We start from the raw sequence: 55,255 nt of genomic DNA, 5'->3' as shown, positions 1-55,255 counted from the left end.
CGCCCCAATCGCGGCGTCTTCGTCCAAGAACTCAGCGTGCGAGATGTTGCCGAGGTGTACGAGGCGCGCGAGGTCATCGAGTGCGCCGCCGCCGAGATCATCACAAAACTCGAGCCTGAGCGGCGAAACGCGCTTGCCGACAGCCTCGAGTCCGTCATCGATCGAATGTCCGTCGCACTCGCGAAAGACGACTGGGCCGGTCTTGGACGCATCGACCTGGAATTCCACACCGAGCTCGTCGCTGACTCAGGAAACACGCGCCTAGTGCGCGCCTATGCCACCCTGGCCACCGAAGCGCTCATCTGCCTGAGGCATTTTCCTGGAGCGTACCCGAAGCCCGATCGCGTGGTCGCTGGGCACCGCGAGATCTCTGACCTCTTGCGCAGCGGCGATATGACCGAGCTGCACCTCGTGCTCCACCGTCACCTGTCACTCAACGACTACCCGCTACACACGCACGATGCCGACGGTTCACTGCGCCACGGCCGTGACGAGGCCCACGAAGCGGCGCGCGTATAACGGGCGCAGCGCCCACTTTCGCCGCTAGTTCAATTGCCCCTGGGCCGCGACACGCCATCGCCCGTGGAAGGTGCCGTAGCTGTCAGTGATGATGAGCTCTTCGACCGCGTTGACCACCGGGCAGACGTGATGCGGCACTACCGCGATCCGGTCTCCGACAGTCGGGCGCTCGCCCCCGATTGGCAGCTCGAGAAATCCGTGATATTCGTTGAGCTTCGCCAGCACACCATCGAAGCTGGGGACCTGACCGAAGCCGCGCTCGGGGCTACCCTCGCGGGCGAGCGCTTTCGTTCCGGCGTCGATGATGACGTGCCGGTGACCCTGATCGCTGACCACCGTACTCGCGACAAAGAGGCCGATCTGGCCGGTCTCGCAGTCTCCCAACCGCGCGTTGTCGTAGTCGTTGAATACGTACTCCCCCGGGCGAATCTCGGTGATCACCGGGTCAGTGCTGTACGCCGCGGTCGGCGTCGATGCGGCGCTGACGACGTATGCTTCAAGACCTACATTCGCGAACGATGCGACCGCACGGCGCAACGCGTCGGCCTGATCGGCGGCAGCGGCTTCACGGGCCCCCAGCCTGCCCCCGTGGCCCGGGTACGTGAACACGCCGAGCGGCTCAAGGCCGCGCGACTGCGCGTGCGCCGCGAGGGCCCCCGCGGCTTCCGGGGGTACGCCCGAGCGCCCTGCACCGCAGTCCACCTCGATCACGACACCGAGCAGGCCAACGAGTTCACCCATTGCGGCCGCGAGCTGATCGATGGCGGCGATACTCTCTGCCCCTACGCTCAGCTGCGTCTCCTGCGCCAGCCGTTGCAGGCGCTCAGCCTTGGCGCCGCCCGCCCACAGGGGGTAGGCCAGAAAAATGTCCGCGCAGCCGTCTTCGGCGAAGATCTCTGCCTCGCTCAGGTTTCCGGCAGTTAAACCGATGGCGCCAGCCTCGAGCTGCATTCGTCCGATCTCGAGGCACTTGTGCGTCTTCACGTGCGGGCGCAGGTCCTTGCCGTGAGCATCGGCAAACTCTTGCATGCGCGCAATGTTGTCGTCGACCACGTCGATCAACACGATCGGCGCCGGAGTGCTGATCTGATCACCCAGCCGCTCAATCACCTGAGGGAATTGCTGCATGCGCGTCCTCCAACTCTGCGCAGTCGATATCGCGACGGGGCGCGGGGCCGCGTGTGCTCCCCCGGCCCCGGCCTCACACCATACTTCGCCCGGTGGGCTCAGCCCAGTCGACTGATGATGACGTTCTTTGGTTCGCTCATCTCACGGACCGCGCTCGCGACGCCCTCACGACCGACGCCGGACCGCTTCGAGCCGCCAAACGGCATCGAGTCGATACGGAAGTCGCTCGTCTCGTTGATGAGCACACTGCCTACGTGCAGGCGCTCCACCGCGTACATCGCTGTGGCCATCGACGCGGTGTAGATGCCGGCCTGCAGGCCGAAATCGGTGTCGTTCACCCGGTCAAGCGTGCGATCAAAGTCGTCAAAGGGCAGGATCGACACGATAGGTCCGAATATCTCGTCGTGGAGCACGCGCGCGCGTTCGGGAACATCGACCAGCACGGTGGGGGTAAAGAAGGCCCCGCGACGCTCGCCACCAATGGCGACGCGCGCGCCGTCGGCGATCGACTCGGCCACCCAGTCCGCCATGCGCTGCGCCTCGCGTTCAGAGATCAGTGGCCCGACGTCGGTCGCGGTATCTTTCTTCGAGCCGACAACGAGCTTCGCGGTACCCGCAAGCACCTGTGCGACGAGTTCGTCGTAGCGGCTGCGGTGCACGAAGACGCGCTGCACGGACAGGCAATTCTGCCCGGCGACTCCGAAGGCGCCGTCGACGATTCCGGCGGCGGCGGCCGACACGTCGCCGTCCTCACAGACGACGACGGCATTGTTGCCGCCCAACTCCATCAGCATTTTTCGTGCACCGGCAATACGCGCGAGCGCGTCGCCGGTGACCGGTCCCCCGGTGAACGAGACGGCCGCCACGCGCGGGTCGCTCACCAGCGCCGTGCCCGCCTCCCGCCCTGTAACGAGGACCGCCATCCGCTTTGCCGGCATGCCGGCCCGCAGCAGAATATCAACGAGCGCCAATGCCGACAGTGGCGTCGTCTGCGCCGGCTTAAGCACGATCGCGTTGCCGGCGATCAGGCCGGGACCGATCTTGTGCGCGACCAGGTTCATCGGGTCGTTGAACGGGGTGATTGCGGCGATGACACCAAGCGGCACACGACGGTTCCACCCAATCTTTCCCGCACCCCGGGGCGTATCGGCAAGAGGCAGGGTTTCGCCCTCCAACAAGTGCGCCGAGGCCGCCGAGAGTCGCAGCGTCTCAGCGGTGCGAGCCGCCTCTCGCGTCGCTTCGGTGATCGTTTTACTGCTCTCTGCTGAGATGATCCGCGCGAGCCGATCTGCTTCGTCGCGGACGATGGCCGCCGCACGCTCGAGTGTCTCTCGTCGCTCCCACAGTTCCCACGGGTCCTCCCGCAGGCTCCGCTCCACTCCAGCTACGGCGCGGTCCATGTCGTGCACGTCGCCGACGTACACGTGAGCGATGAGGCTGTCGTCCTCAGGGTCGGTCACCGCGAGCGAAAGCTCACTGGTGATCCACTTCCCGTCGATATATGCACCACCGGGGATACGACGCTCTTCCAAGCCGGGCTCAAACCCGACCTGGGGCATCTCGACGGTTTCACACATACAGGTACTCATCGCTCACGTTCTCCTTCGTCGGTTCTCGGCTACTAGCTCAGCTTGTCTTGCAGGGCGTAATAGGCCCCGCCAACCGGAAGGTGCAAAGCCGGATTTCCGAAGTAGCCGGGAATCCAGGGGTTCTTCAAGTCGCCCCAGACGTTCGCCGACGGGTTGCCCGTAATCACCTCGGTCATAACCTTGCCCATGTAGGTCGCCATCTGCACGCCATGACCCGAGTAGTTGAGCGAGTAGTACAGGCCCTTGTGCTGGCCGGCGTGCACCATCTGGTCCATCGAAATGTCAACCAGCCCGCCCCACATGTAGTCAATGCGTGCGTTCTTCGTCTGAGGGAAGATGTAGTGCATCGCCTTCTTCAAGATCTCGCCGCTCTCGCGATCCTGCGAGGGATCAGACAGTGCAAAGCGTGCGCGACCACCAAAAAGCAGGCGGTTGTCCGGCGTAATCCGGAAGTAGTAGATGAAGTTCTTGCTATCCGACGCCATGCGACGGTTCGGCATCAGCTCATCAACGAGCTCCTGGGGCAGCGGCTCAGTCACCACGATGAAGCTTCCCACCGGGATCACCCGTCGCTGCTGCCAGCCGAAGGGCTTGCCGGTGTACCCGCTCGTGCCGAGCACGACGCTGCCCGCGCGAATGTTCCCGCGAGTGGTCTTGAGGTCGTGCACGGTGCCACTGCCGATGCGGGTGAGGTCATACACCTCCGCCTTCTCGTGAATGGTCGCGCCTTCTTCGAGGGCGAGACGTCCGAGCTCGTGGCCGAACTTGCCGACGTGCATGCCGGCGCCCAGGGGGTCGACCATGGCGCCGTGATACACGTCAGAGCCGATCTCAGAGTGAATATTCGCCTTGTCGACAAGCTTCACCGGCTGCCCCACGAGCCGCTTGAGGGCCTCGGCGGTCTGCTTCATCCCCTCGAAGTGGGACTCTTTCCAGGCCAGGTTCATCTTGCCGGTGCGCGCGTAGTCAACCTGCAAGTCGTTGTCCTTGACGAGGTTCTCGATGAGGTCGATCGCGTCGTTGTACTCGGTGAAGTACTTGACCGCTCGTTCCTCGCCGTAGCGCTTGATCGCGTTGCGGAAGCCGATCGCGAGACCGGTGGTCGCCATGCCGCCGTTGCGACCTGATGCACCCCAGTTGACCGTGTTTGCTTCGAGGACAGCGACCGACTTGCCGGCGCGTGCCGCGTGGTAGGCCGTCGACAGTCCGGTAAACCCGGCGCCGACAACGGCGACATCGACCTCCTTGGGAATATCGGTCTGGGTGTAGTCACCGCTCGGCGTCGAAGTATCGAGCCAGTAGGAGTGCATCTTCACGTTCGGGTGCTCCGTCTTCTTCATGTGTGTTGCGTAATCTGGTGGCCGAGGCCGGGGGCCGGGCGGAAGCGCGGTGGCTTCCGACCGGCCGAGGTGCGTGTACTACTTCACTCGCGTGGTGTACTCGGTGATGAGGCGACGCTCAAGCGGGTCACGTACGAGGTCGGTGAATGTTCCGGCCTCGCCCTGCACGACGCGCTCGTGCACGAGCGGCACGACGGCATCGAGCTGCAGGATCGCGGCTTCCGCGTCCATCGTCGCCTGCTGACGCTCTTCGCCCGCGGGGATCTGCAGGCTCGCCTTGATGAGGGCATCGACGTCAGCGTTGCAGAGCTGGGCGACGTTGTATCCGCCGTCGCAGGTGAAATCCTGCGCGAGGAACGAGAGCGGATCGCCCGTGTCAAGCATCGTGCCGCGGGAGTAGATCACAGCGTCAAAGCCCGGGTTCAGCATTTCTTCTTCCATGTTGACGTACTCGCGAACGTCCTGCGTCACGACGAAGCCTGCATCTTCGAGCTGCTTTTCGAGCTGCACCGCAATCTCGGGGTTCTCCGCACGATCCGTGTAGGTGGCGAGGGTGATTGCAATGCCGTCGACCTTGGCCGGGGCTACGCCCGATTCGACGTCACCGCGCATCGGCTCTGCCCACGGGATCGCCGGGCCGAGCAGGCCGGTGGACGGGTCCGCCTGGCCCTCGTACACCGTCTCCACGATGGCCTGCGGGTCAATCGCTGCACGAGCTGCTGCCCGCACGGCCGGGTCGGCGAAGGGGCCGGTCGTGTTGTTCATGGTCATGATGGTCGAGCGCGGCATGAAGACCTCATTCACCATCTCGGGGTCAAGGAGGGTGACCTGCGAGACCGGAATGGTCTCGGCAACGTCCGCGGTGCCCGCGCGAAGGGCGCCGGCGCGTGCCGCACCATCGGGGACGAACGAAACGTCAATGCCCGAAGCGAGGGCGACATCGCCCCAGTAGTCCTCGTAGCGGTCGAGGGTCGCGGTCGTCGTGCCCTGCACGTCCACGAGCTCGAAGGGGCCGGTGCCGGTGCCAACGGGGGTCACCGTGCCGTCTTCGAGGTACGCGGCGTCAGAGAAGACCGAGAGCTGTGGGCTGGCGAAGCGGTTGGTGAGCAGCGGGTCAGGCACGTCGGTCGTGACCGTGAGCTCGTAGTCGCCGGTGGCCTCGGTCGTGACCGATATGCCCTTGAGGGCACGCGGCGGGGTCGTCGCGGACGCCGCCTGGTCAAAGGTGTTCTTCGCTGCTGCCGCATCGAATGGGGTTCCGTCGTGGAAGGTGACGTCGTCACGCAACGTGAAGATCCAGGTCAGCTCATCGACCTGCTCCCATTCGGTGGCGAGCAACGGTTCGATCTCGAGGTTTTCATTTAGCCGAACGAGGGTCTCGCCGGTGCTCCAGCGCGAGAGCTTTGCGACGTCGTCACTGAAGGGGTTCAGGGCCGCCGTGGGTGGCTGCATCATGACGAGCTCGATGCGGTCATTGCCTCCCCCTTCGCCGCCTGCGGCGTTGCTGCCGCCGGCGCATCCGGTCATGACGAGGGTGATGCTTGCGGCGATGGCGATCGTCGTCGCAACTTTGGGACCAAACGTTGTGCGCATGCGTGGGACCTTTCTTGAAGAACTGATGTCTGCTGGATTCCCCGGTGGGGATCAGCGCACTACTTGATGCCGAGCGCCTCGTTGACCTCGTCGAGCGAGGTCACTCGCTGCGCGCCATATTCGGGAATGTCGATGTCGTACCCACGGTCCAGGTAGACCTTGTTGTGGAAGCCCAGCAGTTCCATGGGGACGTGGTCATACAGGTGGTGTGAGGAAATGTGGAGGAAGTCTTCGGGCTGCGCGTCCAGTTCTGCGAGCATGTGTTCGAATGCCTGGAAACGAGGCTTGTAGGCCCCGGTCTGCTCGGCAGTGATGACTGCGTGGAAGGGTGCGCCGAGGCGGGGGATGAAGGCGTTCAGGTGGCGGTCATCGGCGTTCGAGAGACCCACCAGCGGGAAGTGATCCGCCATCTTGGCGAGGGGCTCGAGTACGTCCGGGTGTGCGCCCCAGCTCAGCACGTCCTGCTGCACGGTGGCCACTTGCTCGTCAGTGATCTCCAGGCCAAAGCGCGCGGCGGTCCGGCGAAATGAGCGCTCCAGAATCTGATCGTATGGACGATATTCCATGATCTCGTCGTAGCGGTCGAGGCTGAACTTACTGAAGAACGCCTCCAGCTGCTCGCCGTCCAGGCGGTCAGCAATCATGGGCTCAACCGTCTTGCGCATCTCGAAGTAGATGAGCGTGCCGATGATGTCGAACGAGATGTACTTGGGGCGAGGAATTTCCAGGGACACTGAGATGCCTTTCGTGGGGGTGCTAGCGAGAGTGTTTGGGAGTCGGTGCCGGCTCGACCTGAATCGGCGCCGTAGCGAGGACCGGAAGCGTGCTGCCCCCGGGGGTGAAGCCATTGCCCGCCGCGTCGATGCCCGCACCAAACTTGTTGCGGCCTCTGCGGAAGTCGAAACTCAGGCTCGAGAGGGAAACGGCGAAGATCGAAAGGAGCATGAGCGCGCCGGCCGGCACCAACACCACGAGGGGCGCTCGCTCGACGTAGGGCATGCCCTCGGCGAGCACCAGGCCCCAGTCGGACTGCGGCGGCTGCGGGCCCAGGCCCAAAAAGCCGAGGGCGGCCAACGCGAGCGCGATTCCAGGAAGGCGCAGACACGCGTGACGAAACACTGGGCCGATGACGCTCGGAAGTACGTAGCGGAGCATCATCCGCGTCTTTCCGACTCCGAGCACCGGCGCGATCTTGACGTGCGGTTGGGCTTTCACCTCTGACACGAGTGCGGCAGTGTGGGCCGCCAGCGGTGCCCAACTGACGGCGGCGACTGCTATGGCCGCGCCGAAGGACGACGGACCGAGCACCGCGGCAACGATCAGGCCAGCGATGATGGGCGGCGCCGCGTTCGTGATCTCGATCGGTCCGGCGCCAGCGTTGGGGAACATGCCTACGATGAGTCCCAGCACGAGACAGATGCCTGCGACGAGAACCCCAACACCCATGGTGGAGAGTGCGCCGTGCGAGATGCGGGCGAGAACATCGCGTCCACTGGCATCAGCGCCCAGCGGAAGCTCCCAACTCGGCGGCTGTAGACGGGTGTAATCGAGCGCGTAGGGGTCGCGAGGCAGGCCGGCGACCACGATGACGATGAGCAGCACGAGCATGACCGCGGGCAACACGAGCGCCCACTTCGAACTCGGGGTCTTGGGCACAGCCGCGGGCAGCGAGTTCGAGCGCAGTGCGGGGCCGAGCAGCACGCGCCGGAGCAGCGTAGCGCCGAGGCCCAGTAGCACGGCGAGCAGCATGAGGAGGATCACACCGGCTTGCAGCATCGGCAGGTCCTGCGACTGCACGGCCGCCAGGGTTGCCCGGCCTATGCCTGGAATTGCATATACCTGCTCGATCACCACGGCACCAGCCGTAATGCCGACGAGGATCAGTGACATAGGCGCGGTCACGGCGGGGAGCGTGCGACGAATAACGGCGAAGATGATGCGCGTCTTCGAGAAGCCCGCTACCTGCCAGGTGGCCACCCAGCGTTCGCTGAAGGTGTTCGCGAGGGCGTCGGAGAGCAGGCGTCCGAGGAAGCCGCCGGTGGGCAATCCCATGGACAGTGCCGGCAGGACGACGTAGCTGATGCCGCGCCACCCAAATGGAGGGAACCAACCGAGCCAGACGGCGAAGACGACCAGCAGCACGGAGGCGAGCAGGAACTCGGGCAGGGCGGTGAACGCGGCGGCAATTCCGCCTCCCGTCCGGTCGGACCGCCCGGCGAGGCCGCGCACGAAGGTCGGAATCGTCAGCAGTGCTCCGAGCACCACGGCGACCACCAGTGAGGCGAGCATGAGGGTCAGCGAGACGCCGAGCGCCGAGATCATCTCTGGCATGACGGGCTGGCGAGTTGTCCACGAGACGCCGAAGTCTCCCTGCACGGCGTTTCCGAACCAGGAGAAGAAGGCCCCCACTGGGCCACCGTTCAGCCCGAGTTCGAGGCGAATGGCCTCGAGCGCTTCGGGATCAATCGCGCCCTCTGAGTAGCGCGAGCGGTACACGGACGTGGCGATGTCGCGGCCGGAGAGAAGCGGCAGAATGCCCAGCATGAAGATCACCGCGAAGATGGTGATAATGCGCGACAGGGTCGAAATAATGGCCGCACGCGACGAGCCTGAGAGCGCGTTTCGACGTTGGGCGTTGCGCAGCGCGGGAACAGCCTGCGTAGATACCGACATCTGCTTTCCTTCCTCAAAGTATGTGCTGGGGTGGGCACCTGGACCGCTGGGTCGGGTACCGGGCTCGGTCGCCCTAGCTAGGCGGGAATCTCCAGGCCCTCCGGAACCATGTGGAGATTCGGGATGGCATCGAGCAGTTCCCGCGTACGCGGGTGACGCGGACTGGTGAGGAGCTGCTTCGTGGGCCGGTCTTCGACCACATCGCCGCCGTGCATCACGATGGTGCGCTCACAGAGGCTTGCCACCATCGAGAGGTCGTGGGACACCACGACAATTCCAGTGCCACGCTCTTGTGAGACCTGACGCATCAGGCTGACGATCGATTCGCGCATCGGAAGATCTAGGCCGCTGACCGGCTCGTCGGCCAGCAGGAAGTCGGGCCGCGTGGCGATGGCACGGGCGATCGCGAGGCGCTGGGCCTGGCCTCCCGAGAGCTCGTTCGCTCGGCGGTTCAAGAAACGATCGTCAAGGTTGACCGCGTGTAGCGCTTCACTCACCATCTCGTCGTGATTGCCCTGCACGCCGAGGCGCACCAGCGGCTCCTTGACGAGGCCCTGCACCGTCATGAGCGGATCGAGCGTGCTGGCCGGATCCTGGGGCACATACTGCACCTTGCGGCGGTACCACTTCAGCTGCTTCACCTCGGCGGGGTAGACCTCTTTGCCGGTGCAGACGATCGCGCCGGTGTCCGTTGATTCGAGAGCGAGCATGATGCGCAGCAGTGTCGTCTTGCCCGACCCCGAGACGCCGACGATGCCGACCCGCTCGCCGGCGCCGATGACCAAGCTGGTCAGGTTGAGGGCCGGCTTCATCTCGCGCGGAGCAAAGGGGCGCTTTCGGGGCATCGCGTACTCGCGGCTCACATTGGCGATATCGAAGAAGATTTTGCGCTCGAGCGCCGGGGCCTCGTGCTGCTCACGAAGTGCCGCGAGTTCATCGCGGAACTTCTCGATGTAGGGCTCGACGGTCGCGGAACGGGCCGCGCGGATGAGTTCGCGAGTGTAGGGGTTCCTGGGGGCGGCGAAAATCGAGTGGACGTTGCCGCGCTCGACGACATCACCGTCTTTCATGACAACCGCGTCGCTGCACAGCTCGGATGCGACGGCAAAGTCGTGCGTGATGAAGAGCAGCGCCGGGGTGTTCTGCCCCGCGGTGTACTTCTTCAGGACCTCCAACACGCGCTTCTGGGTGACGACGTCAAGCGCGGTCGTCGGTTCATCGGCCACCATCAGTCGGGTGTTGCACGCGAGGGCAAGTGCGATACAGACGCGCTGCCGCTGGCCGCCCGAGAGCTCGGCCGGGAATCGGTCAATGATGTTCTCTGGGTCGGGCAGACCCACCGACTCTGCGAGCTCTACGGCAAGCTCCAACGCATCGACACGAGACAGCCCCCGGTGGCGCCGCAACGGCTCAACCAGCTGCTCGCGCATACGCACCAGCGGGTTCAGGGCGACGGCGGAGTCTTGAAACACCATCGCTACGCGTGCATCGTTCGCGCGCTTCGAGGCGGGGACACCGAGCACCTCGATGCCGTTGACCTTGATGCTGCCCGAGGTCACGGCGTTGCGCGGCAACTGTCCAAGTACTGCGCTCGCGGTCAGAGACTTACCGGAACCGGACTCCCCGAGGAGGCAGACACGCTGACCCTGGCCCACGTGGAACGTGGTGCCATTCACAATGGCACGACCCCCAATGGAGATCTTGAGGTCGGTCACTTCGAGACTGTGCATTGGTGCTCCAGCATTCCGGGTGAGTCACGGCGGCGTTGCACGTGATAAATTTGAGGATAGGCAAAGCTCATGCAGATTGTCAACAATCTACCGTTCTCGTTTCCGGAATGAGACACTTCCCACGGCACGCCCTGGTGCGAATTGTCACCAATAGACAATTTGCGCCCCACTTGCGACCTCCCGGCCCCAGTCACAGGACGGCAAGCTTCTGCGCGACCACCTTGGCCACCCATTACTTGCGTTATTGCGCAAATACTTGAATACTGTTCGCATGCTCTCCGCCCTCCGCAACCGCGTCTACCGCCGACTCCTCTCGGCCCACATCGTTGCCTTGCTCGGCACCGGCCTCGCAACGATCGCCATCGGCTTTCTCGCGGTTGACCTCGCCGGCGATCGGGCCGCCGCGGTGCTCGGCACGATCCTCGGCATCAAGATGGTCACCTACCTCGTGCTCGCCCCGCTAGCCCCAGCCATCGCGCGGCGCGTCGGGGCACGGCGGCTCATGATCACCACTGACATCGCGCGGGCGGCGGTCGCCTTTGCCCTGCCCTTCGTTGACGGCATCACCGTCGCTTACCTCCTGATCTTCGTCCTGCAGGCCGCCTCGGCGCTGTTCACTCCGACGTACCAGGCCGCGCTGCCGGCGGTGCTCACGAAGGAGAAGGAGTACACGGGCGCCCTGGCCCTCTCGCGACTCGCCTACGACCTCGAGGCGCTCATCTCGCCCAGCCTTGCCGGGTTGCTTCTGCTCGTCACGCACTCGTCAATGCTGTTTCTCGGCACCGGAATCGGCTTTATTGCCTCGGCGACACTCATCCTCTCCGTTGCGCTTCCCCGCGTCTCGGCCCTCGGTTCGGCGCAAGCGCGCGGTTCGGTCACCCGCGGCATCAAGCTCATGCTCTTCACCCCGGCGCTCCGCGCGACGCTCATGCTGCAGCTCTCTATCGCCGCGGTCGGCCCCGTCGTCCTGGTACTCACGATTCCCCTGGCGCGCGAGGTGCTCGGGGCGAGCGAATCCCAGGCTGCGGGCATCCTCGCGCCGTTCGGCCTCGGGTCCATCGTCGCCGCGGTCATCATGCCGACGCTGCTGCCCCGGATCGGGCTGCGCCGATTCATGCTGAGCGGGTGCGCCCTCCTCATCGCCCCGATCGCGCTGCTCTGGCCGATCTTGGCCGCGAATCTTCCCGACTCACAGACCATGGTGGTCATCGCCGCGCTCTGGTTCGTGGCAGGCCTCGGCTACTCAGCGACCCTCACCCCAATGGGCCGCGTCGTGCGCGAACACACCCGCGACCAAGACCTTCCCGAGGTCTTCGCTGGCCAGTTCTCGCTTTCCCACGGCTGGTGGATCATCACGTACCCGCTCGCCGGATGGGGCGCGAGCACGCTCGGGTACGGGCCGACCGCCCTTGGGCTCGTCGTGATTGCCCTCCTCAGCCTCGTCGCAGCACAGACCATGTGGCAGCGCCCAGCCTCGCATGGGGCACAATTGACGAACGACCAAGAGGAGGCGCGCCATGGGTAAGCCCAGTGCCAACGCACCCCTGCACCGCGCGAACGACGAAGAGCTCGAGCGGGCCGCCCAGATCTCTCAGCTACTCGCCGACCGCACTCGGCTCGGCATCCTCGAGCTCCTGCTCGTCGAGGGCGAACACTCCGTCGGTGAAATCGGCCACCGCCTCGAGCGCCCCATCCCCGCGGTCTCGCAGCATCTCGCGAAGCTCAAGACTGGCGGGCTGGTGCTGCCGCGGCGCGACGGGACCTCCATCCGGTACCGCATCGGCGGAGATCACGTCGCGCTCCTGGTCGAGAACTTGTTGCAGCACTCGGAGCACGTGCTCCATGCCACGCCGCCCCACCACCGCGAGCCCGCGGAAGCCGCTCCCGCCTAGTCCAGCAGCAGCGCCGGCTCCTCAAGCACCGAGGCGACGTCCGCCACGAAGCGGGAGATGACGTCGCCGTCGACCACGCGGTGGTCGAACGAGCCACCCACCGTCGTCACCATGCGCGGTCGCACTTCGCCGTCGACCACCCAGGGCTTCAGCTTGATCGTGCCCATCGCCATGATGGCGACCTCACCGGGGTTCAGGATCGGAGTGCCGAAGTCCATTCCGAACACGCCAATGTTCGTGATGGTGATCGTGCCCTCGGCCATCTCGGCCGGCTGGGTGCGACCGTCGCGGGCCGTGATGGTGAGCTGCTCGATCGCCTGGGCGAGCTCCAGCAGACTGAGCTCCTGCGCGTCCTTAATGTTCGGCACGATCAGCCCGCGCGGCGTCGCCGCGGCGATGCCGAGGTTCACGAAGTTGTGGCGAATGATCTCGGTCTCAGTAAAGGTGGAGTTCACCGCCGGGTTGCGGCGGATCGCCCACAGCATCGCCTTTGCGAAGATCAGCAGGGGCGAGACCTTGACCCCCGCGAAGTCGGTCGAAGCCTTGAGCCGCTTGACGAACTCCATCGTGCGGGTCGCGTCGACGTCGGTGAAGACCCCGACGTGCGGCGCCTCATTCGAGCTTGCCACCATCGCCTTCGCGATCTGCTTGCGCATGCCCTTCAGCGGGATGCGTTCCTCGCGCTGCGCCGACGGTTCGGGCGTCACAATGTTGCGGAAGACGCTCGCCTGCCCGGCCTGGCGCACTACGTCGTCGCGCAGGATCTCCCCGGCGATGCCCGACCCGGCGATCCGGGTGAGGTCGACGCCGAGGTCTTTCGCGAGCTTGCGGATTGGCGGCTTCGCGATCACCGGGTACGCGTCGGCGACCGGAATCACCGAGTGCGAGGGTGCCGATGTAGCGGCACCGTCCAGCAGCGGTTCGCCGCCCCGGCGGCGGCGGCTCTTCGCCGCGCCGCTGACGCCGTAGCCGACGAGCACCGCGCCCGGCTTCTCGTCGACCTCATGGGTCACACTGGCGGTCGCATCGACCACTGCATCGTGGGTGGCCGCCCCACTCGGGGTCGCGGCGGGCTCCGGCGCGGATCCTGCCGCAGCTTTCGCGCTCACGCGCAGGATCGGGTCGCCCACGGGCACCGTGACGCCCTCGGCGACCATCAGCTCGGTCACCGTGCCGGCGAACGGCGAGGGCAACTCGACGAGCGACTTGGCCGTCTCGATCTCGCACACGACCTGGTTCAACGTGATTTCATCACCGGGGGCAACGAGCCAGGTCACCAGCTCGGCCTCCGTGAGCCCCTCGCCAACGTCGGGGAGGCTGAACACCATCTCGGTCATGAGTGGCTCCTTCGAATTGTGGTTCACGGTTAGTAATGCATCGTACGGTCGACCGCTTCGAGCACGCGGTCGGCGTCTGGCAGGTACATCGTCTCGACCGCGGCGGGCGGGAACGGGGTGTCGTACCCCGAGACGCGCAGCACGGGGGCGTGCAGCGAGTAGAACGCGCGCTCGGCGACGGTCGCGGCGATCTCGCTGCCGACGCTCGCGGTGCCCGGGGCCTCCTGCGCGACAACCAGTCGGCCGGTCTTCCGCACCGAGGTAAGCAGCGGCTCATAGTCGATGGGGGAGATGCTGCGCAGATCGACGACCTCGACGCTCGTGCCCTCCGCCTGCGCGACCTCAGCGGCCTGCAGCAGCGTCGTGACCATCGCCCCGAAGCCGACCACGGTGACGTCGGTGCCGACGCGCGCGACGCGGGTGCGGTGCAGCTCGGCAGGCGGTTGACTGAGGTCGACCTGGCCCTTCTGCCAGTACTTCGCCTTGGGCTCGAAGAACAGCACGGGGTCGCGCGACTCGATCGCCTGCTGGATCATCCAGTAGGCGTCGTTCGCGGTCGACGGGCTGACGACGCGGAGGCCGGGAGTGTGCGCGAAGTACGCCTCGGGGCTCTCCTGGTGGTGCTCGATCGCGCCGATGTGCCCGCCGTAAGGCACCCGGATCACAACCGGGAAGTCCACCCGGCCGTCGTGGCGGCTGCGAATCTTCGCGAGCTGCGACGTGATCTGGTTGAAGGCCGGGAAGATAAAGCCGTCGAACTGGATCTCGCAGACGGCCGTGTAGCCGCGCATCGCGAGCCCGATCGCGCTGCCCACGATGCCGGACTCGGCGAGGGGCGTATCGAGCACGCGCGCCGAGCCAAACTCGGCCTGCAGGCCATCGGTGACGCGGAAGACGCCGCCGAGCGGCCCGATGTCCTCGCCCATCATGAGCACGCGGTCGTTCTTTTGCATCGCGGCGCGCAGGCCCGCCGTGATCGCCTTGGCGATCGGCATCGTTTGCAGGCCCGCGGGGGCCTGGGTGTTCAGTTCAGTCATGCGTCTGCCTCCGTAAACGAGGACTCGTAGCGCTCGAGCCACTCGCGCTGCTCGTCAATGCGCGGGTGCGGCTCGGCATAGACATGGGCGAACATCGAGTCCGCGTCAGGCTTCGGAAGATTCAGGATCTCGTCGCGGGACTGCTTCGCCTCGGCCTCGGCCCAGGCGTCGGTCTCGGTGAAGAACTCCTCGGGAACGCCCTGTGCGCGCAGGTAGGCGCCGAAGCGGGTGATGGGGTCGCGCCGCTCCCACGCCTCGCGTTCCGCGGTCTCGCGGTAGCGCGTGGGATCGTCGCTCGTGGTGTGCGCGCCGATCCGGTAGGTCAGCGCCTCGATGAAGGCGGGCCCGCCGCCGGTTCGCGCCTGATCGAGGAAGTGTCGGCCCACCGCGTACGCGGCGAGCGGGTCGTTGCCGTCGATCTGCACGGCGGGCATGCCGAACCCGATGGCGCGGCGATACAGCGGGGTGCGCGACTGGCGCTCGACGGGAACGGAGATCGCCCACTGGTTGTTCTGCACGACGAAGACCTCTGGCGTCTGATAGCTCGTCGCGAAAATCATCGCCTCGTTGGGGTCGCCCTGGCTCGAGGTGCCGTCGCCGTAAAAGACCATCGTGGCCTCGCCGGTCGCGGTGCCGGGCTCGCCGGCGTCCATCGAGGTGACCCCCGCGCGGCGCTTCGCGTCGAGCAGCTGCCCGAGCGCGTTGCCGGTCGCGTGCTGCGTCTGCGCGCCGAGCACGAGCGTGTAGAGGTGGAAGTTCCCGTTCTTCGGGTCCGTCACGTCCCAGCCGCCGTGCGTGAGCCCGCGGAACTGCGCGGCGATATCGACGAGGCGAACGCCGCGAATGCGCGCAATGGCGTGCTCGCGGTACGCGGGGAAGATGTGATCCTGCGGTTCGGTGGCCCGGCCGAGCCCGACCTGGCAGCCCTCCTGGCCCACGCTCGGCACCCACAGGCCCAGCTGTCCCTGGCGCTGCAGGTGCGTGCACTCGGTATCGAACGCGCGCGTGACCACCATGTCGCGGTACCACTCGCGCAGCTCCGCCTCGGTGACGTCCGCGAGCTGTGCGGCGAAATCCGCCGCCGACGCTGACGGGGCGTAATTCCCGTCGTCATCCAGGAACCGGATCGGCTCCGGGTCAATCCATTCGGTCAGCTTCACGCTTCCCCTCCCGTCCCGCGAGCAACAAACGCCGCGGTAATTCTCAACACTTCAGCGACGCTGTCGGCCTCGCCGACCGAGATGCGCACCCCGTGGCCCGGGAACGGGCGCACGAGGGTGCCCTCGGCGACGAACGCGTCGGCAAGCGCGACGGCGTCGTCGCCCAGCTCGATCCACACAAAGTTCGCCTGCGCGTCGGGGACGTCGTAGCCCTGCTCACGAAGGCCAGCGACGAGTGCGGAACGGCGCTCGACCAGCTCGGCGATCTGCGACTCGAGGGTTGCAAGCGCCTCGGGCGCCAGCGTCGCGAGCGCCGCGGCCTCAGCCTGCGCCGTGACGGCCAGCGGGACCGCCGTGGTGCGGGCGGCGTCGAGCACCCGGGGGTCGCCGACCGCGTAGCCGATGCGGAGGCCCGCGAGGCCGAAGGCTTTCGAGAACGTGCGCAGCACGACGAGGTTGGGGTGCAGCGCGAGCACGTCTTCACCGCGCACCGCCTGCGGGTCGGTGACGAACTCGCGGTATGCCTCGTCCAGAATCACGAGGGTGTCTGCGGGCACAAGGCCCATGAAGCGGTCAAACTCGTCGCGGTTGATCGCGGGGCCCGTCGGGTTGTTGGGCGAGCACAGGATCACCGCGCGGGTGCGCTCGGTGCACGCCTCCGCCATGGCGTCGAGGTCATGCCGCGCGCCAGGGGCGAGCGGTACCTTCACGCACTCGGCTCCGGACGCCAGGCCGAGGAAGGGGTAGCCCTCGAAGCTCGGCCACGCGTGTACGAAGCTCTCGCCGGGTCCGACGACCGCCTGCATCAGCTGATACAGGATCGCCACCGAGCCGGGCGCGAGGTGCACCGCCTGCTGGGAGGCGGCGCGATCGAGGCCGAAGCGCTCGCCGATCGCGGCGCGGAGCTCGGGCATCGCAGCGCCCGCGTAGCGGTTCATCCCGGTCTGGGCGACGAGCGCCGCCTCCACCGCCGGCAGCGGCGGGAACGGGTTCTCGTTGCTCGACAGCTTGAAGCCGGGGCGCGTCGGCGCAGCCCCCTGTCGGTAGGGGGGAACTGCCAGGATCTCGGAACGAATCCGGATGGGGGGCTCGGTCGTCGGGCTCACCTTGCCAGTGTACTGAGGCCGAATGTCCGAGCCGGGATACGCGCGCCACGCTCGCCGTCCCCCTCGCAAACTCTCGGTTTCACCTGCAAAACTTGTGGACATGAAGACCATCATTCGCATCCTGGTGTGCGCGTTCGCCCTCTGGCTCACGACCCTTATCGTGGGCGGCGGCGAGCCCCAACACTTCTGGGTCGAACCGATCAGCGAGGACAACTGGGGCAGGATCGGCACGTTCGTCCTCGTGGCGCTCCTGTTCGGCCTCGTGAACGGTTCACTCGGCCGCGTAGCCCGCTTCCTCACCTGGCCGCTGCGGGTCCTCACGCTTGGTCTCTTCGGTCTGCTCGTCAACGGCGCCCTGATCCTGGTGGTGGCGTGGGTCTCTGACCTCGCGGGCTTCGGGCTGCGCGTCGACGGGTTTTGGTGGGGCGTGCTGGGCGCGCTCGTGCTGTCCATCCTGACGGCCATCTTCAACGGGCTGCTCGGGACGACGAAATCAAAGATCCCCAAGGGCTAGCTCGGCTTCCTGCTGGCGTTGAACCGGAGTGTTCCGGAAGAATGGCCGGCATGAGCCATGCAACGGGAGTCCCCGCCGGTTGGTATCCGAATGCCCGGGGCGAGTTGCAGTGGTGGGACGGTGCCGCTTGGGGTCAGCTTGCCCCGCCGCCGCCCGCGCCACAGGTCGCAGCCAGCGCTCCGCGGGCGAAGTCCCGCACCTCGCCGTTCGTTTGGTGGTCGTTCGCGGCCTCTGCCCTCGGGATCGCGCTGGCCGTCGTCGGCGCATTCTCGGACGGGCTGGCATTCTTCGCCCTCATTCCAGCCTCGGTGGCGCTGGTGTTGGCAGTCATCGGGCTCGTGCAGTCCGCCCGCAAGTCCGCTGGTGTCTGGGCCCTGATCCTCGCGGTCCTCATCCTGCTCTCTCCCGTTCTCATCGTCATCGTGCTTGCGCTGATCTGGACCGGGTCTGGGGTGTTCTCGCAGCTCACTGGGGGACCGGTCATCGGTTAGTTTCGTCCCGTCCGCCACCTGTGGGGCGCCGGGTTGCGCCCTGGACCCAAGCCTTCGCGTCGTGGGGGAGAATAGAGGCGGACGCAACCTCTCTGCGCCACACATGAGTCCCCACCGAGCCTCGGAGATTTCGCAATGACCGTTTTGCCCCCGCAGCCCCTTAGCCCGCTCGATGGCCGCTACCGCAGCGCGGTGCTGCCACTCGGCGACTTCCTCTCAGAAGCCGGGCTCAACCGGGCTCGCGTGCACGTCGAGGTCGAGTGGCTCGCGTACCTGACCTCGCACTCGCTCCTGGGCTCGACCCCACTCACTGACGCCGAGCTTTCCGAGCTGCGCGCTTGGGCCGCCGGCTTCGGAGAGGCTGAGATCGAGAAGCTCGCCGAGATCGAGGCTGTCACGCAGCACGACGTGAAGGCCGTCGAGTACCTCGTCCGCGAGCAGCTCGAGCGCCAGGGCCTCTCGCGCATCGCCGAGCTCACGCACGTCTGCTGCACGAGCGAGGACATCAACAACCTCTCGTACGCGCTCACCATCAAGCAGGCGGTCGCCGAGGTCTGGCTGCCGAAGCTGCAGATCGTCATCGACGAGCTCGAGCGCCAGGCGGCGCAGTACCGCGAGCTGCCGATGATGGCCCGCACGCACGGCCAGCCCGCGACCCCGACCACCCTCGGCAAGGAACTCGCGGTGTTCGTGCACCGCCTGAATCGCCAGGTGGCGCAGATCGGCGAGATCGAGACGCTCGGCAAGTTCTCGGGCGCCACCGGCACGTTTGCCGCGCACCTCGCGGCCGACCCCGACGCCGACTGGCTCACGATCTCGCGTGAGTTCGTCGAGGGCCTCGGGCTCGACTGGAACCCGCTCACCACGCAGATCGAGTCGCACGACTGGCAGGCCGAGTTGTACTCGCGGATCGCGCACACCAACCGGATCCTGCACAACCTCGCGACGGACGTGTGGACCTACATCTCGATCGGCTACTTCCGCCAGATCCCCGTGGAGGGCGCGACCGGTTCGTCGACCATGCCGCACAAGGTCAACCCGATCCGCTTCGAAAACGCCGAGGCGAACCTCGAACTCTCGAACGCGATCCTCGAGTCCCTCGCGCAGACCCTGGTCACGAGCCGCCTGCAGCGCGATCTCACCGATTCGTCGGCACAGCGCAACATCGGCGTCGGCCTTGGCCACTCGGTGCTGGCGCTCGACAACATCAAGCGGGGGCTCGGCCAGATCGACGCTGCACCCGAGGTGCTCGCCGCGGACTTGAACGCGAACTGGGAGGTACTGGGCGAGGCGATCCAGACCGTGATTCGCGCCGAGGTCACCGCCGGACGCTCTACGATCACTGACCCCTACGCGGCGCTCAAGGATCTGACCCGCGGGCGCCGGATCGGCCAGGCCGACCTCATCGAGTTCGTGCAGGGCCTCGAGATTGGCGATGCCGCAAAGGCGCGCCTGCTCGCGCTCACCCCCGAGACCTACACGGGGGCGGCGGCGGAGCTGCTCGACCTGCTGTAAGCAGCGACTGACAGAAGAAACGGCCGGCAGGTTCCCACGAGCGTGGGGCCTGCCGGCCGTTTCTTGTCTGACTACTTAGTGGCCGTTCACGCCTGTGCCGGCCGAATCCGTGCCACCTGCATCGGTACCGAGGTCCTTGCGCGCCTCGACGTCCTGGGCGTTCGGCTTCATGCCGAGGCCAATCAGGGCGATCATCATCACCGAAATGATGAAGGCGGCGCCGCCGAAGATCAGCATGAGCTTCCAGTCGCGCGTCGCCATGAGCACGATCAGTGCGGTGAAGATCGCGAGGATTCCGGAGAATCCGAGCAGCTCGAGCGGCTTGAGCCGGTCGCGAGTTGACGGGGTGTTCGGAACGGGCTTGGGGGACGGTGCGCTCATGATCCTGCGGTTTCAGTGTCGAGGGGGTTCGCGCGAACCGGCGTGGCGCCGGCCGCGGGGGAGAAGTCAAAAGCGGCAATCGCCAGGTACACGCCAGCGAGGATGCCGTAGGCGCCGAGGAAGCCGATGACCGCGACCGGGTCGCCCCCTGCGAGCGTGAGCGCGATCGCGAGCAGTCCGGAGAGGACGCCCATCATGATCGATTCTCGGTGGCCCAAGCGCAGCCCGCGCCAGAGCTCAATCACGGCGCCGAGAGCGGCCCAGACCGTCACGATGAAGGCGAAGGTCGCGGCCCCGGAAGTGGCGAGCGTGGCGACGCCAGCAAGCAGGGCGATCGCGCCGAGCGCGAATACCCAGCGGTCTATCGCTTCAGCCGCGCGACGCGCACTGAAGAACTGCGCTGCCGCAAGCGCGACCAGTGCCGCGCACAGGACCACGAAGATGGACCGATTGAACGCGACGTCCTCGTGCAGGGGCGCGGTAAAGGTGACGGCGAAGCCGATCGCGGCGAGCAGCGCCGCGCGCAGGAGCAACGAGAGGTCGACACGACGGTGAGGTGCCACGGAGGATTCCCCGGATTTCCCGTCTCGCGCGAAAGACATGCTCACTTGTTCCCCTTCACAGTCTGGATTCAGTGTATCGCCCCGAGCTGGGCGGACCTGGGGGTCGCCGCACGCCGGCGGCGACCCGAGTTCCTACATCCCGCTCGGCATGTCCTGGAAGCGGGAGTAGTGACCCTGGAAGCTCACGGTGACGGTGCCGATCGGACCATTTCGCTGCTTGGCCAGAATGAAGTCGGCCTCGCCCGCACGCGGGTTGTCCTTCTCGTAGGAGTTCTCCCGGTGCAGCAGGATGACCATGTCGGCGTCTTGCTCGAGCGAGCCCGACTCACGCAGGTCGCTAATAGCGGGCATCTTGTCGGCTCGCTGCTCTGACGCACGGTTCAGCTGAGACAGCGCGACCACGGGGACCTCGAGCTCCTTCGAGAGCAGCTTGAGTGCCCGCGAGAACTCCGAGACCTCCTGCTGGCGACTCTCTGACTTCTTGCCGCTCGAGAGCAGCTGCAGGTAGTCGATGACGACCATCTTGAGATCGTGGCGCTGCTTGAGTCGCCGACACTTCGCGCGGATCTCGACGAGCGTGAGGTTCGGGCTGTCGTCGATGAACAGCGGCGCATCGTTCACGCGCGCGGTCGTCGCAGCGAGCTTCGCCCAGTCGCGCTGGTCGAGCGTGCCCTTACGCATGTGCTGCAGTGGAATGGACGCCTCGGCGGAGAGCAAGCGCATGGCGATCTCCGCGCGCCCCATCTCGAGCGAGAAGAACACGGCGGTGGCGCCGGCGCCCACGGCCGCGGAGCGGGCAATATCGAGTGCGAGCGTCGACTTACCCATCGCCGGTCGGGCCGCGATGATGATCATCTGACCCGGGCCGAAGCCGTTCGTCATCTGATCGAGCTCTTTGAAGCCGGTCGGCACGCCCAGCATGCCGCCCTCTTGCCCCTGCGCGCGTTCAATCTCGGTAACCGCCGCCTCGACCGCATCGACAAGCGGGACGTAGTCATCGGCCGTGTTCGCGCCGGTGACACCGAAGATCTCGGACTGCGCGACGTTCACCAGGTCGACCGCTTCGCCCTCGCCGGCGTAGCCCATCTGTACGATGCGGGTGCCCGCCTCAACGAGGCGCCGCAGGAGGGCCTTCTCAGCAACGATCTCTGCGTAGAAACCGGCGTTGGCGGCCGTGGGCACGATGCTGACGACGGTGTGGAGGTACTCGACACCGCCCGCGCGCTGGAGTTCACCGTTCTTGGTGAGCTGATCGGTGACGGTGATGACGTCAGTGGGTTCGCCCTGCGAGTAGAGCGACAGGATCGCCTCGTAGATGACCTCGTGCTTGGGCACGTAGAAGTCCACACCGCGCAACAGGCCGGTCACGTCGGCGGTGGCGTCCTTCGACAGCAGCATTCCACCGAGCACGCTCTGCTCGGCAAGCAGGTCATGCGGCGGCGTGCGCTCGTGGCCGCGGCTATAGCCTGCTTCTTCTGGCTCGGGAATACCGAGATGGGCGATCGACATCCCGTGTCCTCTCTTGCGTCCTGTGTGGCGCCGTGCGAGCGGCTCCGGCCAGGACAGCGGAGACCACCGACATTCACGTTAGGCGTGCGGTTCGTTCGGGGCAAATCACCCTGTGGATAACTCTGTGTACAAATCGAGGAAAACCATGGTGTGTTATCCACAGCATGGGCACAAACCTGGGGATAACCCAGAGCATATATTACATAAAGTGGTTTTGAACTGGGGTTTACAGTTTCCCCAGGTGTGGAATTGACCGAGTCTAGACTCCGGCTTGAAGCTTGGAGGTCTGCGGCGTCTGTGGACAAGTCTGGAATGCCAGCAGCTTTGTCAAGGATGAACTTTGCCGGGAAAAAGCCGAAGGGGGCGGTCAGTTCCGAAGAACCCACCGCCCCCTCTGGCGTACTGCGCGGACTAGCGCTGCGCGATAACCTGCAGCGTAACGGTCGCGTCGACACCCTCGTGGAGGTGAATCGTCGCGACGTACTCGCCGGTCGTCTTGATCACGGGAAGCGTGACCTTGCGCTTGTCGATCTGGCCAACGCCAGCGGCCTCGATCGCGTCGGCAACAGCTGCCGGCTTGATCGAACCGAAGAGGCGTCCGCCGGTGCCGGTCTTCGCAACGAGGCGGACCTTGCCAGCCTCGAGCTTCGACTTGAGCGCCTGAGCGTCTTCGACCGATGCGTGCGCGCGAGCCTCGCGTGCAGCGCGGATCTGTGCGACCTGAGCCTCGCCACCGCGAGTCCAGTGCATGCCGAAGCCCTGCGGTACGAGGTAGTTACGGGCGTAGCCGTTCTTGACCTCAACCACGTCGCCTGCGGATCCGAGGCCCTGGACCTCGTTCGTGAGAATTACCTTTGCCATGTCGTTACTCCCTACCGGCCCGAGCCAGCGTAGGGCAGCAGTGCCATCTCGCGGGCGTTCTTGACTGCCTTCGCGATGAGGCGCTGTTCCTGAACCGACACGCCAGTAATACGGCGTGCACGGATCTTCCCGCGCTCGGAAATGAACTTACGGAGCGTTGCGACATCCTTGTAATCGATGACGCCAACGGTGATGGACTTCGCGGGTGCGGTGACCTTCGCGTTCTTTCCGCGGCCCGGCTTGCGGGCTGCGCCGCTTGACTTGCCAGCCATGTTGTCTCTTTTCGTGTAGCTGTGCCCAGTGCGGGCAAAAAATCGTTAGAAGGGAGCCTCAGTGTCATCGAAGCTCGCGCCGGGGTTTGCCCAGCTATCGCTCGATGTCGTCGACTGCCCCCAGGGCTGCTGCTGCTGCTGCTGCTGCGCCGGAGCGGCCTGCGCCGCACCACCGCCGCCACCATTGAAGCCACCCACGGAGCCACGCGACTGCGCGCGCGTTACCTGAGCGGTGGCGTACCGGAGGCTGGGGCCGATTTCATCGACGTCCAGTTCGAACGACGTACGCCGTTCGCCCTCGCGGGTTTCGTAGGAGCGCTGGCGGAGGTTTCCCTTTGCAATAACGCGGGACCCCTTCGTCAACGAGCTCGCCACGTGCTCGGCGAACTCGCGCCACACGCTGCAGCGCAGGAAGAGCGCCTCGCCGTCCTTCCACTCGTTCGACTGCTTGTCGAACGTGCGGGGGGTACTTGCGATGGTGAACGAGGCCAAAGCCACGCCGCTATTCGTGAACTTCAGCTCGGGGTCGGCAGTAAGGTTGCCGACCACGGTGATCACGGTCTCGCCGGCCATGGACTACGCGCTCTGCTTCGCAGCCGCGCGAGCGGCCTTTGCAGCGTCACGCTCAGCCTGGGCAGCGCGCTGGGCGATGCCTTCGTCTGCGCGGAGCACCTTGGTGCGGAGCACTGCCTCGGAGAGACCCAGCTGGCGATCCAGCTCGTCGCTCGCGGCGGAAGTTGCGGTGAAGTCGACGACGACGTAAATGCCTTCGGACTTCTTGTTGATCTCGTACGCAAGACGGCGCTTGCCCCAGATGTCGACCTTGTCGATCGATCCACCTGCGTTAGTGATAACCCCAAGGAACTTATCCATGCTGGGGGCCACGGTGCGCTCATCAACTGCCGGATCGAGGATCACCATGAGTTCATACTGATGCGTCACTTACCCACCTCCTTCGGACTCAAAGGTCACAGGATCTCTGTGACAGGAGGGTATTTGCATCGTGTCCGCGCCATATGGGCACAGACAACCTCGTTAGCCTATCACCAATGCCGGGCGTTTCGCGCGGCCCCGGCAGACTAGTACTGCGTGACCGAGAAGTCTTCCAGCTGATCCATCAGCTCGGATTCTCCGGCTGGGCAATCTACCTGCGCGAGGAGAACGTTGTTGACCGGCAGAAACGCGCGAAGCAGGATGACGCGCTCTCGCGCCTCGCCGCTCGTCGTCGTGTACTGCGCTCTGAGCTGGGTCAGCTCCACCTGATCCGGTCCGAAGTCGAAGCGGGCATTCCAGCTGCCGTCAGGCCCAACCTCGGGGTCTACTGCCGAGTCCCATGGCAATCCGAGCCCGAGCGCGACGGGAATGCTGAGCTCGGTCGCCTCACGATCGGTAGCGGCCGTGGCGGCGTCTGGCACTCCGCTGCCCTGGAAGGTGTACATCTTGCAGCCGCTCTCGGCATGAGAGAGTTGGTTCACACCCTCGGTGTCCCAAATCTCGATCTGCCAGTCAGCGTCGTAGCCGATGCCCCAGAACGGGCCGGCGGCAAGCGGGACCTGCTGATCGAGCGAGAACACGGTGCCGCCCAGAACGTCGTCATCGTCGAAGTCGTCCGTCGGTGCGGGCGCCCCTTCAGTGGGCAGCGGCCCCGGATTCACCGCGTCGGTGAACTCGTTCACGATCCGGGGGATCAATACGGCCATCGCGACAATGAGCCCGATGAAGAGTGCCGCAAACAGGCCGATCACCACCCACGCCCAGGCGGGCAGACCGCGACGGGGTGGCTGGCCGGGAGGGACGGGGGCGCCGGCGTACTGCGGGGGTTGGCCGGGGGAGTGCGGCGGCGGGGCGGCGTACTGCGGCACGGGAGGAACCTGTTGGACGGGCGGACGCGGGGGAACCGGCTGCCCCGGAGCAGCCGGGAAGTGCGGGTCCGGTGGCAGCTGCGTCATCAGGATCTCCGTCCGTCGGGTGCCTCGAGTCTACGGAAGTACTCGAGCGGAGCAACCAGATCTTTCTGGCCGCCGACGTGCGTGATCACCTCACCCTCGAGGCTCAGCTGGGTCTGGTGAGCGCCGAGTGCCGCGACCTTCTGGTCCAGCCACGGCGAAACGTCGTAGGTGTGCACGGGGCTTGAGCCGATCTCGCCCGCGGGGCGAAGCGGGTCGACCACGATCTCCCAGAAGGGGACGTCGAGGCCGAAGGCCACCGCGCGGCCGGCGCGATGCGCAAACACGTGGTCGGGGTGGCCGTAGCCGCCCATTGCGTCGTAGCTCACGACGGCGTCGATGTCCCACGCGTCGGCGACCGCAACGAGGTCGGCGAGCGCCTCGCTCGCGGAGGCCCGGGTGAGCGCAGCCTCGTCGATGTCGGCCGCGGCAGTCGCCCGTCCGTCGGGCCCCCAAGACATGCCTGAGTCGAGGTACCGACGCGGGGGCAGCTGCGCGCTGCGGGCGGGCAGCTCGCCCAAGAACGCGTGTGAACGCACGCCCAACGCCGCGAGCGCCGCCGCGAGTTCGCCCGCGCGATGGTCTGCGAGCGGCTCGTCGAGCTCGGTGCCGGGGGAGAGCTCGCCCTGTTCGCCACGCGTCAGCGTGACGACGCCGGGGTCCCGACCCGCTGCGGAAAGCGCCGCGATAGTCCCGCCCGTGGCGAGTGACTCATCGTCGGGGTGCGCATGGACGAACAGGATCCGCTCCGCGCCGCCAAACCACTCAGCGATGTTCATTGCCTCATTCATCCCTGCTCCGCTCGACGCGCATTCCACCAGTCCCGCAGCCGGTCGGCTGCGGCTTCCTCACCAATCGGCCCCTCATCGAGACGCACTTCGAGGAGATAGCGGTAGGCCTCACCGACATCACGCCCCGGGCCGATCCCGAGCAGAGCCATGATCTGCTCGCCGTCGAGCTCGGGACGCACCGCCGCGAGCTCCTCCTCCTCGGCGAGCGTCACGATGCGCGCTTCGATGTCGTCGTACGCGAACTCCAAGCGTTCGGCCTTGCGACGGTTCCGGGTGGTGACGTCCGCCCGCGTGATGATGTGCAGCCGATCGAGCTCGGCACCCGCGTCACGAACGTAGCGTCGCACCGCCGAGTCGGTCCACTGCTGGTCGCTGTAGCCAAAGAACCGGAGGTGCAGCTCAATGAGGCGCGCGACCGAGGCGATCGTCTCATTGTCCAGGCGCAGCGCGCGCAGCCGCTTCCGCGCGAGCTTGGCGCCGACGAGATCGTGGTGGTGGAAGGTGACTCCACCCCGCTCGAACTTTCGCGTCGACGGCTTCCCGATGTCGTGCAGAAGCGCGGCGAGACGCAAGACGAGATCCGGGCCGGCGTCGGGGTCGGTGCGCCGCGCGATCTCAAGCCCAATCGCCTGTTCGAGCACGGTCAGGCTGTGCTCGTAGACGTCCTTGTGCCGGCCGTGGTCGTCCTGGGTCGCCCGCAACTCGCTGAGTTCGGGCAGGAAGCGGTCGGCAAGGCCGGTGTCTACCAGCAGCCGGATCCCTGCTGCCGGGCGATCGGTCGCGAGCAGTTTCAGGAGCTCGTCCCGGATCCGCTCGGCCGAGACGATCTCGAGCCGCGGCGCGAACTCCACCATCGCGTCCCGCACGTCGTCCTCGACCACAAAGCCGAGCTGCGCAGAGAAGCGCGCGGCGCGCAGCATGCGCAGCGGGTCATCCGTGAACGAGGATTCCGCGGAGCCCGGGGTCTTGATCCTGCCCGCAAGGAGATCGTCAACGCCACCCGAGACGTCGACCAGCTTGAGTGAGGGCAGCATCAGCGCGAGGGCGTTGATCGTAAAGTCGCGCCGCACGAGGTCGCCCTCGATGGTGTCGCCGAAGGTGACCTCAGGCTTGCGCGAGTCGTCGCGGTAGAGCTCAGCGCGATACGTGGTGACCTCGACGGTCTCACCGTGCACCCTGGCCGCGATCGTGCCAAATGCGCGGCCGACGTCCCACGTCTTCGCGGCGACGGTCTCGAGAATGGCTCGGGTCTCGTCTGGCCGGGCCGAAGTCGTGAAATCGAGATCGGACACACGGCGTCCCAGGAGGGCGTCGCGGACGGGGCCACCCACCAGCGCGAACTCGTGTCCTGCCGCGGCGAAGGCTTCGGCGAGTGCCTTGACCGGTCGGGACTCGGCGATTTCGCGCAGTGCGTCGAGGGATTCGGCGAGGGAGTGCATCCCTCAAGCGTAGTCGCGAAGCGGGAATGCGCGATCGTACCCGTGGCCGACAGCCCCTGCGCGGACACCACTCGTACACTGGGGGGATGCTCGAACGCGGCCCTCTCGGCACCCCCTCCGGTGCACCCGCTGCCAGGCGCGCCCGATCTCGCGTCGGCGCCGGGGTACTCGCCGTGGCGCTGGCCCTGGGCACCGTCGCATTCGGCACGTTCGCGCTCGGCAATGCGACCCCGCCCGCGGGCGCCGTTGGGCAGTCGGCGCAGCACACAGCGACCCGCGCCGCGGAGGTAGCGAAGACCCAGCCGTCCCCGGTCCTCACGCTCGCCCCTGTCCGCCCCGCGCTCCTCAGCAACGACGAGTCGGCCGAGTTTGAGCTGTGGCTCGAGAATCCGGGCGACACCGAGCTCGCCGCGTCTCGGGTCGAGCTCGCCCTCGACCCGATTCGAATCACCGGCGAGGCTGGGCTCGACGCGGAGTTCCCCATCGAGACTGCGCTCACGCTGCTCGAGGCGGAGACCCCGACCGTGCCCGCGGGGGAGGGGCGCCTCGTCAGCCTCGCGGTCCCGCGCGCAGAGTGGCCGCTGACCACGGCCTCCGACGCTGGCGTGTACCGCGTCTCTGCCCAGATCGTGCCCGATGCCGACAGCGACACACCGGAACTCTCCACCACCGCCCCTATCGTCTGGCGCGGCGCGGGCGGGCTCACCCGGGTGCAATTGACGACCATCGTGCCGATGATCCTTCCCGAGAGCATCCCGAGCCTGCCGCGACGCGGTCAGTTGGACGAACTCATGGGTCCCGGGTCGCAGCTCGACGAGCTCCTGAACACCGCGGAGCAGCGCGGCGCGACGCTTGCCATCGACCCACGTGTGGTGGCTGGCGTGCGCGTCTACGGCGAATCGGCCTCCGCCTCCGCACAGAGCTTTGTTGAGCGACTGGGTCTGACGAGCGCTTCGACCTTTGCCCTGCAATTTGCCGACGCTGATCCCTCCGCCCAGGCGGCGCTCGGGTTCTCGCGCATGCTCGCCCCTGAAGGCCTCTCCTTTGCGACCCGCTTTGGGACGTTCGCGGGGCAGGATCCTGCCGAAACTCCCGCCGAGCCGAGTCCGACTGACGGCCCCCCCGACGAACCGGCGCCGGACCCTGAGCCGATTGGCGTGCCCAGCCTCGCCGAGCTGACCACTGTTGCGACCACCTTGCCCGGCACTGCGTGGCCGGCGTCGGACAGTCTTACCCCCAAGGTGCTCGACCTCCTCGGGCGCAACGGCTACTCCCGGGTGATCGCTTCGGGCGAGAACGTCTCGGTCGCGGGCGGCGCGGCGCGCGGGACGCTGAACGGGGTCGAGTACCTCGTCTCGGACGCATCGCTCGACGCGGCTGCTCGCACGGCGCTGACCGCCGAGAACGAGACCGGTCACCGCTCGGGCGTCGCTCGCACGAGCGCGCTCCTGGTACTGCGTGCCCAGGCGGGCGACCCGGGCACCGTCGTCGCCCTCGATCGCGCCGCGACCCCGGAGTCGCCCTACGCGGTCGACTTGGTCAATACGCTGTCGGCGCTGCCGTGGGTCGAACCGGTCGCGCCGGGGGAGCTCCCTGAGGGCGCCGTCACGCTCACGCCCGCCGCCGAAGCAGCGTCTCCTGAACGAATCGCCGCCCTCGGCGAGGCTGTCGCCCGTGAACCACAGGTGCTCGACTATTCGCGGGTGCTCGTGGCGCCCGAGTACCTCATCGACCTGCAGCGCGTTCGCCTACTCCAGCTGTTCAGCGCCCGCTACACGACACCCGACGCCAACTTCGCGTCCGCGGCGCAGCGTGCCGCCGAACGCGACGCCGAGACACTGAACGGTGTGCGCGTCGTGACCTCGACCCACACGCAGCTGGTCGGGACCACGTCGCGCGTGCCGATCCAGGTGCGCAATACCCTGCCCTTCGACGCCCTCCTCGTCGCCGAGGTCGTCCCCACCAACGCCGCACTTGTCGTGACTGGCGAGGACCTGAAGCCCGCGCTCATTCCGAGCGAGAGCAGCACCAACATCCTGGTGCCGGTGCGCACCAGAGTCTCGTCCGGCGAGTCCGGTCTCGAGGTCGAACTGACGGCCGCCAGCGGCGGTGAGGTCGTCACGAGCGGCCTGCTCGCGATCTCCATCCGCAGCAGCTGGGAGACCGTGGCCCTGGGTTCGCTCGCCGTCCTCACCGCCGCTTTCTTCGGATTTGGCATCTGGCGCAGTATCCGGCGTCGCTCCCGTACGTCGGCTGAGGATCCGGGAATAGTCGAGCCGTAGGATGAGTTACACCCAACGGAGCCCCCAGTCGCCTGACGCGGGTCTTCGAACTCGCGCAGGCGCGCGACGCTTCACGAGGAGAACGCATGCACCAGATCATCATCATCGGTTCCGGCCCGGCAGGGTTCACTGCGGCAATCTACGCGGCGCGCGCCGGTCTTGAGCCGCTGCTGTTCGCGAGCTCGGTAGAGCCTGGCGGTGAGCTGATGAACACGACCGATGTCGAGAACTTCCCCGGCTTCCCCGAGGGGATCCAGGGGCCTGAGCTCATGGAGAAGATGCAGGCGCAGGCCGAGCGCTTCGGCACGAAGGTCGCATACGACGACGTCGCCTCACTCGATCTCTCGGGTGACGTGAAGAAGGTCACCACTTCGGACGGCACTGTGCACGAGGCCGCCTCGGTGATCTTTGCGACCGGCTCGGCCTACCGCAAGCTCGGCATCACTGACGAAGATCGCCTCTCGGGGCACGGTGTCTCGTGGTGCGCCACCTGCGACGGGTTCTTCTTCCGCGACAAGACGATCGCGGTCGTGGGCGGCGGCGACTCGGCGATGGAAGAGGCGACGTTCCTCACTCGCTTCGCCAAGAAGGTCTATGTGATTCACCGCCGAGACGAGCTCAAGGCGTCGAAGATCATGCAGCAGCGGGCATTCGACAACGAGAAGATCGAGTTCATCTGGAACGCCGGCGTCGAGGGTATCTCCGGGGACGACTCGGTCACGGGCGTCACGCTGCGCGACACCGTCACGGGCGAGGTGAGCGAGCTCGCGCTCGAGGGACTCTTCATCGCGATCGGCAATGACCCGCGCACCGCGCTCATTCACGGCGTCCTCGACCTCACGGCCGACGGCACGATCGCGGTTGACGGGCGCAGTTCTCGCACCTCGGTTCCCGGCGTCTTTGCCGCCGGCGACGTCATCGATCCCAGCTACCGGCAGGCAATCACGGCTGCCGCGTCCGGCACGGTCGCGGCCCTCGACGCCGAGCACTTCCTCGCGGCGCTCGCCGAGTCGGTTCCCGCCGGCGCCACCGCATAGTTTCCGACCCACCCATAAGGAGTTCGCATGTCCAACGCAATCACCGTCGACGAGGGCACCTTCGACCAGGTCGTCCTGCAGAGCGACATCCCCGTGCTGGTCGACTTCTGGGCAGTCTGGTGCGGCCCGTGCCGCGCCGTCGCGCCGATCCTCGATCAGATCTCGATCGAGCAGGAGGGCAAGCTGCGCGTCGTCAAGCTCAATGTTGACGAGAACCCGAACCTCGCCGCCCAGTACCGCATCACCTCCATCCCCGCGATGAAGGTGTTCAAGGACGGCGCTGAGGTCCTCGAAATCATCGGGGCCCAGCCCAAGTTGATGATCGAGAAGCAGCTCGCGGGCGTCCTCTAACCAACAGAACTCGCAAAAGAGGGGCCGGTCCAAGTGGGACTGGCCCCTCTTTTCTCGCTTACGCGCTCTCGGCGAGAGCTGCCAGCCGATCGATCGACGCTCGAAGGTTCTCGGCCGTCGTCGCGCGCGCCCGCTCCATGCGGCCCGGGTCATGCAGCTGCGTCCAGTCGTAGGTGTGCCGAACGAGCACTCGGTTCTCGGGGAGCGGCTCGATCTCCCAGCGCCAGAGGTGGCCCGGGGCCGCCTCGCCCACGGGCGCCGGCAGCCAGGCGATAAGCCGACCCTCGGCAAACTCGGCCACCCGGTTCTCGCGCACGCGATCGCCTACGTTCGTCATCACAAACACGTCGTGGGCGGCTCGAACTCGCTGGCCGGGGGCGGCCGATGACAGGTTGTTGTTGCCGTCCCACCGGGGCTGCTGGGCGGGGTCGGCAATCAGCTCAAACACGGTCTCCGCGTCAGCGGACACTTCGCGTTCCGCAGAAACGACTCTGAATTCTTCGCTCATGTCGCCAGTCAAGCACACCCGTACGGGTCCCGGGAGAGGCCTAACTAAATCCGGGGTCGCCGAGCTCGTGCAGGATCCGGTTGAGGTCTTGAATCGTCGCGAACTCGATCACGACCTGGCCTTTCTTGGCCGTCAAGTTCACCTTCACCCGAGTGTCTAGGCGATCCCCGAGGCGCTCACCGATCTCGGCAAGCTGACCGAGGCGGCCTCCCGGACGAGGCTTGGGACGCTTCGGGCGGGTGTCACTCGCCACCGCCTCAGCGGCGCGGACAGACAGGCCCTCGTTGACGATCTTGTCAGCGAGATGGGTCATCGCGATATCGTCGCCCGTCAGGGCGAGAATCGCGCGCGCGTGCCCCGCCGAGAGCACCCCGGCAGCGACACGCGACTGAATAGTCTCGGGAAGCTGCAATAGCCGGATCGTGTTCGTGATCTGCGGGCGCGATCGTCCAATGCGCTGCGCCAGCTGTTCCTGCGTGATCCCAAAGTCAGCGAGCAGCTGCTGATAGGCCGATGCCTCTTCCAGGGGGTTCAGCTGAGCGCGGTGCAGGTTCTCGAGCAGCGCGTCGCGCAGCATGTCCTCGTCGGCCGTGCTGCGCACGATCGCGGGGATCTCGGTGAGGCCGGCTCGCTTGCTGGCTCGGAGGCGGCGCTCACCCATGATGAGTTCGAAGCGGGGCTCGCCCTTCGCGGGCGCCGGCTCGATGGCCCTGACCACGATGGGCTGGAGCACGCCGAACTCGCGCACACTGTGCGTGAGCTCGCTGAGCGCTTCCTCGTCAAACTCGGTGCGAGGCTGCACCCGGTTGGGGACAATGTCCAGCGGCGAGAGGTGCATGAGCGTCGCGCCGGGCACCTCGCGGAGCGTGTGCTCGTCGTCGGGCACTTCGATCTCGGCGCTCGGCTCAGCCTTGGCGGCCACAGAATTTGACGGGAAGAACACGTCTACCGGTCGCTCACCCTCGCTGGGGGACTGCGGAATCAGCGCGCCAATGCCTCGACCGAGTCCGCTTCGCTTCTTGGTGGCCATCGTTACGCTCCTTCAATCTGCTCGTCGATCCCGCGACCGGGGGAAGTGTTGCTCCGCTCGGCCATTTCGGCCGCCGCCTCGAGATAAGCGAGCGCGCCGGTCGACGAGGGGTCGTAGGCGAGCACGGTCTGCCCGTAGCTCGGTGCCTCCGAGATTCTCACTGAACGAGGGATCGCCACAGCCAGGGTCTCGGCTGGGAAGTGCGTGCGCACTTCCTCGGCGACTTCCTGGGCGAGATTCGTTCGTGAGTCGTACATGGTGAGCAGGATCGTGGAGACCCGAAGGGTCGGATTCAGGTGCTTCTCGATCAGCGCAATGTTGCCGAGCAGCTGGCTCAGCCCCTCGAGCGCGTAGTACTCGCACTGGATCGGAATGAGTACCTCATCGGCAGCGACGAACGCGTTGACCGTGAGTAGGCCGAGCGACGGCGGGCAGTCAATGAAGACGTAGTGGAAATTGTGCTCGGGGTCCTCGAGGAAGCTCTGTACCGCGGTACGCAGGCGCTGCTCCCGGGCGACGAGCGAGACGAGTTCGATCTCAGCGCCGGCAAGGTGAATCGTCGAGGGCACGCAGAACAGGTGATCGTTGTCGCTCGCCTGCTGGATGGCGTCCGCGATGGTGGCGTCGCCGAGGAGCACGTCGTAGACGCTTGTCACCTCGGGCCGGTGCTCGACGCCGAGCGCGGTCGAGGCGTTCCCCTGAGGGTCGAGATCGATCACGAGCACGTTCGCCCCCCGGCGCGAGAGCGCCGCGGCAAGGTTGACGGTCGTGGTGGTTTTCCCCACGCCGCCCTTCTGGTTCGAGACCGTAATGACGCGAGTACGCGCGGGCAACGGCGAGTTCGTGGCCTCCAACTTACGGCGACGCCGAACTTTGTCCGCAAGGTGATTCCCCAGCGGTGTGCTCTCGACTTCTGTCATTAGTTCCTCGTGCGCCGCGCGGCGGCCGTTTGTCAGCTGAAAACGACAGGGCTCACGCGCCGCGTGAGCCTCGCTCTACTGTAGCCCGAAAGACGCGCGTACTTTCAGCAAGAAGTCCCTCGCCGAGAATCTCGAAGCGCGCGTCGCGGAGCTTGTACTTGGCGATCGCCTTCCGCGCCGACTCGATCTCCGCCTCGACACTCGCGCCCTTCAGCAGCAGGAACTCGCCGCCGTCGCGCAGCAGGGGAGCCGTGAGGGGGACGAGCGTGCGAAGCGCGGTGACCGCTCGGGCCGTAACCTGATCGACCTCCACCGCGCCGCCGTGGAATTCTTCGGCTCGGCCACGCTGCGTGCGGACGTTCTCGAGGCCCAAGCGGTCGATCTGCTCGTCCAGCCACGCGATCCTGCGTTCCATCGGCTCGATGAGCACGAACTCCGCATCGGGCCGCACGATGGCGAGAACCAGCCCCGGCATGCCGCCACCCGTGCCGATGTCGGCGACGCGTGCTCCCGATCGAATGAGCGGGGCGAGCAGTGCCGAGTTCAGTAGGTGCCGCGTCCAGAGACGCGGGGGCTCGAGCGGACCAATGAGGCCGAGCTCTTCGCCGCGGCGACCGAGGTCCTCGGCGAACTGCCGCAGGACCGGAAGCCGGTCACCCGCCAGCACAGCGGCCGCTGCCGGCTCTGCTTCGACCGGAATGGCGTCGTGGCCTTCGGGCGTCACTCGGGGTGCGTCGTCGTGAGTCATCGTTTCACGTGAAACTACTCGGCGACCGAGTCGCTGGCCGCGATCGGGCGGATGACGAGACGGCGGTCCCGGCCTTCCCCGCGCGACTCCGAGTGGTGGGCGCGCTCGGCGACGTAGTCGTGCACGAGCTTGCGTTCGTAGGACGACATCGGCTCAAGCTCGATCTCGGCGCGGCCGGCGGCAATGGCCGCGATCGCGTGGTCGACCAGACGCTGGAGTTCTGAGGTGCGTGCCTCACGCGATCCAGCGACGTCGAGGATGAGACGGGAGAAGCGTCCCGTACGGGCCTGCACCGAAAGGCGGCTCAGCTCCTGCAGCGCCTGCACGGTATCGGGAGTCGCGAGGCGATCAAGATCCTCGCTGCCCGAGATCGACAGGTACGCGCGCCCATTGCGGACGTCAATGTCGAGGTCTCCATCGAGATCGGTGATGTCGAGCAACGCCTCAAGGTAATCGGCGGCAAGGTCGCCCTCGGCCTCGAGTTCACTCAGGCTCGGCTCGCCGGCCGGGGTCTCCGGGATCGCGGTCATGCCTTCTTCCCGCCCTTCTTCGCGCGCTTCGCGCTCACCGGCTGCTGACGCTGGCCCACCTGACGCGCGGCTTCCGCAACTTCCTCGGGGGTCGCATCATCCGTGAGCTTGCCCTTCGCCCGCAGGCGCTCCTGGCGGGCGCGGTATGCGTCACTGCCCGGGGTCGGCATGTTCCGGATCACGATGAACTGCTGTGCCATGGTCCAGATGTTGGAAGAGAACCAGTAGATGTTCAGCGCGAGCGGGAATGCGACGCCGGAGAAGAGGAACATGAAGGGAATGATGTACAGCATGATCTTCTGCTGGCGGTACATCGGCGACTGTTTGGTCTCGTCCGAGACGTTCTTCGAGACGATCTGCAGCTGCGTGAAGAACTGCGAGGCGATCATCAGGATGACGATGATCCCGAGCATAATGACGACCGGGGTCTGCCCGGCCTCCCAGCCCTGCGTGAACGTCATCTTGAGCGGGGCGCCAAATATGGATGCGGCGTTAAAGCTCGCTGTGAGGCTCTCGTTCATCAGGCCGATGCCCGGCTGGTTGTCCGAGGCGTGGCGCAGCACGTAGAAGAGCGAGAAGAAGACCGGCATCTGCAGCAGGATCGGCAGGCAGGAAGCGAACGGGTTCGTCCCGTGCTTCTTGTACAGCGCCATGGTCTCGCGGCTCATAGCCTCACGCGAGAACTGATCCTTCTTGCCCTTGTACTTGTCCTGGACCTTCTTCAGCTGCGGCGCCATGTCCATCATGCGACGCTGCGACTTGATCTGGCGCACCGTCAGTGGGATCAGTGCTGAGCGCACCACGACGACGACGCCCAGGATCGCCAAGACCCAGGTGAGCCCACTTGCAGGATCCATGCCGAGCCACGTGAAGAGCTGGTGCCAGAGAACGAGCACGCTCTCGACGAGCCAGCGCAGCGGCCAGAGTATGGTCTCGAAGAAATCCATCTGTGGACTACACCTTTCGGGTAACGGCAGCAGGCTCTGGGACGGTTGCCCCATGTGCACAGACAAAACCGTGAGTATTCGTACGGAAGTGTGGGTTCAGCGGTGTGGGAACGTCGTCGATCCCGCCCGCGGAAAAGGGATTGCAGCGAAGCAGTCGGCGGATGGTCAGCCAGACGCCGCGAACAAACCCGTGCTGCTGGTACGCCTCAAGCGAGTAGCGCGAGCACGAGGGGTAGTACCGACAGACCTCACCGTAGAGCGGAGAGATCAGGCGTCGATAGACCTTCATGATGGTGATCGCCGCGTTGCGGGGGAGCAGCCAAAGAAACGTGGCGACATTCATCTGCGTCACTGATTCCTCTCTGCAACCACGCGGCGTACTGCCCGACCGACTTCGTCTGCCATTCTCGCGTATGGCACATCTGAAGAGGCAGGGAGTACGCGAAATACTACGTCCACCCCGGTGAGTCCATCGTGCAGCAGGGCCTCAGTGATGCCCTTCAGGCGGCGGCGCACAAGATTTCGCGTGACCGCGTTGCCCACCGCCTTCGTAACGATGTATCCGAAACGTGCAGGATCCTCCGGGGAACGCAAAACCGCGTGGGTGATGCAATATGCACCTCCCACGCGGCGGCCCTTACGGACGATGCTTCGGTACTCGTCACCCCGCGTGACTCGATGTTGCCTCGACGGCACGATCGTTCGGGTTCGAGTGAAGCGTCAGTTACGCGGAGAGCTTCGTGCGGCCCTTGGCGCGACGTGCGCCGAGGATCGCGCGACCCGCACGGGTGCGCATGCGAAGGCGGAAGCCGTGCACCTTGGCGCGGCGGCGGTTGTTGGGCTGGAACGTGCGCTTGCTCATGAAACTCTCCGTTGCGTGGAATTAAAACACCCAGCCGCAGATGACCAGGAAATCGGAACGGGCACGAGAGGCCCATACAAAGCGTTAACACTACGCCGAAATGCCGGCCCCGTCAATGTGAGGCGCGTCAGCGCGCAAATACCATCCGCGTGCGGCATTTCTCTCGTAGGCAAATCGGCGAGTCGCAATTTCACGACTTGCCTGGTGCGTACGGCGTGGTTAGCGTGGACTCCAAGTTATCCCCAGGTGGTGGATAATTTTCTGTGTCGCCCAGGTTTCCGTAGGTTTGCTTGTGGATAACCTTGGGGATGAGCTTCGATAGTCGGAGCGTGAAGAGCCAGGAGAAGGCGTGACTGAGGACGACGTACGGCGCATTTGGGCGCACGTGATTCGGGTAATCACGGACGACCCGACGGTTCCGCCGTCCCTGATTGGCCAATTGGCACTTGCCGTTCCTCGCGGAATTGGCGGAGGCGCGATCTATCTGGCCGTGCAGCACGAGTTCACCCTCCAGATCCTGGAGTCGCGCTTGCGCCCGATCATCATGGCGGAGATCGCGAAGCTTCCTGAAGCCGCCGAGGTCGAGACGTTTGTCGTCATTGTGGACCCTGATGCGCAGCCGGACTTCGAACTCGATGTCCCGGGGGAGGAGTCTGATGCCGGTGGCGATCAGCGCGGACTGAGTGATTCACCCTTCACCGATCCGGCGCCGTCGCGGCCGATTCCCGTCGAGCCGTTTGGGCGCCATGCGGATACGTCAAATCGCGAAGAGAGCCAGCTCAACGAGAAGTACCGGTTTGAGAGCTTCGTGATCGGACAGTCGAACCGGTTCGCGCACGCAGCTGCATTCGCCGTAGCCGAGGCGCCCGCAAAGGCGTACAACCCACTTTTTATCTATGGCGACTCGGGCCTCGGCAAGACCCACCTGCTGCACGCAATTGGCCACTATTCCAAGGAACTGTTCAACGGCGTGCGCGTGCGCTACGTCAGCTCCGAGGATTTCACCAACGACTTCATCAACTCAATCGCCAACAACCAGGGTGCCAAGTTCCATGCGAAGTACCGGAGCGTGGACATCCTCCTGATCGACGATATTCAGTTCCTCCAGGGCAAGGCTGAGACGCAAGAAGCGTTCTTCCACACGTTCAATACCCTGCACGACCACAACAAGCAGGTCGTCATCACGAGCGACGTGCAGCCCAAGCATTTGACGGGGTTCGAGGAGCGGATGCTGTCTCGCTTCGAATGGGGTCTCCTCACTGACATTCAGGTACCTGACCTCGAGACGCGCATCGCTATCCTGCGCAAGAAGGCCCAGCGCGAGAAGCTGCACGTGCCCGATGAGATTCTTGAGTTCATCGCGACCAAGTTCACGTCGAATATTCGCGAGCTTGAGGGAACCCTCATCCGAGTGACGGCATTCGCCAGCCTGAACCAGCAGGCGATCGACATGGCGCTCGTGCAAACGGTGCTCAAGGACCTCATTACCTTGGATGAGGACAACGAGATTCAGCCGAGTGACATCATCACGGTCACGGCAGATTACTTCTCGCTCTCGATCGATGACCTCTACGGCTCGTCGCGCGCGCAACAGATCGCGACTGCTCGGCAGATCGCGATGTACCTATGCCGAGACCTGACTGACCTGTCACTTCCGAAGATCGGTCAGCTGTTCGGCGGTCGCGATCACACGACCGTGATGTACGCGTACAAGAAGATCTCGCAGCTGATCGCGGAGCGTCGCTCGATCTACAACCAGGTCACGGAGCTCACCACACGCATCAAGCAAGGCACGCGTTAACAGCCCCGATTTGTCCACAGTCCACAGGCCCCCTGTGGATAACTCCGGACAAGTCACCAAAAGATGTGGATTACTGCCCCCTGCCTGTGCAATCAGCTCCTGCGGGCGGATCCGCATCATTCCGCGGAAGTGGCCGCGTGCACAGGCCACTCACAAGTCACAAGCGTGTGGTTCCCAGTCGCCGACTGGCCTCGGCAGAGTTATCCACAGTTTCCACAGGCGTTAACACTGTTAACAAGATTTCTGTAATTTAGGGGGCGCTCGATCACACCCAGTGCCGAGGGCCCTGACAAGAAGTTGGGTGCCCCTTCCTCCGGGAGTATGCAAAGATTGTGAAGCCGTGAGGACTGGTCACAATTTGTGACCCCATTCACGTACCCACTGACCAGAACGAGGAGCAGCGTATGCGTTTCACCGTCAACCGCGATGTTTTCAGCGAGGCGGTCTCGTTTGCAGTGAAGTTGCTCCCGCAGCGTCCGACGCAGCCGCTGCTCAGTGGGGCGCTGATCGAGGCGAGTGCCGGCGAGATTACCATCTCCTCATTCGACTACGAAGTGTCGTCACGCACGGTCGTCACCGCTGATGTTCAGGAGCCGGGTCGCGCGCTCGTATCGGGCCGTTTGCTCGGTGATATTGCCAACCGCTTGCCGCAAGCAGACGTCATCATCACGCTGCTGGATGGCAGGGTAACGGTCAAGTGCGGTTCCGCATCTTTCAGCCTCCCCTCGATGCCCGTGGAGGAGTATCCGCAGATTCCCCGCGTAGACACCGTCTCGGGCCTGGTGCCCGCAGACGCCTTTGCGGATGCGGTCTCGCAGGTCGGCGCCGCCGCGTCCAAGGACGACGTGACCCCCGTCATCACGGGTGTGCAGTTCGAGGTCACCCAGAATTCACTGACGCTCACCGCTACAGACCGCTACCGCGTCGCTATTCGCGGTATCGACTGGGAGAACTCCAACGGCGGAGAAGAGCTCACGGCCCTCGTCCCGTCCAAGATTGTCACCGAGGTGGGAAAGACCTTCGCTTCCAGCGGACAGGTGCAGGTCTCGATCGTGCGCAACGACGAGCGCGAGCTCATCGCGTTCACCGGGGGCAACAAGACCGTGACTTCGCTGCTTATCAAGGGCAATTATCCGCCCGTTCGCCGACTCTTCCCGGAGACCGTAGATAACTACGCCGTGGTGAACACCGCGGATCTCATTGAGGCGACGAATCGTGTCGGACTCGTCCTCGAGCGCGAGGCCGCACTGCGCTTCAGCTTCCGTGAGGGGAGTGTCACCCTTGAAGCCGCCGGTTCTGAGACTGCGCAGGCATCCGAGACGATCGATGCGCATCTTGCCGGCGAGGAGATGACCGTTTCTCTCAAGCCGCAGTTCCTGCTTGACGGGCTACGCTCGACACACTCTGAGTTCGCGAGAATCGCATTTACCCGCACCGACAACCCATCTAAGCCTGGGCCCGTGCTCATTACGAGCCAACGAAGCAAGGATGAGGCGTCTGACGAGAGCTTCCGGTACCTGCTGCAGCCAAACCTGTTGCTCCGCTAAGGAGTCCAGTGCGGGTCGTACATCTCACGCTCTCGGACTATCGCAACTACGAAGCCGCTGAGCTCGAGCTGTCGCCTGGGGCGAACCTGCTGCTGGGGCGCAACGGGCAGGGGAAGACGAACCTCGTCGAGGCGATCGCTTATTTTGCCGGATTGAGCTCTCACCGCGTGACGAGCGACGCACCGCTCATTCGCGCTGGCGCGGACTCTGCTGTGATGCGGATGCGGGTGCAGCTTACCGATCGCGACGCTCTGCTAGAGCTGCAGCTCAACCGGGACCGGCCCAATCGCGCCCAGATCAACCGAAACGGCACGAAACCCAGGGAGATCACACAGTACTTTTCGTCGGTCGTGTTCGCGCCTGAGGATCTGTCGCTGGTTCGGGGAGATCCAGGCATTCGCAGGAGGTTCCTCGACGAGGGGCTCGTTGCCCGAATTCCGGCAGCGGCGGGCGTCATCGCTGATTACGAACGCGTTGTGCGGCAGCGCACTGCGCTCCTCAAGTCCGCGCGATCCACGGGGAAGAAGGATGCCGTGCGCGCGACGCTGGACGTCTGGGACGAACGGCTCATCGACCTCGGGAGTCGAATAGTCGCAGAACGCGCACGATTCGTTCGCGATCTCGCTGAACCACTTGCGTTGGGATACGCCGCGCTCGTCGAAAACGATCACCGCCCCACAATGCATATCGCGAGCTCAATTGCGGCCGCACTGTCCAAGGGTGCCGATGTTTCACGTGAAACAGCTCTCGCTGGGGGAGTAGGGGCTGCAGGTATTGCGGGGAGTGTTTCACGTGAAACAATCTCAGCTGCATTTCGGAGGGCACTCGATGCGGTGCGCACTGCGGAACTCGATCGTGGCCTGACATTGGTGGGTCCGCATCGCGATGATCTCGTTCTCGAGCTGAATGGCCTCCCCGTGAAGGGGTATGCCAGTCACGGGGAGTCCTGGTCGTTCGCGCTGGCACTTCGTCTCGCTACTGCGCGATTGTTCCGCGCGGAGGCCCGCCACGGAGATCCAGTCGTGATTCTGGACGATGTGTTCGCGGAGTTGGATGAGCGCCGCCGCAGTCGACTCATGGCCGCGGTTCGTGATTTTGAGCAGGTGATCGTGACCGCAGCGGTGCAGGCAGATGTCCCTGCGGACGTCCCGTGGCGCATTGCTCGCGTTGAGGCCGGAGTGGTTCGTCAAGACGCAGACGCGCGCGCACAATCCGAAATGGCCCAAAATTCACCGGAGAATCGCGCTGACACAACTCAGTCGAGCGATTCTTCGCCCCAGATAGGGGCAACTGAGGCAGCTATCGCGCACGATTCAACGCTGATACTTCCTCAAGAAGAGGCCTCTGATCAGGCCAAAAGTGGTGAACTGCCGTGACACGTCCCGCTGGTGACCCGGGGTTCGCGACGGAGAGCTACCGGCGGGCGAAGTCAATCTGGCGGGGGATTCCCCTCACCAAAGAGGCCCGTGCACGCAAGCAGATGCTCCGCACCGCGTCGCAGCCGTTTGCTTCTGGCCGCGACCCGCGCCCGCTGGGGGACATTATCACGGGAGAGGCCGCGACGATGGGCTGGACGCTCGAGCTCGCGCAGGCCCGCCTGATTGATCAGTGGCCGCAGCTGGTCGGTGAGGCTATGGCCGGCCACGCGCAGGTGACGCGCATTGAGAATGGCGTGCTCCAGGTGCAGTGTGACTCAACCGCGTGGGCGACCGAGCTGCGGCGACTGCGTGGCGAGATCATCACACGCATGTTGCGCGAGCACCCGGAGGCCCAGGTGCGCGAGATTCGTTTCATCAGGCCCGGTGCGCCCTCTTGGAAACACGGACCCAGATCAGTTCAAGGGCGCGGTCCGCGCGATACCTACGGGTAGCCGAGCTGTTCCGTCATTTCCCCGTCTTTTCGGCCCGGAGCGGGCGAAAATCGAGGTTTTCGCGCCCCCGAATTGATAGGGTGGTGTATTGAGTGTGACTCCGTGCAGCTGCCGGGTGATGCTCCGAACACACAATGCTTGATGACAGGCGCCTCCATGCGGAAGCCGTCTGCGTCGCGGAGCGGATGAGGAACCCACGAGATGACTGCTGAACCCGAAGGCACCGAGACGAAGAACGAGTATGGTGCCGGCGACATCCAGGTTCTTGAGGGCCTTGAGGCGGTGCGCAAGCGCCCCGGTATGTACATCGGTTCCACTGGTCCCCGCGGCCTGCACCACCTGGTGTACGAGATTGTCGACAACTCGGTAGACGAGGCGTTGGCCGGATACTGCGACACCATCGACGTCACGATCCTGGCCGACGGTGGCGTACGCGTCATCGATAACGGTCGCGGCATCCCGGTGGCGATGCACCCGACTGAGGGAAAGTCCACGGTTGAGGTCGTATTGACGATCCTGCACGCAGGTGGAAAGTTCGGCGGCGGCGGATACGCGGTCTCCGGTGGCCTGCACGGCGTGGGGTCTTCTGTCGTAAACGCCTTGTCGAGCCGCTTCAATGTCGCGGTTCAGCGCGAAGGTTTCACGTGGAACATGAGCTTCACGGACAGCGTCCCGGACGCGCCGCTCGCCCAGGGGGAGCCGAGCGATGGCACGGGCACCACGATTTCTTTCTGGCCGAGTGCAGCCATTTTTGAGTCGATCGAGTTCGACTACGCGACGCTCAAGACCCGCTTCCAGCAGATGGCCTTCTTGAACAAGGGCCTGCGCATTAACCTCACGGACGAGCGCGCACAGGATCCCATCATCGACGAGCACGGCGAGGAACAGCCTGCCCCGCAGCCGCACCACTCGTTCATGTACGAGAACGGCATCCAGGACTACGTGCAATACCTGAACTCGGCAAAGCGTGCCGATCTCGTGCACGACGAGATCATCGCTTTTGAATCAGAGGACAAGGAACGTCGCATCTCGCTGGAAATGGCGATGCAGTGGACCACGGCCTACACCGAGAGCGTGCACACCTACGCCAACACGATCAACACCCACGAGGGTGGCACCCACGAAGAGGGCTTCCGCGCGGCACTCACCACGCTGGTGAACAAGTACGCGCGGGAGAAGAACATCCTCAAGGAAAAGGATGAGAACCTATCGGGCGACGATGTGCGCGAGGGCCTGACCGCCGTCGTGTCCATCAAGCTGGGGGAGCCACAGTTCGAGGGTCAGACCAAGACGAAGCTCGGCAACACCGAGGCGAAGGCGTTCGTCCAGAAGGTTGTCGGCGATCACCTGGGGGACTGGTTCGAGCGCAACCCGAACGCGGCGAAGGAGATCATCCGGAAGGCGCTGCAGGCGGCGACCGCGCGTCTCGCGGCGCGCAAGGCCCGTGAGACTGCGCGGCGCAAGGGGCTTCTCGAAGGCGGCGGCATGCCGGGCAAGCTCAAGGACTGCTCGTCGAAGGATCCCTCGATCTCAGAGATCTTCATCGTGGAGGGCGACTCGGCCGGTGGTTCCGCCGTTCAGGGCCGCAACCCCGCGACGCAGGCGATCCTGCCGCTGCGCGGAAAGATCCTGAACGTCGAAAAGGCGCGTCTCGACCGAGCGCTCGGCAATGCTGAAGTCCAGGCGATGATCACCGCGTTCGGCGCGGGCATCGGCGAGGAGTTCAACACCGACAAGGCGCGCTATCACAAGATCGTTCTGATGGCCGATGCCGACGTCGACGGACAGCACATTACGACTCTGCTGCTCACGCTGCTCTTCCGGTACATGCGTCCCCTCATCGAGCTCGGCTACGTGTACCTTGCGCAGCCGCCGCTGTACCGCCTCAAGTGGACCAACGCCGAGCACGAATACGTGTTCAGCGACGCCGAGCGTGACGCCCAGCTTGCCGCTGGCGCGGCCGCCGGCCGCCGCATTCCCAAGGACAACGGGATCCAGCGCTACAAGGGCCTCGGCGAGATGAACTACCAGGAGCTGTGGGAGACCACCATGAGCCCGGAAACGCGGACGCTTCTGCAGGTCACCATGGACGACGCGGCGCAGGCCGATGAGACGTTCTCGACCCTGATGGGCGAGGACGTCGAGGCCCGACGAACCTTTATTCAGCAGAACGCGAAGGACGTGCGTTTCCTTGACATCTAATACCCCCGACTCGGAGAGCCTGATGGACGGCGAAAACCAGACTGACGAGACCCAGGCGGGCGACGCCGTTCACGGCCGTATCGACCAGGTTGACCTGCGTCTTGAGATGCAGCGCTCGTACCTCGACTACGCCATGAGCGTCATCGTGGGACGCGCCCTTCCCGACGTGCGTGACGGGCTGAAGCCCGTCCACCGCCGCGTGATCTACGCAATGTTCGATGGCGGATATCGTCCTGACCGGGCATTTTCCAAGTGCCAGCGCGTGGTCGGCGACGTTATGGGCCAGTACCACCCGCACGGCGACTCGGCCATTTATGACGCGCTGGTGCGCCTCGTCCAGCCGTGGAGCCTGCGCTACCCGCTCGCACTCGGGCAGGGAAACTTTGGCTCTCCCGGCAACGACGGCGCCGCTGCTCCTCGGTACACCGAGACCAAGATGGCGCCACTCGCGATGGAGATGGTGCGGGACATCGACGAGGACACCGTCGATTTCCAGGAGAACTACGACGGTCGCACGCAGGAACCCTCGATCCTGCCTGCTCGCTTCCCGAACCTGCTGGTGAACGGTTCAGCGGGTATCGCGGTCGGCATGGCCACGAACATCCCCCCGCACAACCTGCGTGAGGTTGCCGACGGCGCCCGCTGGGCACTCGAACACCCCGAGGCGACGCGCGAGGAGCTCCTCGAAGCGCTCATGGCTCGCATCAAGGGGCCTGACTTCCCGACCGGTGCGCAAATTCTCGGCACCAAGGGGATCCACGACATGCAGCGCACCGGTCGCGGATCGGTCACGATGCGCGCCATCGTCAACATCGAGGAGCTGCAGAACCGCACCTGCCTCGTGGTGACGGAACTGCCGTACCAGGTGAATCCCGACAACCTCGCTATCAAGATCGCGGACCTCGTCAAGGAGGGCCGCGTGCAAGGCATTGCGGACATCCGCGACGAGACGAGTGGTCGTACCGGTCAGCGCCTCGTCATCGTGCTCAAGCGTGACGCGGTTGCCAAGGTGGTGCTGAACAACCTGTACAAGCACACGCAGCTGCAGGAGAACTTCGGCGCGAACATGCTCGCGATCGTCGACGGGGTGCCTCGCACCCTGCCGGTGGACGGTTTTATTACCGCCTGGGTCAAGCACCAGATCGAGGTTATTGTCCGACGCACCGCCTTCCGTCTCAAGAAGGCCGAAGCCGAGGCTCACATCCAGCGTGGCTACCTCAAGGCACTCGATGCTCTCGACGCGGTGATCGCCCTGATCCGGCGCTCGCCTACCGTCGACGAGGCGCGCGAGGGCCTTATGAAGCTGCTCTCGGTGGACCAGATTCAGGCCGACGCCATCCTCGCCCTGCAGCTGCGGCGCCTCGCCGCACTCGAGCGCCAGAAGATTATGGATCTCGCGTCAAAGCTCGAGGCCATGATCGCGGAGTTCGAGGGGATCCTCGCCTCGCCCGAGCAGCAGCGCACGATCATCATCGACGAACTGGCCGAGATCGTCGACAAGTTCGGCGACGAGCGACGCACGAACATCCTGCTCGGTTACGACGGCGACATGTCGATGGAAGACCTGATCCCGGAAGAGGAGATGGTCGTCACCGTCACTCGCGGGGGCTACATCAAGCGCACGCGCATCGACAACTACCGCACGCAGCACCGCGGCGGCAAGGGTGTCAAGGGTGCGCAGCTGCGCGCCGATGACATCGTCGAGCACTTCTTCGTCACCACGACGCATCACTGGCTGCTGTTCTTCACGAACACCGGCCGGATGTACCGTGCGAAGACGTATGAGGCGCCGGAAGGCGGCCGGGACGCAAAGGGCCAGCACGTCGCGAACCTGCTCGCGCTCGCGCCCGAGGAGACGATCACGCAGATCATCGACGTCCGTGACTTCGATCCGGACCGCTTCCTCATCCTCGCGACCCGTGACGGGCTTGTGAAGAAGACGCGTCTCGAGGAGTACGACACCAACCGCACGGGCGGCATCATCGCGATCAAGCTGCGCGAGGGCGACGAGCTCGTCTCGGCGCTCATCACCGAGGCGTCGAGCGACGTGCTGCTGGTCTCGACCCGGGGAATGTCGGTTCGGTTCACCGCGTCGGACGAAGCACTGCGCCCGCTGGGTCGCTCGACGAGCGGCGTGCGGGGCATGAACTTCCGCGAGGGCGACAGCCTCCTGTCGGCCTCGGTGCTGCGCGACGGCGGGTACGTCTTTGTGGTCACCGAGGGCGGCTACGCGAAGCGCACCTCGATTGACGAGTACCGCGTGCAGCAGCGCGGCGGCTACGGCATCAAGGTGGCAAAGCTCGACGAGGCTCGCGGCGATCTCGTGGGCGGCCTCATCGTCGACGAGGGCGACGAAGTGCTCGCGATTCTGGCGAGCGGCAAGGTCGTACGCTCGGACGTCGCCGAGGTTCCTGCCAAGGGCCGGAACACCATGGGCGTCGTGTTTGCGCGATTCCCAGACGCCGACCGTATTATTGGGATCGCCCGAAACTCGGAACGCAACCTTGAAACCGATCCTGCAGGGGAGTCGGACGCAGAGGGCACCGCGGAGAACAAGGAAGACGTGAATGAGTAACACTGTTGCAGACAAGCTCGCCCGCAAGACCCGCAAGAAAGCGCCGGCGAAGCAGGTACGCCTGAAGCTCGTCTATGTCGACTTCTGGTCGGCCGTGAAGTTCTCTTTCCTGGTGTCGCTGTGCCTCGCGATCGTCAGCATCGTCGCGACAGTGTTGATCTACACCGTGCTGCTGCAGACGGGGGCTCTGTCGAAGGTCAACGAGATCTTCATGGACATCGTCGGCGGCGACGACATCAACCTGATGCAGATCATCGGCTTCCCGCAGGTCTTCGGATTCGCGATCGTCGTCGGCATTTTGAACACGATTGTGGGCACCGCGCTCGGCGCCATCGCCTCGCTCGTGTACAACCTGCTGGTGCGGGTTCTCGGCGGTTTCCAGCTCGGATTCACGAGCAACTAGCCCGGGATCCCATGCCGATTTTTAATTCTGCCGCAGGTTAGGTAGAGTTATTTCTCGGTAGGGGGGTATAGCTCAGTTGGTTAGAGCGCTTCACTGATAATGAAGAGGTCCCAGGTTCAAATCCCGGTATCCCCACCGTTTCTCGCAAGAGAAACAGATCCACCCCGGATCGCAGTTTGATCGGGGCCTTAGCTCAGTTGGTAGAGCGCCTGCTTTGCAAGCAGGATGTCGGGAGTTCGATTCTCCCAGGCTCCACGGTTACCCCCAGTTCCTCGCCGAACTGGGGGTTTTCCATTTTCCGCTCGGTCACATCACGATGTCGCGCCGCCGGGACCCGGCAAATCGATGTCGCCAGGGAGTCAACGCACCTTCCCGACAACGAGGAACGCGACGCACCAGGCTGAGAAGTCGCGGCCACCAGCGATTTTCGCCCGCTGGCAGCGTCTGCAGCACCCAACCCAGGGTGATTCACCTAGAGCGTGCATTCCGGCGCCTGCAGGGCCCCGCGCGAGCCGCGCAGCGGGAACAGCGTGGCCTGCCAGCCCCCCGTCGACGCGGCACCAATAGGCACGACCTCTCCTTCGCCTCGTACAGGCGCAGGAAGAGTCGCTCGGGCGACGGAGGATTCACCGTGCCTGAGTCGGCGCGAAGCCGCCCGAACAGCACGCGAATGGTGGTGGACTCTCCCGACCCATTCGGACCCAGAAAGCGATGTGCCTTACCCGCCTGGACGCGCAGATCGAAGCCGTGCACGGGAGGAAACTTCCCGAAGGATCTCGTGAGTCCGTGTACGTCAGCAACCGAGGTGACTGCACCCACCGGAACGTCTCCTCGTCCAACGGTTATCCACACCGGTCAACCCACTCGAAGCCTGGGCTCGTCGCGTCAGCAGCAGGAAGAGTTCCCCGGGAACTCGCGGATGACAAGAAATTACACGGATGTGATTCTCCACAGAAATGTGCACAGCTTGTGGATAACTCTGGGGCGGGGCAGCACGGAGCGACGTGGGGGTGAGTCGGCCACCTGCACGGCATGATCCTGACAGCAGCCACCGACATTTTGCCGCCCACCCGACCCGCTTGCGCCACTAGGCTCGGGGGATGGAGACGCGGGTCGCGGCATACGCCGTCATTGTGCGCGAGGATGAGCTACTGCTCACACACTGGCGCCGCGGTCGCATGCACGGATGGACCCTTCCTGGCGGCGGGCTCGAGCCCGGAGAAGACCCCCGCGACGCCGCGGTGCGGGAAATCTGGGAAGAGACCGGCCTGCGCGCCCGGCTGGGTCAGCTGCTCGGTGTCGATTCGCGGGTGCTCGTGCGCGAGGAGATCAAGGACGGCTCGGACCCTGAGCTGCACACGGTCCGCATCATCTACCGCGCAGAGGTCGAGGACGCGCCCCTGCAGCACGAGGTCGATGGGTCGTCGGACGAGGCGCGATGGGTCCCGCTCGATCGGCTGCACGAGCTGCGCACACTGTCGCTCGTGCGCGTGGGGCTCGAACACGCCGGGCTGCGCGTGCCGCGTCCCAGCACACCCGCCTAGGTCTCGGGTGCGCGGAGGCCTCGGGGCCGTGGGTCGCACTTCTCGGCAAGATTGGCATTGCCGGAGTCGGAACCCGCCGGAGATCGCTCCGGGAAGTAAGAATGCGCCGGGAAGTGCGCAGCTCACCCCGACGATGCCGGCCCGGGTACGGTACAACAGCGGCGGGAGCCCGGCCAATAGCCGAACTCCCGTTCATGTCGCTCAGGCGCGCAGCAGGCAGGATCCTGTCCTGCAACGCCGCGCTGAACGCTAGCTGTCGTTCTCGGGGGCAATCCAGAGTTCGTCGTCGGTGCGGAACGCCTGCCAGATTGCGTACCCAACGCCGGCTGCGGCGACGACGCCGAGACCGAGGGCGACGACGCTCCCGAAACCGCGCTTCTTGCGCTGCGGCGCGAGCAGTCCCTTGCGCTCTCCGAAGCGGCGCAGCTCGCTGGCCGTCTCGTGCTGTTCGATCTGATCGAGCTTCTGCACCGCGTTGGCGAGCGCCGCGGCGACGACCGGAGTCGCGACTCGGCGCACCTGACCCGCGGCCTGGCGGGCGGCAAAGATGCCGCGATCCACCGAGGGACGGACAGTGTCGAGCGCTGAACCGACCCGAGGTGCAACGACCTCGTCGCCGAGGTGGCGCGCCTGACGTGTTGCTTCGTGGAGCACTGTGCCGGCGTGGCCCAGTACTTCCTTCTGCTGATCGAGCACGCTCTCGGCGAGTGACCGCAGCTGCTTGAGTTCGCGTTGACGCTTGCGAGAAAGGGCCATGGGATCCTCCGCTGGTTCTACCGGACCGGTGTGTTTTCCCACGCTACACCGATTCACCTGCAAGGCGAGAGCAACTGCGCGAACCGACAGGGAACCCCAACGAATGCCCAGGAAGAACCAATGGGACTCACAGAGGGTGCGCCCGTAGACTTGCACGATGACCACTCACACTGCAGTAGCGACCGTCCAGACCAACCACGGTGACATCGTCATCAACCTGTTTGGGGATCACGCTCCCAAGACTGTCAAGAACTTCGTCGACCTGGCCGAAAAGGGCTTCTACGACGGGGTCATCTTCCACCGCATCATTCAGCAGTTCATGCTGCAGGGCGGCGACCCCACGGGCACCGGCACCGGCGGCCCCGGCTACACCTTCGACGACGAGATCCACCCCGAGCTCGTTTTCAACAAGCCCTACCTGCTCGCCATGGCGAACGCCGGCAAGCGCCCCGACCTGACGGGCCGCCTCGCAGGCACCAATGGCTCGCAGTTCTTCATCACCACGGTGCAGACCCCGCACCTGAACGGCAAGCACACCATCTTCGGTGAGGTCGCCGACGAGGCGTCGCGCGCGGTTGTTGACGCGATCGAGGCCGTCCCCACCGGCGGCATGGACCGTCCGGTCGAGGACGTCGTCATCACCGGCGTCACGATCACCCAGGCCTAGCCCGGTGACGCAGTTCGGAGAACGGGCCGAGTACGGCCCGAATGACGTGTGTTACCGCCACCCCCAGGTGCACAGCTTTACGCTCTGCCAGCGGTGTGGTCGCACGATCTGCCCGGACTGCCAAACCGCTTCCGCCGTCGGGGTGCTGTGTCCGCAGTGCATGCGCGACACGCTCCCCGGCGCGGGAACTCAACTGAAGCGGAAGGTGCGCGCGAGCAGCCGGATGATGGCTGACACGGGCACCCCCGTCGTGACCTACGCGATCATGGGTCTGTGCGTACTCGTCTATGCGGCGCAGCTCCTCATTCCCTCGGTCACCCCCGCGCTCTGGTACGCCCCGGTGTATTCCCTCCCCGGCCAGTTCGAGCCGTGGCGCATGGTTACCGCGATGTTCACCCACTCGACCGGGTCCATCTTCCACATCCTGTTCAATCTCTACACGCTCTGGCTTTTCGGGCGTGAGCTTGAGCGCGCGGTGGGGCGGGTCAACTTTGCCGTGCTGTACGTGCTCGCAGGCATCGGTGGCTCGGCGGCCGTGCTGCTCTGGGGCTACACCTCGCTCGAAGCACTGCGCACGCCCACTGTTGGCGCGTCGGGCGCCATCTTTGGCGTACTCGCCGCGACCCTGGTCGCGCTGCGGGCCGCGAACATCAATGCACGCACCCTCTTCGTGATGATCGCGATCAACGTCGGCATCGGCTTCTTGCCCGGCACCGCGATCTCGTGGCAGGCCCACCTGGGCGGCATCGTCGTCGGCGCGGCCGTGATGGGTGTGTACGTGAGCCTGCGTGGGCCGCGCCGCCGCGCCGCCCGTATTGCCGCGGTTACCGGTATCGCGCTCGTACTCGTTGTGGTGGCCGCCGCCTACTATCTGATCTGGCCGGTTTCGGCTCTCACGTAGGTATTTTGCCCGGTGGAAAGTTATCCACAAGTTTGTGCACACCCTGTGGGAAATCACACCGGTGTAACTCACAGGGTTTCTCCCGCGGAATTACGGGAGATTTTGCAGGATCCCGCCGATTTGTCCCCAGCGTCATCCACAGGCTCGTCCGCGTAGCGGCACTCTCGGGCAGGCGGCACAATGACAACGGCCCGCTGATCCAACCGGATCAGCGGGCCGTTCGAGTCTGTGTGGCTAGCGCCAGCGCGTCGTCATGAGGAAGCCGACGAGGACCAGGCCGAAACCGACGAAGATGTTGCCCTGCTGCAGCGCAGGAATCGGCAGCGACAGGGAAGCGCTCGTGATGTAGTACAGAACGATCCAGATGAGACCAGCGAGCATGAATCCGAACATGACCGGCTTGAACCACGCGGGGTTCGGTGCCTGTTCGGCGCCGGAGTGCTGTTCCGCGCGCTGCTCTGCGATCGCGTCTGACTTCTTACGCTTGCTGACGTCCTTCGAAGCTGCTGCCATGCGCAAGAGTCTAGCGGTTCGATGAGCGTTGCGACATGCACACGGTTCTCCCACGGACAGCGCATTCCACCCGGCCCTAGAATGGCGACATGAATGAGGCCTCAACCGAGCCCAGGCGCGCGCAGCGCAAGCGCCGTCGCGCGCACCTGAGCCCGTTGACGGTGATCGGCGAGCTGCTGCTCATCGGGGGCGTCGCGACGCTCGGCTACCTCGTCTGGCAGCCCTGGTACACGACCACGGTCGTGGCGGGTCAGAACGCGGCGATCGCCGACGAACTGAGCGCGCAGTGGCGAGCGCACCCGGCGCCGCCGCCCGCGGATCCGGGAGTGGTCCCGATCACCGCAGTTGTGCCAGAGGGAGAAGCGTTCGGCGTGCTGCGCGTCCCCGCATTCGGACGAGACTTTGCGTATCGACTCGCAGAGGGCACCAGCATGAGTCAGGTGCTGAACGATCCCGAGCTCGGCATTGGCCGCTACACCGAGACCCAAATGCCCGGGCAGCCCGGAGGGAACGTGGGCTTCGCAGCTCACCGCTCAGGGCCAGCGACGACGCCCTTTCGCGACATCATGAACCTGCGCATCGGCGACCCGCTCTTCATTGAGACCGTCGACGGCTGGTACACCTATCGCTTCCGCGACATCGAATACGTCTTGCCCAGCGCCGGCGAGGTCCTGTCGCCGTTCCCGTGGCTCGACGGGGTTGCGGGCGAGGACCAGATCTTGACCCTCACGACGTGCCACCCGAAACTCTCGGGCAACACCGAGCGCGCGATCAGCTATGCCGTGCTCGAGAGTTTCCAGCCCGCTGCGGACGGTGTCCCGCCGGAGTACACCGAACTCATTAGTCAGGGGGCCTAACGTGTTTTCACTGCTCTGGCGATTCTTCCCGGGACCTGCCTGGTTCCGCGTCTTCGTGCTCGCGGCCGCGGCCGCGGGGCTCGTCTTCGCTCTCATCACATTTGTCTACCCGTGGGTTGCAAGCATCTTGCCCTCGGAGGAAGCGACCATTACGCAATGACTCAGATCCTCGTTATCGACAACTACGACAGCTTCGTTTACACCCTCAACGGGTACCTGCAGCAACTCGGTGCTGAGACGCGGGTGATTCGCAACGACGACGTGTCCGCCGCCGAGCTCGAGCAGCTCGTGGCTGAGGTCGACGGTGTGCTCATCTCGCCCGGCCCCGGGACCCCGGCAGAGGCGGGCGTCTCGATCGCGATGGTCGGCATCGCCCTCCGCACTGGCGTTCCGCTGCTCGGGGTTTGCCTGGGTCACCAGGCGATCGCTGAGGCGCTGGGCGCCACGGTGACCCACGCTGAGGAACTCATGCACGGCAAGGTGTCGCGGGTGACGCACACCGGCGACTCGTTCTTCGCGGGCATCGCAAGCCCGTTCGACGCGACCAGGTACCACTCCCTCGCCGTGGTCCGCGACACCGTTCCGGAAGTGCTCGAGATTACTGCCGAGACGGCAACCGGAATCGTGATGGCGCTGCGCCACCGCGAGCTCCCGATCTACGGCGTGCAGTATCACCCCGAGTCGGTGCTGACCGAGGGCGGGTACCGCATGCTCGGCAATTGGCTCGTGCGGGCCGGCGTAGCAAACGCCGCCGAGACGGCCGCCACCCTCAGCCCGCTGCTGGCGCGCGAGGGCTAGGGGCGGGCCGCGCGAGGCTCAGACCGGCAGGATCCTGCCAGCGCTGAGACTCGCTAGCCCGCGCAGTAACTCAGTTCAACCTGCGACGCCTGCGGGGCTGCGCCCAGGAGCGACTGCTCGATGACGGGCAGGTTCGGCTCCTGCGGGCAGCTATCGCGCGGCAGCATGCGCACCGAGAGGCGCTGTGCCTCGATCAGGCTGCGGGCCGCGTCCATGCTCTGTCCGACGACGTTCGGAACAGCGACATTGCCGGTCGCCACGCTCAGGTCGACCGACTCACCCGAACCGAGCTTCTTGCCGGCCTCCGGGACCGACGAAAGGACCGTGTCGGCGGGCGCGTCTGGGCTGTCGACCTGGTTCACGAGTCCCAGCTTCAGGCCCAGCGCCTCGAGCGCCGCCGTAGCATCACTCAGAGTCATGTCGGCGAGGTCCGGGACTTCAGGTGCAGCGGGGCCGGTCGAGACGAAGATCTTGATCGTCTCGTTCGTGGTGACGTGGGTTCCCGATTCCGGGTCGGTGCTGATCACGGCGCCGGCGGGGACGTCGTCGTTCTCCTGCAGCACGGGCAGCGGGACGAGATCGAGGTCACGCAGTGCGCTCGTCGCGTCCGCCTGCTGTACGCCGATGAGATCGGGAACCGTGCGCGCATCGGACGGGGTGAACTGGGTCGGCGCGAGCGTGACCAGCCAGAAGATCACGGCGCCAATCACGGCGGCCACGGTGAGAATGGCGGCCCAGGTCCACATCACCGGCGGGCGGCTCTGCGTACGGACCGTGTTGGCGTTCTCGGACAGCTGGCGCAGTGCAAGGTCAGACTCCGAGACCTCCTCGCCCCCCGAGAAGAGCAGCGGCGACTCGCCATTGTTCGAGCTCAGCTTGGGCATCGTGCCCTCTGCGGCGAGGCGGACTGCGTCGCGGAACTCCGCGGCGGACTGGAATCGGCGTGTGCGATCCTTGGCCAGGGCGTGCAACACGACCTGGTTGAGCTCGGGCGAAACGTCAGGGTTGCGCTCGCTCGGGGGCTCCGGGCGCTCGCTCACGTGCTGGTAGGCGACTGCGACCGCGGTATCGCCGCGGAACGGCACGCTGCCGGCAAGCATTTCGAAGAGCACGACGCCGGCCGAGTACAGGTCGGTGCGCGCGTCGACGGTGTCGCCCTTGGCCTGCTCGGGCGAGAAGTACGCCGCGGTGCCTAGGATGGCCGTCGTCTGCTGCACGGTAGAGGAGGTCTCGGACACGGCTCGCGCGATGCCGAAGTCCATCACCTTCACCTGGCCGGTCTTAGTGACCATAATGTTGGCCGGTTTGATGTCACGATGGACGATACCCGCTCGGTGCGAGTACTCGAGTGCGGTGAGCACCGAGTCAATGATGCGGCACGCCTCCGCCTGGGAGAGCTCGCCCTCACTCATCAGCTGGCGGACGTTCTTGCCCTCGATGTACTCCATCACGATGAAGGGCAACTTCTGCGGCCCGTCGCTCGTCTGGATGAGGTCGTCGCCCGCGTCGAAAACTCGCACGACCGTGGGGTGCGCCATGCGTGAGGCGGACTGCGCCTCCTGGCGGAAGCGGTCCCGGAACTGGACGTCCCCCGAGAGGTTCGCCTTCATGATCTTGATGGCGACCTGTCGGCCGAGCCGGGTATCAGTTCCCCGGTACACGGTGGACATGCCACCCTGCCCGATGAACTCACCGACGGCATAGCGTCCGGCGAGGATCCGCTGTTCCCCGACTCCGGTCGTTTCCGTCATGCCGCTCACCTTTCGTTCCAATGTCTTCTGAGTGTAACTGCGGAATTAGGGAGTAATTACCGGCGCGAGCGGCGCCTTGACCGTGATGGTCGCGGCCGCAGAGGCCGGCGAGACGCGGGTCACGTTGCTGCCCGTGCAGGTGAACGTGTACGTGACCGTGATGATTCCGTCGGGGTCGCCGACGGCGATCGTGTTCGCGTTGATGTTGGCGGTCGAGCCCGACACACTTGCCAGCGAGCCGTCGCCCGTCACGGACACCTCGTAGCCCTGGAACGTGAGCCCCGCGGGGCAGGTGCTCGGCGCCAGGTTCATGGCGAACGGCTGGCCCGAGTTCACCTCGGTCGGGCCGCTTGCGGCGGCAGGAGCGGCAGGCTGGCCAAAAGCGATGTTGTACGTCAGCGTGATCGGCTGGTCGAACGCGACCTTCTTGCCGGTCGGCGTCACCGCGGTCACCAGTCCGACGGCGTCG

General features: G+C 65.3%; 56 protein-coding genes, 2 tRNA genes and 1 pseudogene (2 of these 59 only partly in view). 24 read left to right on the top strand and 35 right to left on the bottom strand.

The annotated features are described in order from the left end of the window. Positions 1 to 519: the 3' portion of a GntR family transcriptional regulator gene (locus KOE53_RS06290; RefSeq protein ID WP_188045117.1), read on the top strand. It extends 207 nt beyond the left edge of the window; only the last 519 of its 726 coding nucleotides appear in the window; its start codon lies off the left edge, out of view; its stop codon occupies positions 517 to 519. Between the two features lie 24 nt (positions 520 to 543). Here KOE53_RS06290 and KOE53_RS06285 read toward each other — a convergent pair whose 3' ends face one another. The 7 genes from KOE53_RS06285 to KOE53_RS06255 form a co-directional block, all read right to left on the bottom strand. After that, positions 544 to 1,647 (bottom strand): alanine racemase, encoded by a 1,104-nt coding sequence (locus KOE53_RS06285; RefSeq protein ID WP_188057811.1) that lies wholly within the window; start codon positions 1,645 to 1,647, stop codon positions 544 to 546. Between the two features lie 98 nt (positions 1,648 to 1,745). Beyond that, positions 1,746 to 3,236, bottom strand: a complete 1,491-nt coding sequence (locus KOE53_RS06280) for an aldehyde dehydrogenase family protein (RefSeq protein ID WP_206348584.1) — start codon at positions 3,234 to 3,236, stop codon at positions 1,746 to 1,748. 32 nt (positions 3,237 to 3,268) lie between these two features. Next, positions 3,269 to 4,576 carry an NAD(P)/FAD-dependent oxidoreductase gene (locus KOE53_RS06275; protein ID WP_223159865.1) on the bottom strand — a complete coding sequence of 436 codons (1,308 nt, stop codon included), beginning with the start codon at positions 4,574 to 4,576 and terminating at the stop codon, positions 3,269 to 3,271. Between the two features lie 78 nt (positions 4,577 to 4,654). After that, entirely contained in the window at positions 4,655 to 6,169 is a 1,515-nt protein-coding gene (locus KOE53_RS06270) for an ABC transporter substrate-binding protein (RefSeq protein ID WP_188057810.1), read from the bottom strand. A 59-nt stretch (positions 6,170 to 6,228) separates the two neighbouring features. Beyond that, on the bottom strand, positions 6,229 to 6,903 hold the full coding sequence (locus KOE53_RS06265) for an HAD-IA family hydrolase (RefSeq protein WP_241095471.1): 675 nt from the start codon (positions 6,901 to 6,903) through the stop codon (positions 6,229 to 6,231). A 22-nt stretch (positions 6,904 to 6,925) separates the two neighbouring features. Beyond that, entirely contained in the window at positions 6,926 to 8,842 is a 1,917-nt protein-coding gene (locus KOE53_RS06260; RefSeq protein ID WP_188057809.1) for an ABC transporter permease subunit, read from the bottom strand. A 77-nt stretch (positions 8,843 to 8,919) separates the two neighbouring features. Next, positions 8,920 to 10,572, bottom strand: a complete 1,653-nt coding sequence (locus KOE53_RS06255; protein WP_188057808.1) for an ATP-binding cassette domain-containing protein — start codon at positions 10,570 to 10,572, stop codon at positions 8,920 to 8,922. Between the two features lie 271 nt (positions 10,573 to 10,843). On the opposite strand from KOE53_RS06255, the gene KOE53_RS06250 reads away from it, so the two are divergent. Then, complete coding sequence (locus KOE53_RS06250; RefSeq protein ID WP_188057807.1) at positions 10,844 to 12,097, top strand: MFS transporter; 1,254 nt, start codon at positions 10,844 to 10,846, stop codon at positions 12,095 to 12,097. Continuing rightward, positions 12,090 to 12,464 carry an ArsR/SmtB family transcription factor gene (locus KOE53_RS06245; protein WP_188057806.1) on the top strand — a complete coding sequence of 125 codons (375 nt, stop codon included), beginning with the start codon at positions 12,090 to 12,092 and terminating at the stop codon, positions 12,462 to 12,464. Before KOE53_RS06250 ends, KOE53_RS06245 begins: the two co-directional genes overlap by 8 nt. Here the strand turns inward: KOE53_RS06245 and KOE53_RS06240 are convergent. The 4 genes from KOE53_RS06240 to KOE53_RS06225 are packed head-to-tail and all read right to left on the bottom strand — an operon-like array spanning position 12,461 to position 17,104. After that, a complete protein-coding gene (locus KOE53_RS06240) occupies positions 12,461 to 13,801 on the bottom strand; it encodes a dihydrolipoamide acetyltransferase family protein (RefSeq protein ID WP_188045109.1) in 1,341 nt (446 codons plus the stop codon). The two genes, KOE53_RS06245 and KOE53_RS06240, sit on opposite strands and share 4 nt — an antisense overlap. Positions 13,802 to 13,830: 29 nt before the next feature. Continuing rightward, positions 13,831 to 14,838 (bottom strand): alpha-ketoacid dehydrogenase subunit beta, encoded by a 1,008-nt coding sequence (locus tag KOE53_RS06235; RefSeq protein WP_241095472.1) that lies wholly within the window; start codon positions 14,836 to 14,838, stop codon positions 13,831 to 13,833. Further along, positions 14,835 to 15,992, bottom strand: a complete 1,158-nt coding sequence (locus KOE53_RS06230) for a thiamine pyrophosphate-dependent enzyme (RefSeq protein WP_188045250.1) — start codon at positions 15,990 to 15,992, stop codon at positions 14,835 to 14,837. Before KOE53_RS06230 ends, KOE53_RS06235 begins: the two co-directional genes overlap by 4 nt. Positions 15,993 to 15,994: 2 nt before the next feature. Continuing rightward, entirely contained in the window at positions 15,995 to 17,104 is a 1,110-nt protein-coding gene (locus KOE53_RS06225) for a histidinol-phosphate transaminase (RefSeq protein WP_353055595.1), read from the bottom strand. A gap of 100 nt (positions 17,105 to 17,204) precedes the next feature. On the opposite strand from KOE53_RS06225, the gene KOE53_RS06220 reads away from it, so the two are divergent. From KOE53_RS06220 to purB, 3 genes are all read left to right on the top strand, one after another. After that, positions 17,205 to 17,618: a phage holin family protein gene (locus KOE53_RS06220; RefSeq protein WP_188045107.1), complete on the top strand. Its 414-nt coding sequence runs from the start codon at positions 17,205 to 17,207 to the stop codon at positions 17,616 to 17,618. A 50-nt stretch (positions 17,619 to 17,668) separates the two neighbouring features. Further along, positions 17,669 to 18,109 (top strand): hypothetical protein, encoded by a 441-nt coding sequence (locus KOE53_RS06215; RefSeq protein ID WP_188057804.1) that lies wholly within the window; start codon positions 17,669 to 17,671, stop codon positions 18,107 to 18,109. Positions 18,110 to 18,244: 135 nt separating this feature from the next. Beyond that, on the top strand, positions 18,245 to 19,624 hold the full coding sequence (gene purB / locus KOE53_RS06210; RefSeq protein WP_188045105.1) for an adenylosuccinate lyase: 1,380 nt from the start codon (positions 18,245 to 18,247) through the stop codon (positions 19,622 to 19,624). 75 nt (positions 19,625 to 19,699) lie between these two features. Here the strand turns inward: purB and KOE53_RS06205 are convergent, their stop codons facing one another. The 10 genes from KOE53_RS06205 to KOE53_RS06160 form a co-directional block, all read right to left on the bottom strand. After that, positions 19,700 to 20,005 carry an ABC transporter ATP-binding protein gene (locus tag KOE53_RS06205; protein ID WP_188045104.1) on the bottom strand — a complete coding sequence of 102 codons (306 nt, stop codon included), beginning with the start codon at positions 20,003 to 20,005 and terminating at the stop codon, positions 19,700 to 19,702. Further along, the gene (locus KOE53_RS06200) at positions 20,002 to 20,568 is read right to left on the bottom strand and encodes a hypothetical protein (protein ID WP_188057803.1); all 567 of its coding nucleotides are present in this window, start codon (positions 20,566 to 20,568) and stop codon (positions 20,002 to 20,004) included. The genes KOE53_RS06205 and KOE53_RS06200 overlap by 4 nt, the downstream gene beginning before the upstream one ends. A gap of 132 nt (positions 20,569 to 20,700) precedes the next feature. Then, entirely contained in the window at positions 20,701 to 22,077 is a 1,377-nt protein-coding gene (gene dnaB / locus KOE53_RS06195; protein WP_188045102.1) for a replicative DNA helicase, read from the bottom strand. A 411-nt stretch (positions 22,078 to 22,488) separates the two neighbouring features. Then, a complete protein-coding gene (rplI, locus tag KOE53_RS06190; protein WP_188045101.1) occupies positions 22,489 to 22,938 on the bottom strand; it encodes a 50S ribosomal protein L9 in 450 nt (149 codons plus the stop codon). Positions 22,939 to 22,949: 11 nt separating this feature from the next. Then, on the bottom strand, positions 22,950 to 23,210 hold the full coding sequence (gene rpsR, locus KOE53_RS06185) for a 30S ribosomal protein S18 (RefSeq protein WP_188045100.1): 261 nt from the start codon (positions 23,208 to 23,210) through the stop codon (positions 22,950 to 22,952). A 45-nt stretch (positions 23,211 to 23,255) separates the two neighbouring features. Beyond that, positions 23,256 to 23,783 (bottom strand): single-stranded DNA-binding protein, encoded by a 528-nt coding sequence (locus KOE53_RS06180; protein WP_188057802.1) that lies wholly within the window; start codon positions 23,781 to 23,783, stop codon positions 23,256 to 23,258. 3 nt (positions 23,784 to 23,786) lie between these two features. Further along, on the bottom strand, positions 23,787 to 24,152 hold the full coding sequence (rpsF, locus tag KOE53_RS06175; protein ID WP_188045098.1) for a 30S ribosomal protein S6: 366 nt from the start codon (positions 24,150 to 24,152) through the stop codon (positions 23,787 to 23,789). 137 nt (positions 24,153 to 24,289) lie between these two features. Continuing rightward, on the bottom strand, positions 24,290 to 25,159 hold the full coding sequence (locus tag KOE53_RS06170) for a hypothetical protein (RefSeq protein WP_188057801.1): 870 nt from the start codon (positions 25,157 to 25,159) through the stop codon (positions 24,290 to 24,292). Further along, positions 25,159 to 25,947 carry a PIG-L deacetylase family protein gene (locus tag KOE53_RS06165; RefSeq protein ID WP_188057800.1) on the bottom strand — a complete coding sequence of 263 codons (789 nt, stop codon included), beginning with the start codon at positions 25,945 to 25,947 and terminating at the stop codon, positions 25,159 to 25,161. Before KOE53_RS06165 ends, KOE53_RS06170 begins: the two co-directional genes overlap by 1 nt. Continuing rightward, positions 25,944 to 27,386 (bottom strand): CCA tRNA nucleotidyltransferase, encoded by a 1,443-nt coding sequence (locus tag KOE53_RS06160; RefSeq protein ID WP_188045095.1) that lies wholly within the window; start codon positions 27,384 to 27,386, stop codon positions 25,944 to 25,946. The genes KOE53_RS06165 and KOE53_RS06160 overlap by 4 nt, the downstream gene beginning before the upstream one ends. 86 nt (positions 27,387 to 27,472) lie before the next feature. Here KOE53_RS06160 and KOE53_RS06155 point away from each other — a divergent pair, with 86 nt between their 5' ends. The 3 genes from KOE53_RS06155 (at position 27,473) to trxA (ending at position 31,056) form a co-directional block, all read left to right on the top strand. Then, positions 27,473 to 29,668, top strand: a complete 2,196-nt coding sequence (locus KOE53_RS06155; protein WP_188057799.1) for a DUF6049 family protein — start codon at positions 27,473 to 27,475, stop codon at positions 29,666 to 29,668. Positions 29,669 to 29,754: 86 nt separating this feature from the next. Then, the gene (gene trxB / locus KOE53_RS06150; RefSeq protein WP_188045093.1) at positions 29,755 to 30,705 is read left to right on the top strand and encodes a thioredoxin-disulfide reductase; all 951 of its coding nucleotides are present in this window, start codon (positions 29,755 to 29,757) and stop codon (positions 30,703 to 30,705) included. A gap of 27 nt (positions 30,706 to 30,732) precedes the next feature. Beyond that, positions 30,733 to 31,056 carry a thioredoxin gene (gene trxA, locus KOE53_RS06145; protein ID WP_188045092.1) on the top strand — a complete coding sequence of 108 codons (324 nt, stop codon included), beginning with the start codon at positions 30,733 to 30,735 and terminating at the stop codon, positions 31,054 to 31,056. A 58-nt stretch (positions 31,057 to 31,114) separates the two neighbouring features. Here the strand turns inward: trxA and KOE53_RS06140 are convergent, their stop codons facing one another. The 9 genes from KOE53_RS06140 to rpmH are packed head-to-tail and all read right to left on the bottom strand — an operon-like array spanning position 31,115 to position 36,601. Continuing rightward, positions 31,115 to 31,564, bottom strand: coding sequence for an SRPBCC family protein (locus KOE53_RS06140; protein ID WP_188057798.1), 450 nt, complete (start codon positions 31,562 to 31,564; stop codon positions 31,115 to 31,117). Positions 31,565 to 31,604: 40 nt separating this feature from the next. Next, positions 31,605 to 32,594: a ParB/RepB/Spo0J family partition protein gene (locus tag KOE53_RS06135; protein WP_188045090.1), complete on the bottom strand. Its 990-nt coding sequence runs from the start codon at positions 32,592 to 32,594 to the stop codon at positions 31,605 to 31,607. A 2-nt stretch (positions 32,595 to 32,596) separates the two neighbouring features. Beyond that, positions 32,597 to 33,514, bottom strand: coding sequence for a ParA family protein (locus tag KOE53_RS06130; RefSeq protein ID WP_188045089.1), 918 nt, complete (start codon positions 33,512 to 33,514; stop codon positions 32,597 to 32,599). 52 nt (positions 33,515 to 33,566) lie between these two features. Continuing rightward, complete coding sequence (rsmG, locus tag KOE53_RS06125) at positions 33,567 to 34,262, bottom strand: 16S rRNA (guanine(527)-N(7))-methyltransferase RsmG (protein ID WP_188057797.1); 696 nt, start codon at positions 34,260 to 34,262, stop codon at positions 33,567 to 33,569. A gap of 14 nt (positions 34,263 to 34,276) precedes the next feature. Next, entirely contained in the window at positions 34,277 to 34,792 is a 516-nt protein-coding gene (locus KOE53_RS06120) for a Jag family protein (RefSeq protein ID WP_188057796.1), read from the bottom strand. Further along, positions 34,789 to 35,739, bottom strand: a complete 951-nt coding sequence (gene yidC / locus KOE53_RS06115; RefSeq protein WP_188057795.1) for a membrane protein insertase YidC — start codon at positions 35,737 to 35,739, stop codon at positions 34,789 to 34,791. Before yidC ends, KOE53_RS06120 begins: the two co-directional genes overlap by 4 nt. A 7-nt stretch (positions 35,740 to 35,746) precedes the next feature. Next, positions 35,747 to 36,082 (bottom strand): membrane protein insertion efficiency factor YidD, encoded by a 336-nt coding sequence (gene yidD / locus KOE53_RS06110; protein WP_188045249.1) that lies wholly within the window; start codon positions 36,080 to 36,082, stop codon positions 35,747 to 35,749. A 5-nt stretch (positions 36,083 to 36,087) separates the two neighbouring features. Further along, positions 36,088 to 36,435, bottom strand: coding sequence for a ribonuclease P protein component (gene rnpA / locus KOE53_RS06105; RefSeq protein WP_188057794.1), 348 nt, complete (start codon positions 36,433 to 36,435; stop codon positions 36,088 to 36,090). Positions 36,436 to 36,463: 28 nt separating this feature from the next. Then, positions 36,464 to 36,601, bottom strand: coding sequence for a 50S ribosomal protein L34 (gene rpmH, locus KOE53_RS06100; RefSeq protein WP_188045084.1), 138 nt, complete (start codon positions 36,599 to 36,601; stop codon positions 36,464 to 36,466). A 349-nt stretch (positions 36,602 to 36,950) separates the two neighbouring features. Between rpmH and dnaA the strand changes: the two genes are divergently transcribed. The 9 genes from dnaA (at position 36,951) to KOE53_RS06055 (ending at position 47,254) form a co-directional block, all read left to right on the top strand. Beyond that, positions 36,951 to 38,402: a chromosomal replication initiator protein DnaA gene (gene dnaA, locus KOE53_RS06095; protein ID WP_188045083.1), complete on the top strand. Its 1,452-nt coding sequence runs from the start codon at positions 36,951 to 36,953 to the stop codon at positions 38,400 to 38,402. Positions 38,403 to 38,806: 404 nt separating this feature from the next. Next, complete coding sequence (gene dnaN / locus KOE53_RS06090) at positions 38,807 to 39,949, top strand: DNA polymerase III subunit beta (protein ID WP_188057793.1); 1,143 nt, start codon at positions 38,807 to 38,809, stop codon at positions 39,947 to 39,949. An 8-nt stretch (positions 39,950 to 39,957) separates the two neighbouring features. Next, positions 39,958 to 41,325, top strand: coding sequence for a DNA replication/repair protein RecF (gene recF / locus KOE53_RS06085; protein WP_188057792.1), 1,368 nt, complete (start codon positions 39,958 to 39,960; stop codon positions 41,323 to 41,325). Next, positions 41,322 to 41,819: a DciA family protein gene (locus KOE53_RS06080; protein WP_241095475.1), complete on the top strand. Its 498-nt coding sequence runs from the start codon at positions 41,322 to 41,324 to the stop codon at positions 41,817 to 41,819. Before recF ends, KOE53_RS06080 begins: the two co-directional genes overlap by 4 nt. A 201-nt stretch (positions 41,820 to 42,020) precedes the next feature. Then, positions 42,021 to 44,021: a DNA topoisomerase (ATP-hydrolyzing) subunit B gene (gene gyrB / locus KOE53_RS06075; protein WP_188057791.1), complete on the top strand. Its 2,001-nt coding sequence runs from the start codon at positions 42,021 to 42,023 to the stop codon at positions 44,019 to 44,021. 22 nt (positions 44,022 to 44,043) lie between these two features. After that, positions 44,044 to 46,596 carry a DNA gyrase subunit A gene (gene gyrA, locus KOE53_RS06070; protein ID WP_188045247.1) on the top strand — a complete coding sequence of 851 codons (2,553 nt, stop codon included), beginning with the start codon at positions 44,044 to 44,046 and terminating at the stop codon, positions 46,594 to 46,596. Further along, positions 46,589 to 46,999, top strand: coding sequence for a DUF3566 domain-containing protein (locus tag KOE53_RS06065; RefSeq protein ID WP_188045079.1), 411 nt, complete (start codon positions 46,589 to 46,591; stop codon positions 46,997 to 46,999). The genes gyrA and KOE53_RS06065 overlap by 8 nt, the downstream gene beginning before the upstream one ends. A 61-nt stretch (positions 47,000 to 47,060) precedes the next feature. Then, positions 47,061 to 47,134 (top strand) — tRNA-Ile (locus KOE53_RS06060). A 47-nt stretch (positions 47,135 to 47,181) separates the two neighbouring features. After that, positions 47,182 to 47,254 (top strand) — tRNA-Ala (locus KOE53_RS06055). Between the two features lie 384 nt (positions 47,255 to 47,638). Here the strand turns inward: KOE53_RS06055 and KOE53_RS13815 are convergent. Then, positions 47,639 to 47,752, bottom strand: a pseudogene (locus tag KOE53_RS13815) (ATP-binding cassette domain-containing protein); the annotation flags it as partial. Between the two features lie 347 nt (positions 47,753 to 48,099). On the opposite strand from KOE53_RS13815, the gene KOE53_RS06045 reads away from it, so the two are divergent. Beyond that, positions 48,100 to 48,543 carry an NUDIX hydrolase gene (locus KOE53_RS06045; RefSeq protein WP_188045077.1) on the top strand — a complete coding sequence of 148 codons (444 nt, stop codon included), beginning with the start codon at positions 48,100 to 48,102 and terminating at the stop codon, positions 48,541 to 48,543. Between the two features lie 249 nt (positions 48,544 to 48,792). On the opposite strand, the gene KOE53_RS06040 is transcribed toward KOE53_RS06045, so the two are convergent. After that, the gene (locus KOE53_RS06040) at positions 48,793 to 49,299 is read right to left on the bottom strand and encodes a DNA/RNA helicase (RefSeq protein ID WP_188057789.1); all 507 of its coding nucleotides are present in this window, start codon (positions 49,297 to 49,299) and stop codon (positions 48,793 to 48,795) included. A 157-nt stretch (positions 49,300 to 49,456) separates the two neighbouring features. Between KOE53_RS06040 and KOE53_RS06035 the strand changes: the two genes are divergently transcribed. Then, a complete protein-coding gene (locus tag KOE53_RS06035; protein ID WP_188045075.1) occupies positions 49,457 to 49,966 on the top strand; it encodes a peptidylprolyl isomerase in 510 nt (169 codons plus the stop codon). Between the two features lie 4 nt (positions 49,967 to 49,970). Further along, a complete protein-coding gene (locus tag KOE53_RS06030; RefSeq protein ID WP_188045074.1) occupies positions 49,971 to 50,867 on the top strand; it encodes a rhomboid family intramembrane serine protease in 897 nt (298 codons plus the stop codon). 234 nt (positions 50,868 to 51,101) lie between these two features. Here KOE53_RS06030 and KOE53_RS06025 read toward each other — a convergent pair whose 3' ends face one another. Next, entirely contained in the window at positions 51,102 to 51,380 is a 279-nt protein-coding gene (locus KOE53_RS06025) for a cell division protein CrgA (protein WP_188045073.1), read from the bottom strand. Between the two features lie 89 nt (positions 51,381 to 51,469). Between KOE53_RS06025 and KOE53_RS06020 the strand changes: the two genes are divergently transcribed. Genes KOE53_RS06020 through KOE53_RS06010 form a run of 3 tightly spaced genes read left to right on the top strand, consistent with a single transcriptional unit; the run spans position 51,470 to position 53,035 of the window. Next, complete coding sequence (locus tag KOE53_RS06020; RefSeq protein WP_188057788.1) at positions 51,470 to 52,237, top strand: class E sortase; 768 nt, start codon at positions 51,470 to 51,472, stop codon at positions 52,235 to 52,237. A gap of 1 nt (position 52,238) precedes the next feature. After that, positions 52,239 to 52,397 (top strand): hypothetical protein, encoded by a 159-nt coding sequence (locus KOE53_RS06015; protein WP_188045071.1) that lies wholly within the window; start codon positions 52,239 to 52,241, stop codon positions 52,395 to 52,397. Continuing rightward, the gene (locus KOE53_RS06010; protein ID WP_188057787.1) at positions 52,394 to 53,035 is read left to right on the top strand and encodes an anthranilate synthase component II; all 642 of its coding nucleotides are present in this window, start codon (positions 52,394 to 52,396) and stop codon (positions 53,033 to 53,035) included. The genes KOE53_RS06015 and KOE53_RS06010 overlap by 4 nt, the downstream gene beginning before the upstream one ends. A 53-nt stretch (positions 53,036 to 53,088) precedes the next feature. Here KOE53_RS06010 and pknB read toward each other — a convergent pair whose 3' ends face one another. Both pknB and KOE53_RS06000 read right to left on the bottom strand, forming a co-directional pair. After that, the gene (gene pknB, locus KOE53_RS06005; RefSeq protein ID WP_188057786.1) at positions 53,089 to 54,786 is read right to left on the bottom strand and encodes a Stk1 family PASTA domain-containing Ser/Thr kinase; all 1,698 of its coding nucleotides are present in this window, start codon (positions 54,784 to 54,786) and stop codon (positions 53,089 to 53,091) included. Between the two features lie 45 nt (positions 54,787 to 54,831). Then, positions 54,832 to 55,255, bottom strand: the end of a protein-coding gene (locus KOE53_RS06000) for a protein kinase domain-containing protein (protein WP_188045068.1). 1,292 nt of this gene lie beyond the right edge of the window; 424 of the gene's 1,716 nt are visible here — the last part of the coding sequence; the start codon falls outside the window, past its right edge; its stop codon occupies positions 54,832 to 54,834.

Origin of the sequence: Leucobacter sp. CX87 (assembly GCF_018682295.1) — a bacterium.
In the GTDB taxonomy this organism is placed as follows: Bacteria; Actinomycetota; Actinomycetes; order Actinomycetales; family Microbacteriaceae; genus Cx-87.
Note: the sequence above shows the minus strand (reverse complement) of the source record. Positions and strands in the feature narration are given on the sequence as shown.

What these genes read in the sequence shown, in the direction of transcription:
- KOE53_RS06250 (WP_188057807.1), top strand. Translation starts at nt 10,844, where the DNA reads ATGCTCTCCGCCCTCCGCAACCGCGTCTACCGCCGACTCCTCTCGGCC.
- KOE53_RS06035 (WP_188045075.1), top strand. Translation starts at nt 49,457, where the DNA reads ATGACCACTCACACTGCAGTAGCGACCGTCCAGACCAACCACGGTGAC.
- trxB (WP_188045093.1), top strand. Translation starts at nt 29,755, where the DNA reads ATGCACCAGATCATCATCATCGGTTCCGGCCCGGCAGGGTTCACTGCG.
- KOE53_RS06135 (WP_188045090.1), bottom strand. Translation starts at nt 32,594, where the DNA reads ATGGCCACCAAGAAGCGAAGCGGACTCGGTCGAGGCATTGGCGCGCTG.
- dnaB (WP_188045102.1), bottom strand. Translation starts at nt 22,077, where the DNA reads ATGTCGATCGCCCATCTCGGTATTCCCGAGCCAGAAGAAGCAGGCTAT.
- KOE53_RS06065 (WP_188045079.1), top strand. Translation starts at nt 46,589, where the DNA reads ATGAGTAACACTGTTGCAGACAAGCTCGCCCGCAAGACCCGCAAGAAA.
- gyrA (WP_188045247.1), top strand. Translation starts at nt 44,044, where the DNA reads ATGGACGGCGAAAACCAGACTGACGAGACCCAGGCGGGCGACGCCGTT.
- KOE53_RS06130 (WP_188045089.1), bottom strand. Translation starts at nt 33,514, where the DNA reads ATGACAGAAGTCGAGAGCACACCGCTGGGGAATCACCTTGCGGACAAA.
- purB (WP_188045105.1), top strand. Translation starts at nt 18,245, where the DNA reads ATGACCGTTTTGCCCCCGCAGCCCCTTAGCCCGCTCGATGGCCGCTAC.
- trxA (WP_188045092.1), top strand. Translation starts at nt 30,733, where the DNA reads ATGTCCAACGCAATCACCGTCGACGAGGGCACCTTCGACCAGGTCGTC.
- yidD (WP_188045249.1), bottom strand. Translation starts at nt 36,082, where the DNA reads ATGAATGTCGCCACGTTTCTTTGGCTGCTCCCCCGCAACGCGGCGATC.
- KOE53_RS06020 (WP_188057788.1), top strand. Translation starts at nt 51,470, where the DNA reads ATGAATGAGGCCTCAACCGAGCCCAGGCGCGCGCAGCGCAAGCGCCGT.
- KOE53_RS06275 (WP_223159865.1), bottom strand. Translation starts at nt 4,576, where the DNA reads ATGAAGAAGACGGAGCACCCGAACGTGAAGATGCACTCCTACTGGCTC.
- KOE53_RS06170 (WP_188057801.1), bottom strand. Translation starts at nt 25,159, where the DNA reads ATGACGCAGCTGCCACCGGACCCGCACTTCCCGGCTGCTCCGGGGCAG.
- KOE53_RS06120 (WP_188057796.1), bottom strand. Translation starts at nt 34,792, where the DNA reads ATGACCGCGATCCCGGAGACCCCGGCCGGCGAGCCGAGCCTGAGTGAA.
- KOE53_RS06215 (WP_188057804.1), top strand. Translation starts at nt 17,669, where the DNA reads ATGAGCCATGCAACGGGAGTCCCCGCCGGTTGGTATCCGAATGCCCGG.
- KOE53_RS06255 (WP_188057808.1), bottom strand. Translation starts at nt 10,572, where the DNA reads ATGCACAGTCTCGAAGTGACCGACCTCAAGATCTCCATTGGGGGTCGT.
- KOE53_RS06285 (WP_188057811.1), bottom strand. Translation starts at nt 1,647, where the DNA reads ATGCAGCAATTCCCTCAGGTGATTGAGCGGCTGGGTGATCAGATCAGC.
- pknB (WP_188057786.1), bottom strand. Translation starts at nt 54,786, where the DNA reads ATGACGGAAACGACCGGAGTCGGGGAACAGCGGATCCTCGCCGGACGC.
- KOE53_RS06010 (WP_188057787.1), top strand. Translation starts at nt 52,394, where the DNA reads ATGACTCAGATCCTCGTTATCGACAACTACGACAGCTTCGTTTACACC.
- KOE53_RS06165 (WP_188057800.1), bottom strand. Translation starts at nt 25,947, where the DNA reads ATGAATGAGGCAATGAACATCGCTGAGTGGTTTGGCGGCGCGGAGCGG.
- KOE53_RS06140 (WP_188057798.1), bottom strand. Translation starts at nt 31,564, where the DNA reads ATGAGCGAAGAATTCAGAGTCGTTTCTGCGGAACGCGAAGTGTCCGCT.
- KOE53_RS06180 (WP_188057802.1), bottom strand. Translation starts at nt 23,783, where the DNA reads ATGGCCGGCGAGACCGTGATCACCGTGGTCGGCAACCTTACTGCCGAC.
- KOE53_RS06245 (WP_188057806.1), top strand. Translation starts at nt 12,090, where the DNA reads ATGGGTAAGCCCAGTGCCAACGCACCCCTGCACCGCGCGAACGACGAA.
- KOE53_RS06160 (WP_188045095.1), bottom strand. Translation starts at nt 27,386, where the DNA reads ATGCACTCCCTCGCCGAATCCCTCGACGCACTGCGCGAAATCGCCGAG.
- KOE53_RS06040 (WP_188057789.1), bottom strand. Translation starts at nt 49,299, where the DNA reads ATGGCCCTTTCTCGCAAGCGTCAACGCGAACTCAAGCAGCTGCGGTCA.
- gyrB (WP_188057791.1), top strand. Translation starts at nt 42,021, where the DNA reads ATGACTGCTGAACCCGAAGGCACCGAGACGAAGAACGAGTATGGTGCC.
- KOE53_RS06235 (WP_241095472.1), bottom strand. Translation starts at nt 14,838, where the DNA reads ATGACTGAACTGAACACCCAGGCCCCCGCGGGCCTGCAAACGATGCCG.
- rpmH (WP_188045084.1), bottom strand. Translation starts at nt 36,601, where the DNA reads ATGAGCAAGCGCACGTTCCAGCCCAACAACCGCCGCCGCGCCAAGGTG.
- KOE53_RS06260 (WP_188057809.1), bottom strand. Translation starts at nt 8,842, where the DNA reads ATGTCGGTATCTACGCAGGCTGTTCCCGCGCTGCGCAACGCCCAACGT.
- KOE53_RS06270 (WP_188057810.1), bottom strand. Translation starts at nt 6,169, where the DNA reads ATGCGCACAACGTTTGGTCCCAAAGTTGCGACGACGATCGCCATCGCC.
- KOE53_RS06045 (WP_188045077.1), top strand. Translation starts at nt 48,100, where the DNA reads ATGGAGACGCGGGTCGCGGCATACGCCGTCATTGTGCGCGAGGATGAG.
- KOE53_RS06220 (WP_188045107.1), top strand. Translation starts at nt 17,205, where the DNA reads ATGAAGACCATCATTCGCATCCTGGTGTGCGCGTTCGCCCTCTGGCTC.
- KOE53_RS06155 (WP_188057799.1), top strand. Translation starts at nt 27,473, where the DNA reads ATGCTCGAACGCGGCCCTCTCGGCACCCCCTCCGGTGCACCCGCTGCC.
- KOE53_RS06205 (WP_188045104.1), bottom strand. Translation starts at nt 20,005, where the DNA reads ATGAGCGCACCGTCCCCCAAGCCCGTTCCGAACACCCCGTCAACTCGC.
- dnaN (WP_188057793.1), top strand. Translation starts at nt 38,807, where the DNA reads ATGCGTTTCACCGTCAACCGCGATGTTTTCAGCGAGGCGGTCTCGTTT.
- rpsR (WP_188045100.1), bottom strand. Translation starts at nt 23,210, where the DNA reads ATGGCTGGCAAGTCAAGCGGCGCAGCCCGCAAGCCGGGCCGCGGAAAG.
- yidC (WP_188057795.1), bottom strand. Translation starts at nt 35,739, where the DNA reads ATGGATTTCTTCGAGACCATACTCTGGCCGCTGCGCTGGCTCGTCGAG.
- KOE53_RS06240 (WP_188045109.1), bottom strand. Translation starts at nt 13,801, where the DNA reads ATGACCGAGATGGTGTTCAGCCTCCCCGACGTTGGCGAGGGGCTCACG.
- rplI (WP_188045101.1), bottom strand. Translation starts at nt 22,938, where the DNA reads ATGGCAAAGGTAATTCTCACGAACGAGGTCCAGGGCCTCGGATCCGCA.
- KOE53_RS06280 (WP_206348584.1), bottom strand. Translation starts at nt 3,236, where the DNA reads ATGAGTACCTGTATGTGTGAAACCGTCGAGATGCCCCAGGTCGGGTTT.
- KOE53_RS06025 (WP_188045073.1), bottom strand. Translation starts at nt 51,380, where the DNA reads ATGGCAGCAGCTTCGAAGGACGTCAGCAAGCGTAAGAAGTCAGACGCG.
- rsmG (WP_188057797.1), bottom strand. Translation starts at nt 34,262, where the DNA reads ATGACTCACGACGACGCACCCCGAGTGACGCCCGAAGGCCACGACGCC.